The sequence below is a fragment of the Rhodococcus sp. IEGM 1351 genome, from assembly GCF_030056875.1.
GTDB classification, from domain to species: Bacteria; Actinomycetota; Actinomycetes; order Mycobacteriales; family Mycobacteriaceae; genus Rhodococcus_F; species Rhodococcus_F opacus.
Genome location: NZ_JASHKU010000030.1, coordinates 1 through 56,501 on the forward strand (window position 1 = coordinate 1; position 56,501 = coordinate 56,501).

The following is a 56,501-nucleotide window of genomic DNA, read 5'->3' on the forward strand; positions in this document are numbered from 1 at the left end:
CTCGAATGAGTCAACGAATCAGACTTCGCGCGCATCTTGACGTGAGGCAATAGGGCCCCTAGGGTAACCATTGGGTATCGCACCCGGCCCGAGTAGCTACAGGATCGCTCCGGGGTTGAGGATCCCCAGCGGGTCCAGTGCGTTCTTGATCCGCTGCGTCAATTCCATGACGTCCTCGCCCAACTGGTCGGGCAGCCAGGCCTTCTTCAGCCGGCCGACGCCGTGCTCGCCGGTGATCGTGCCGCCGAGAGAGAGTGCGAGGTCCATGATCTCGCCGAAGGCGAGGTGAGCACGCTCGGCCATCGCGGCGTCCTCGGGGTCGAACACGATGAGCGGGTGCGTGTTTCCGTCGCCGGCGTGCGCGATCACCGCGACCATCACGTCACGCTCGCGGGAGATCGCCGCGATTCCCTCCACCAGCGCAGGAAGTTTCGGGAGCGGGACCCCGACATCCTCGAGGAGCAGGCTGCCGAGACGCTCGACCGCGGGGATGGCGAATCGTCTTGCCGCGGCGAAGGCTTCGCCCTCGTCTGGGTCGTCGGTGGTGAAGACCTCGGACGCGCCGCTCGCCGTGCAGGCGTCCGCCATCACGGAAATCTCTTCGGCCGCAATCGCACCGGGCGCGTCCGAACGCGCGATGAGCATCGCCTCCGCCGTCCGGTCCAGGCCCATCTTCAGCGCGTCCTCGACGGCGCCGATGGAGGTGCGGTCCATGAATTCGAGCATCGACGGCCGCAGCGTGCGGGTGATGGCCAGGACGGTGTCGGCGGCGGCCTGGACGGAGGCGAACGACGCGACGAGGGTGCTCGACGGCGGCTGGGCCGGGATCAGCCTCAGCGTCGCCTCCGTGACGATGCCGAGAGTTCCCTCGCTCCCGACGAACAGCTTGGTCAGCGACAGGCCTGCCACGTCCTTCAGTCGCGGCCCGCCCAGGCGCACGTCCGTCCCGTCCGCGAGAACGACGCGCAGTGCGAGGACGTAGTCGGTGGTGACGCCGTACTTGACGCAGCACAGGCCACCGGCGTTGGTCGCGACGTTGCCGCCGATCGAGCACATCTCGAACGACGACGGATCCGGTGGATACCAGAGCCCGTGCTCGGCGGCCGCGGCCTTGACCTCCGCGTTGAGCAGTCCCGGTTCGACGACGGCGATCCGCGTCACCGGGTCCACCTCGATCCGGCGCATTCGCTCGGTGCTGACCACCACGCAGCCCGCCACGGCGGTGGCGCCGCCGCTGAGCCCGGATCCCGCACCGCGCGGGATCACCGGTACCCGGTGCTCGGTCGCCCAGCGCATCACCACCTGGACTTCCTCGGTGGTCGTCGGACGGGCGACGGCGAGGGGGAGGACGGCGTCGGGATCGCGCGCCCAGTCCTGGCGGTAGGAGACCAGGATGTCCGGATCGGTGACGAGGCATCCCTGGGGGAGCGCGGCGGCGAGCGTCGCGAGTACGTCGTCGGTGACCGTCATCGTGACTCCTGAAATGCGGGTGTCGGAGGCCCCGACGGTAACCCAGCGGGCCACGGGTGTCCTCGAATTGGTCAGGCGTCCAACTGAACCGATTCCGACCCGATTGTTCGGATATCGCTCCAACCTGGACGTTCGGCCTGGAAGCGAGACCCCAATAGTCCATCTGTTAGTTACTTACGCGTAGGAGTCTCACGATGTGGGATCAGGGGGGTGAATTTTTTCCGGGGTCCCGGCGGTGGGGTATGCAACCGGGTCCGGGGGAGAAAATGCAGGTAGGGGCGCCCCCTGAACCGCGTGGAACCGGACGAATCGGGTGTAACAGAGGTCACATTCGTCACTCTGTTACCGGATCGTATCGACCAGGCAATGCAAAAACTCACTTCTACGGGTTAGCGTCTTGCATCGTCAAACACCGGCGAGGCGTTACACCCAAACGGAGATTCTCACGAAATGTGAGCTAGAACACGGTTGGGGCCGGGTTTTGCCGCACCGACCCTGGAAGGACCCGCACCGATGAATGCACTCCACCGAGATCCCAGCAGCTACATCTCCGCGATGTTCTCGTACGAGTTCCTCGACGGTGGCATCGACTACGATTCCATCGAACAGATCCACCGTGGCGAGTTCGACGAATGGATCTTCGCACTGGCCGGTTCGGGGTTGTTCACCAACGAGGAAGTTCGGTCCATGGTGCAGGAATGGCGCCTGAACCCGAAGACCCTCCTGAACACGCTCCTCGCCGACGCGGACGAAGTCACCGCCAAGCGCTGCGAGGTCACCTGGGCCGCACTCGACCGCGTCGCCCCGTTCGCTCCGTCCGTGCCGGTAGCCGTCTTCGGCTGAAGGCCTTCCCGCCGCACTCGCCGTCGTCACACGAGTTCGGTTCGATCTCCGTTCACGACGATCGCCTGATCGTCCGTCAAGGTGCGGTACTCGATGCCGGCGAGCCTCAAAGCGTTGACAGTGCGCCGAACGGCGGCCGCGTCCTCCAGGGGCACGGCGTCTTCGGCCCCTGGAAGCTCCGCAGGCGCGTGATGGGGCACGATCGCGAAGCTCACCACGCCCAGGCCGTCCCAGAGCGGCTCCATGCCGCAGGTTGCGACCACCTCCGCCGGGTCATCGGAGGAGTCGAGGCCGTGCAGCGTCGGTGTCATCACACACGCCCCCGCGCTGTAGCCGGCGTACACCAGCGAATCGCTCAGCAGTAGTTCCGGGATCACCCGGTCCGCCCCACTCCGGGCCATCTGCGCGCGCAACACGAACGTGTTCCCGCCGCGCACCCACAGCATGCCGAACCCCTCCAGCCGCTCCTTCAGCGCGGCGGACCGCGCGCGCCCGTCGCTGCCGATGTAGTCGCGCAGATCCACCTCCTCCGGGGTGAAGCCCAGCCGCGTCAGCGGCATCACGTCACTCACGACCGCGGACTTCCGCGCCGTCCGTGGCCACGCGTCCGCGGCCGCGGCAATCACCCCCACGCGCCCCGGACGGCCGACCAGCGACAGCAGAGGCGCGGGATCCGCACCGAACCGATACGAGGACAGGAACAGGCGCACCGCGGTCAGATCGTGAACGCGAGGTTGTCGACGATCCTCTTGCCCACGGCGGTGTCGCCGCTCAATGCGATCTCGTCGCGGTGATCCGCCGCGGTCGTCCGGCCGCCCGCCAACCGGGTGAAGAGTCGGGAGTCGACGGTCACGGTCGTGGTGGCCTCGGACGGTAGTTCGTCGACCACCGAGGCTCTGCCGTCGACGGCGACGTGAATGTTGCGCGCGAGCGGTCCCGTCAGCTCCAGGGTGATCCTCGACCCGTCCGGGGCCTTGCCGCGCTTGCCGACGAGGAACGCGACAGCGCCCGCGATCTCCTCGAACGCGGTCTCCGCGCGCAGGCCTCCCTCGTTGCCGGGCAGCGCGAGGGAGTCGCGCAGGTCGAGCTCGTGCATCCAGCAGTCGAACACGCGGATGCGCATGAACCGGAGGTAGGGCGCCGGACCGACCGGTGTGGTGGTCTCGGCCTCGAACTCCTCGTCGGTCATCTCGCTCAGCTCCGACCGCCTGCGGGCCACGATCGCCCGGAAACGCTCGAGCATCTCGGGGCCGGAGCAGCCCCGCAGGCCCTCGACCCACTCTTCGTTGAACGCCCCGATCTCGTTGCGCACGTGCGCGAGGCCGCGGACGTCGATGCTGGTGTGCGGTGCGGAGATTCCGGCAAGCAGTGACTCGGTGCCGATGAGATGCGCGGTCACGTCGTGGACGGTCCACCCGGGCAGCGCGGTGGGCGTGAACCACGCGTCGCCGGACAACGAGGACAGCACCTCGTCGAGTACATCCCACTCCTCGAACAATGCGTCGAGGATCGGTTCCTTCTGCAGGGCATTCACGGGTGGTACGCCTCCTTTTGCCTCAACTCTAGGACCTCCCGACGGAGCGTCCGAGCGTTTTCGCCGCGGGCGGACGAATGCGCCGGTGACGGCGTCGAAGGTCTCCCCGTCCCGGGTTCGGTGTGGTAGACCGATGGTGAGAATCTCCATTAACAAAAGGAGTGCGGATGTTCCCTGGAAACTTCGTGGCGACCACCCCGGACAAGCCCGCTGTCATTCGTCCCTCGACGGGGGAGCGGCTGACCTACCGGGAGTTGGACGAGCGGTCCACCCGCCTCGCACGGCACCTGCGCTCGCTCGGCCTGAAAGTCGGCGACCACCTGGCGCTCGTGTCGAGCAACGATCTCCGGGTCCTCGAGGTGTACTGGGCGGCGCTGCGATCCGGGCTGTACATCACAGTGGTGAACTGGCACCTCACCCCGGAGGAAGCCGGTTACGTCGTGGACGACTGCGGAGCCGAGGTGCTCATCGTGTCCGCCGACGCGGGCGGCGCCGTGCCGCGCGACCCGAATCAGCTTCCCCGCGTCCGGCACCGTCTCGTGTACGGCGGCGTGCTCGACGGATTCGACAGCTACGACGACGCCGTGGAGGCGCAGTCGGCCGAACCGCTCGATTCGCAGCCCCGCGGGCAGGACATGCTGTATTCGTCGGGCACCACCGGCAGGCCCAAGGGGATCAAACCCGCTCTACCCGAAGGCGAAGTGGACACCACGATGGATCCGTACACCGCGGTGTTCGCCCCGATGTACGGATTCGATTCCGACACCGTCTATCTGTGTCCCGCACCCCTGTATCACGCAGCGCCGCTGCGCTTCTGCGGCACCATCACCTCCGTCGGCGGCACGATCGTCCTGATGGACCGCTTCGACGCCGAGGAATCGCTGCGGCTCATCGAGGAATACCGGGTGACCCACAGCCAGTGGGTGCCGACGATGTTCGTCCGGATGCTCAAGCTGCCGAAAGACGTTCGCGACAAATTCGACGTGTCGAGTCTGAAGGTGGCCATTCACGCGGCGGCACCGTGCCCGCCCGACGTGAAACTCTCGATGATCGAGTGGTGGGGCCCGGTGATCCACGAGTACTACGCGTCCACGGAGGGTGCCGGTGCCACGTTCATCGACAGCGCCCAGGCCCTTGCCAAGCCGGGATCGGTGGGCCACGACGGGGTCATGGGCATCGTGCACATCTGCGACGACAACGGTGCGGACGTACCCGTCGGTGACATCGGAACCGTCTACTGGGAGAGGGAGGAACGGCCGTTCGAGTATCACAACGACCCGGCCAAGACCGAATCCGCGACGCACCCCGACCATCCGACCTGGACCACGAGCGGCGACATCGGGTACATCGACTCCGACCGCTTCCTCTACCTCACCGACCGCGCCGCGTTCATGATCATCTCGGGCGGGGTGAACATCTACCCGCAGGAGTCGGAGAACGTCCTCACCATGCATCCCAAGGTGTTCGATGTCGCGGTCATCGGCGTGCCCGACGAGGAGATGGGCGAACAGGTCAAAGCCGTCGTGCAACTCGTCGAAGGGGTGGAACCGTCCGATGCCGTCGCCCGCGAGTTACTCGACTACGTCCGCGACCGGGTGAGTCACTTCAAGGCGCCGCGCAGCATCGACTTTTCCGACGACCTGCCGCGCACCCCCACGGGCAAACTCGTCAAGCACAAACTTCGTGCCCGGTACCTGAACGCCGGCTGAATTCCCGCACGTCACCTGTCCCGCGCCGAACCGCAGCGCGGGCAGGTGCTCGCGGTGTGATCGGTGAGGAACAACCCGCAGTCGGGGCACACGCGGTCGAGCCAGCAGACGGGATCGCCGCCGAGGTCGTCGTCCGGGTCGGTGATGGGCGGGGCCTCGTCGCGGTGGGTGGTCACAACCGTTCCAGCATGTATTCGGCGAGCACCTCGGCGTGACTGTGACTGACGTCCTTCGTCGCGGTCAGGAGAACGATCGGCCGCCCCTGCGCGAGTTCCTGCACCCGCGCGACAGCCTTCCGTCCGCTCGGCGAGTCGAGCTCGTGGACGTACCGCTCGCGGAACTCGCTGAATGCGGCGACGTCGTGCGAGTACCAGTGACGCAGCTCCGTCGACGGCGCGAGGTCCTTGGCCCAGTCGTCGAAATGGAACGCGTCCTTGCGGAGCCCCCGCGGCCAGAGCCGGTCCACGAACAGTCGGAGTCCGTCGCCCTCGGTCGGATGGTCGTAGACCCGCTCGACGACGACCGGTGGATCCGCGGTGACGTCCTCCGCGCTCCGTTCCTTCGATGTGCTCATGGCCGAACCTCCGCTTCCTTGCGGCTGCCTACCGTCAGACTACGACCAAACGCCCTGTGACCGGGTTCACAAACGAGCAGAAAGATCTGTGAGAACGACTGTTCGGACTCGATTCAGACGCCTACCCACGGACTTCTCTGTTCCCTACGTCACGCATTCTCTGGCTACTATCAGCTAACTCAGTCGAGTCGGGGGAAATATTTCCGCTCATCATCGGTTGATCGCCGCTCGTCGCGGCACACACACCATCTACCGCAGGAAGTCGATACATGGATACATCGCAGAGCGCGTCCACTGCGCGCCCGACGGTCGGCGTCGTTCGGGAGTCGAACGACGGTGAGCGTCGGGTGGCGTTGGTGCCGAAGATCGTGGCGTCGTTGATCGCCAAGGGCGTCGACGTGGTGGTCGAGTCGGGTGCCGGTTTGGGCGCGCTGATCCCGGACGAGTTGTACACCGAGGTGGGGGCGAAGATCGCCGACCCGTGGTCGGCGGACGTGGTCGTCAAGGTTGCGCCGCCGTCGGACGAGGAAGTGGGCCGGTTGCATGCCGGGCAGACCCTGATCGGGTTCCTCGCCCCCCGCAACCAGGACAATCAGGTCGCCGCGCTGAAGTCTGCCGGGGTGCAGGCGTTCGCGGTGGAGGCGATCCCGCGGATTTCCCGCGCCCAGGTGATGGATGCGTTGTCGTCGCAGGCGAACGTGTCCGGGTACAAGTCGGTGCTGCTCGCGGCGTCGGAGTCGACCCGGTTCTTCCCGATGCTCACCACCGCCGCCGGCACGGTCAAGCCGGCGACGGTGCTGGTGCTCGGTGTCGGTGTCGCCGGTCTGCAGGCGTTGGCGACGGCGAAGCGTCTCGGTGGCCGGGCCACCGGTTACGACGTGCGCCCGGAGGTCGCCGACCAGGTTCGCTCGGTCGGTGCGCAGTGGCTCGATCTGGGGATCGACGCCGCCGGTGAGGGCGGGTACGCCCGCGAGCTGACCGAGGCGGAGCGGGCGCAGCAGCAGCAGGCGCTCGAGGACGCGATCAAGGGCTTCGACGTGGTCATTACCACCGCCCTGGTTCCGGGCCGTCCGGCGCCGCGGTTGGTGACCGCGGCCGCGGTGGAGGGCATGAAGCCCGGCTCCGTGGTGGTCGACCTGGCCGGGGAGACCGGCGGTAACTGCGAGCTCACCGAGCCCGGTCAGACCGTGGTCAAGCACGGGGTGACGATCTGCTCGCCGCTGAACCTGCCCGCCAGCATGCCCGAGCACGCCTCGGAGCTGTACTCGAAGAACATCTCCGCGTTGCTCGAGTTGATGCTCGTCGACGGGGCGTTGGCCCCGGATTTCTCGGACGAGGTCCTCGCCGCGTCCTGCGTCACCCGTGAGGAGGGTGTGTCCTAGATGTATACCGAATTGTTGGCGAACATCGCGATCCTGGTGTTGTCCGGGTTCGTGGGGTTCGCGGTGATCTCGAAGGTCCCGAACACGTTGCATACCCCGTTGATGTCGGGCACGAACGCCATTCACGGCATCGTCGTGCTCGGTGCGCTGGTGGTGTTGGGCAAGGTCGACAACCCGCCGTGGGGTCTGCAGGTGATCCTGTTCGTGGCCCTGGTGTTCGGAACGATCAACGTGGTCGGTGGTTTCGTGGTCACCGACCGGATGCTGGCGATGTTCAAGTCCAAGCCCACCGCCCCTGTTGCTGCTGAGAAGGGTGGGGACCGGTAATGGAATATTTGGTCAACGTTCTGTACATCGTGGCGTTCGCGATGTTCATCTACGGTCTGATGGGCCTGACCGGCCCGAAGACCGCGGTCCGCGGTAACCAGATCGCCGCGGTCGGGATGGGTGTCGCGGTGGTCGCGACGTTGATCGCGATCCGGGACACCTCCAACTGGGTACTGATCGTCGCCGGTCTGGTGATCGGTGTGATCCTGGGGGTGCCGCCGGCGTTGCGGACGAAGATGACCGCGATGCCGCAGCTGGTGGCCCTGTTCAACGGTGTCGGTGGCGGCACGGTCGCGCTGATCGCGTACGCCGAGTTCCTGGACTCGGACGGGTTCACCGCCTTCCAGCACGGTGAGTCGCCGACGGTGCACATCGTCATCGCGTCGCTGTTCGCGGCGATCATCGGGTCGATCTCCTTCTGGGGTTCGGTGATCGCGTTCCTGAAGCTGCAGGAAACCCTGCCGGGCCGGCCGATCGGCATCGGCAAGCTGCAGCAGCCCCTGAATGCGGTGCTGCTGATCGGGGCCGTCGCATTGGCGGTGATCATCGGGATCAAGGCGATCGAGCCGACCGGACCCACGTCGCAGTGGTGGATCGTGGGTGTGCTGGTGCTGGCGGCGGTGCTCGGGTTGATGGTGGTGCTGCCGATCGGCGGCGCCGACATGCCCGTCGTCATCTCGCTGCTGAACGCGTTGACCGGTCTGTCCGCCGCGGCCGCCGGCCTGGCTTTGAACAATCAGGCGATGATCGTGGCCGGCATGATCGTCGGTGCGTCGGGTTCGATCCTGACGAATCTGATGGCGAAGGCGATGAACCGGTCCATCCCGGCGATCGTGGCCGGCGGGTTCGGTGGCGGCGGTGTCGCGGCGGCGGTCGGGGACGGGACCGTGAAGACGGCGAAGTCCACCTCGGCGGCGGATGCGGCGATCCAGATGGCGTACGCCAACCAGGTGATCGTGGTCCCCGGCTACGGGTTGGCCGTCGCGCAGGCCCAGCACGCGGTCAAGGACATGGCCAAGCTGCTCGAATCGAAGGGCGTCGAGGTCAAGTACGCCATCCACCCGGTGGCGGGCCGGATGCCCGGGCACATGAACGTGCTGTTGGCCGAGGCCGACGTCGAGTACGACGCGATGAAGGAAATGGACGACATCAACGACGAGTTCGCCCGCACCGATGTCACCCTGGTGATCGGTGCGAACGATGTCACCAACCCCGCCGCCCGCAACGATCCGTCGTCGCCGATCCACGGGATGCCGATCCTGAATGTGGATCAGTCGAAGTCGGTGATCGTGCTGAAGCGGTCGATGAACTCCGGGTTCGCCGGCATCGACAACCCGCTGTTCTTTGCCGACACCACCTCCATGCTGTTCGGGGACGCGAAGAAGTCGGTCGCCGAGGTCACCGAGGAACTCAAGGCCCTGTAGGCCCTCCGGGCCCGTGCGCCTTTGTGGTAGCGCCAACTACCAGAAAGGCGCACGGGCGCGAAGCGCCTCAGAGGCGCAGACTGCCGCGGTGCCGGGAGAAGGCGATAGCCGCCGTGTCGGGCCGTCGCTCTTCACGCTCGGCGGCCACGGGGGAGTAGAGCATCAGGGTGGACGCCAGTGTCCACCAGATCGCCAAGATGATCAGGCCGGCCGCGAGGCCGAAGATGCCGACGGGTTCGACCAGCGCGGCGGCCCCCGCGACACCGAGGACGACGGCGAAACCCAGGCCCGCGATGACGGGCCGGAACCGCGGTGCCGACACCAGCAGCGCCGAACCGTACAGCGCGGTGACGGCGACGACGTGCCCGCTCGGCAGGAGCACCGACGGCGCATCCGATTCCCACGCCCGGACTGCGGCACTGGTGAGGTTCGCGCCGATACACAGCAGCAGTACCGCACCCATGCCGTACGAAAGTTTTCGCATCGCCGCGACGATGGCGAGGACCACGGTCGCTGCGAGCACCGTGGTGACGTCGATCGCCTGGATCACAGGTTCGGCGACGGGTCGGAGTGCCTCCGGGAGGACGAGACCCGACGATTCGGGGCGGATGAGGTAGAGCGCGCACAGTGCCACCACACCCGCCGCGGCGAAGGCGAGGCGACGAACACTGCGACGCAGCCTGCTAGTCGATTCGGTCACGCCACACAGTGTGCCAACCGACGCTGAACGATCGATGAGAGGCCGCTGTGAGGTCGGTGAACGGTCCTGTTCGTGCGGCGAACGTGTCAGGTGCGCCGGACCGCCCCCGCGAACGTGGCCGCCACCAGCACGCAGGTCAGCGGCACCACCATCGCGACGGTCAGCGGAACCACCTGGGTGATCCAGCCGATGGTGGCCGGGCCGGCGAGGAATCCGACGTACCCCAGCCCGACCACACGGGACATGTTGGTGCCCGCGGAACCCGCGCCGAGGTTGCCCGCGGCGGTGAAGATCTGCGGCACGCAGCCCGACAATCCCAGGCCGAACAGCGCCCAGCCCAGGATGGTGAGCGGGAGCAGTCCCGAGACGACGACGAGCAGCATTCCGACGGCCGCGATCAGGGTGCCGTAGCGGACGACGGCGACGGGACCGAGCGCGCCGCTCACGCGATCCGCGGTGAACCGGCCCACCGTCATCATCACCGAGAACGCTCCGAACGCGAGGGCGGCGACGGAATCGGACGTTCCGAGGTGCTCCTTGACCTGCAGGGTGCTCCAGTCGTTCGCGACCCCTTCCGACAGCATGAGGACGAAGGCGATGCCACCGAGTGCGAGGACCCGCGTGGACAGCCGGCCCTGTGCCTTCTCGGCGGGAGCGGTGTCGTGCCGAGAGCGGGGACGGTCGGCCATCAGCCACCGCGAGCCCGCGGCGACGGTGACGACCCCGACACCGCCGGCGACCAGCAGCGCCGTCACGGGTGCCCATCCGGCGGCGAGCGTCGCGGCCCCGAGCAGCGATCCTGCCACCCCGCCCACGGAGAACAGGGCGTGGAACGCCGACATGATCGGCCGCCCGTACCGCTGCTCGACTTCGACGGCCTGCGAGTTCATCGACACGTCCAGTGCGCCGTTCGCGAAGCCGAACACGAGCAGGGCGAGACCGAGTTGCCAGGCCGCGGAGGCCAGCCCGGGACCCACGGTGGCGGCCGACAGTACGAGTCCGGCGATGATCACCATCCGCCTGCTGCCGAATCGGTCGGCCAGCGGACCGCTGACCTGCATGCCGCCGATCGCACCGACCGCCAGCAGGAGCAGCAGCGAACCCAGCGTGGAGTGGCTGATACCGGTCCGATCCTCGATCGCCGGAATGTGCACGACCCACATGCCGAGCAGGAACCCGTTGATCCCGAAGATTCCGAACGTTCCCGCACGAGCCCGGCGGAGCGGCTCGTCCACTGGTGCGCGGGTGTCGACCGCGGACGCTCGGGAAGTACTCACCGACCAAACGTACCGAGGATCAGAGGTGCGCGAGCAGTGAGGCGGGATCGTGCAGCATCGCCGCGACGGACGACAGGAACCTCGACCCCTGCTCGCCGTCGACCACTCGGTGATCGAACGACACGCTCAGGGTGGTGACCCACCGCACCGCGAGATCGTCCTCGTGCACCCACGGTCGCCTGGTGACGCTGCCCAGGCACAGGACGGCCGATTCGCCGGGGTTGAGGATCGGCGTGCCCGCGTCGACACCGAACACTCCGACGTTGGTGATCGACACCGTCCCGCCGGTGAGCTGCGCGGGTTCGGCTCTGCCGCTGCGCGCGGTCGCGGTCAGTTCGGTGATCGCGCGGCACAGTTCGAGCAGACTCAGCGACTGCGCCTCCTTGATGTTCGGGACGACCAGACCGCGGGGTGTGGCCGCGGCGATGCCGAGATTGACGTAGTGCTTGGTGACGATCTCCTGGTTCTCCTCGTCCCACGACGCGTTGAGGCTGGGGTTCTCCCGCAACGCGACGATCATCGCCTTCGCCACCAGACTCAGCGGTGTCACCGACAATCCTTCGAATGCGGGGAGGTCCCGCAGGCGCTCGAGCAGTTCCACCGACCGGGTCACGTCGACGGTCACGAATTCGGTGACGTGCGGGGCGGTGAACGCGCTGCGGACCATCGCCGCCGCGGTCTGCTTCCGGATGCTGCGGATCGGGGTGCGGGTCTCGCGCTCCGACGGCTCCGGCGAGTCCGGTGTCGACGGCACCGCCTGCCCGACCGAACCCGCATGGGATTCCACGTCAGTCCGGGTGACGGCACCGGACGGCCCCGTCCCCGCGACGACGGCGAGGTCGACTCCGAGTTCACGTGCGGCGACCCGGGCTGCCGGCGAGGCGTCGGGGCGCCGACGGTCCGGGCCGGGCGTGCCGGTTTCCGGAGCGGTCACCAGCTTCCGCCGGGCCCGTTTGCTCTCGGCAGCGGCCTCGGGCCCGTATCCCACCAGAACGGGCGTGCGCGTGGGAGGTTCCTCGGTGGCCGCATCCGTCGCGATCCGGATGATCGGCGTCCCGACCGGCACGGTCGCACCGGCCGAAACCAGCAATTCCTCCACGACACCCGCGTACGGCGAAGGCAACTCGACGAGCGCCTTCGCCGTCTCGACTTCTCCGATCACCTGATTGAGTTCGATGGTCTGGCCCACCTCGACGGCCCAGGAGACCAGTTCGGCCTCCGTCAGGCCCTCACCGAGATCGGGTAGGCGGAATTCCTGCGCCAACGGACGGCTCCTCTCCTCCGATGGGTGCGATCAGGCCGCGAGGCTGCGATCGACCGCGTCGAGCAGGCGGTCGGCGTCCGGCAGATGGTGCAGTTCCAGCTTCGCCGGGGGATACGGAACGTCGAATCCGCCGACCCTCAGGACGGGCGCGTCCAGCTGGTAGAAGCACCGCTCGGAAATGCGGGCGGCGATCTCCGCGCCCAGGCCGAGGAACGTCGGCGCCTCGTGCGCGACGACGAGTCTTCCGGTCTTGCGTACCGACTCCTCGATGGTGTCGAAGTCGATCGGCGACAGGGAGCGCAGGTCGATCACCTCGAGGGAGTGCCCCTCGTCGGCGGCGATGGACGCGGCCGACAGGGCCGTCGGCACGACGGAGCCGTACGCGACGATGGTGGCGTCCGTGCCCTCCCGGGCCACCCGGGCCCGATGCAGCGGCAGGTCCGGTTCGGCGTCCACGTCGAATTCGGCCTTGTCCCAGTACCGCCGCTTCGGTTCGAAGAACACCACCGGGTCGTCCGCCGCGACGGACTGCTGGATCATGTGGAACGCGTCCGCCGGGTTGCTGGGTGTGACGACGCGCAGTCCGGCGGTGTGGGCGAAGTATGCCTCCGGCGACTCCGAATGGTGCTCGACCGCACCGATGCCGCCGCCGTACGGGATCCGGATCGTGAGGGGCGCGGTGACCCGGCCCTGTGTGCGGTAGTGAATCTTGGCCACCTGGGACACGATCTGGTCGAACGCGGGGTAGACGAAGCCGTCGAACTGGATCTCGCAGACGGGCCGGTAACCGCGCAGGGCCATGCCGAACGCGGCGCCGATGATGCCGGATTCGGCGAGTGGGGTGTCGATGACCCGGTTGTCGCCGAAATCCTTCTGCAGGGTGTCGGTGACGCGGAAGACACCGCCGAGGCGTCCGACGTCCTCACCCATGATCACGACCTTGCGGTCGTGTTCGAGGGCGCGTCGGAGGCCCGCGTTGAGTGCGGCGCCGAGCGAGAGCGTGGTGGTGGTCATGACAGTGCCTCCTCGATGCCGGCGAAGCCCGCGAGGTACGCGGCGTACTGCTCGCGTTCCTCCTCGATGAGTGGGTGGTCGGTGGAATACACGTGCTCGAACAGATCGAGCGGCTGGGGATCGGGCGCATCGATGGTCCCGGACCGCAGTCGCGCCGCGACGTCGTCGGCGGTGGCCTGCACCTCGGCGAGGAACGTGTCGTCGAGCAGGCCTTCCCGGTCGAGGAGGCGCCTCATCCGGTCGATCGGGTCGCGGGCCTTCCAGACCTCGGTCTCGGCCGCCGCCCGATACCGGGTGGGATCGTCCGACGTGGTGTGGGGGCCCATCCGGTACGTGACGGCCTCGATGAACGTCGGCCCACTGCCTTCGCGCGCCCGCTGAGTGGCTTGGCGGGTGACCGCGAGGACCGCGAGGACGTCGTTGCCGTCCACCCGGAGGGCGGGCATGCCGTAACCGGCGGCGCGCTGCGCGATGGGGACGGGACTCTGCAGGTGGACCGGTTCGCTGATCGCGAACTGGTTGTTCTGGCAGAAGAATACGACCGGCGCGTTGTAGCTCATCGAGAAGCCGAGGGCCTCGGCGAGGTCGCCCTGACTGGTGGCGCCGTCGCCGAAGTAGGCGATCGTCGCGATCTCCGCGCCGTCCAGGTGGGCGCCCATGGCGTACCCGGTGGCGTGCAGCCCCTGGGAGCCGACGACGATCGCGGGATTCGTCACGTTCACGGAACTCGGATCCCACGCGGAATGGGCGCATCCCCGCCACATGCGGGTCATCACCCCGGGGTCCACACCCCGGCAGTAGGCGACGGCGTGTTCGCGGTAGCTGATGAACGCGTAGTCGTCGGGGCGGAGGGCGCGGGCGGAGCCGACCTGTGCGGCTTCCTGCCCGAGCAGGGGAGCCCAGAGTCCCAGTTCGCCCTGGCGTTGCAGCGCGACCGCTTCGACATCCATCCGACGCGCGACCACGAGGTCTTCGTAGAGGCCGCGCAGTTGTTCGGGTCCGATGTCGCGGACCAGGCTCGTGTAGTCGGGTCTGAAGACCCGTCGGCCGTCCGGCTGGATGAGCTGGACCGGATAGGCAATCTTGTCGACCATCGGGGTCACCTCGTGTTGTCGAGTCCGTGAACCTTGTGGGTCCGTAGGAGACGGGTACTGCGGTAGGGCAAGTGTGTGTCCTACTTCACAGCATCCACGAGAACGCGAAGTGCGCAAGTGGCACCGCTGACGTCGAGCAGAATGCCCAGTTTTGGGGGTGGCAAGGGTGTCATGCTGCGTCTAATGACCAATTCGGACATCACCGACGCCAGGTTGTTGCTGCAAGGGTCCGAGAACCTCGGATCACCCCGCGAACACGAACCCGATCGAGGCGAGGACGGCCAGCATCGCGAGGTAGACCGCGGGCATTGCGACGGCCCGGGTGTCGGGGTTGCCGTAGTCACCGTGTCGGACGTGAAAGGCGATTGCGCACAAGAGGAGAATCAGCAGCGCCACCGTCGAGATCACTCCCAGGGGAGTCCAGTAGAGGCCGGCGAGAACACCGACACCGCCGGCGAGTTCCGCCACGCCGATCAGCCGGACCTGTTGCCTGCTCAGGCCCCGGGATTGCAACCCCGTCCACGCGGTTCCCTTCAGTCTCAGCTTGGGAATGCTCACGGCGACGGCACTCACGGCGAGGAGCACGCCGCACACGATGAGGAAAACTTCCACGTCGGTCCCTCCAGTTCCGGCCGAATCGGCCTCACTGTTGCCACCCTAGGGCCGCGACCTGCGGCGCGGACCGGTTCCCTCCGCATCGGGCTTCCGAGCGGTTAGCATCGAGCGCGTGAATGCTGTGGGGCTGAACGAAGATGCCGTTTCTGCGTGGATTGCCGGACTCGGTGTGGGGGCGATCGCGCCGCTGAGCTTCGAGAGGATCGGGAACGGTCAGTCGAATCTCACGTACGCGGTCAGTGACGCGGGTGGTGGTCGGTGGGTGTTGCGGCGGCCACCGCTCGGACATCTGCTCGCGTCGGCGCACGACGTGGTCCGCGAACACCGGATTCTGTCCTCTCTCCAGGGATCCGACGTTCCGGTGCCGAAGATCCTCGGGCTCACCGACGATCCGGAGGTCACGGACGCGCCGCTCGTGCTGATGAGCTATGTCGCAGGGGTGGTGATCGACAATGTCGGTGTGGCGAAGAAGCTGACACCCGAGCAGAGGAATGCCGTCGGGCTGGCGATGCCGAAGGCTCTCGCAAAGATCCATGCGGTCGATCTCAAAGATGCCGGGCTGGAGGATCTGGCCAGCCACAAGCCTTACGCGGCACGGCAGTTGAAGCGCTGGAGGGATCAGTGGGAGAAGTCCCGTACCCGTGACGTCCCGGCGATCGAGGACCTGGCGGGCATACTCGAGCGCAACATGCCGGAGCAGACCGAACTGTCGTTGGTGCACGGTGATTTTCACCTGAGCAACGTCATCACCTCGCCCGAGGAGGGTGAGGTGGTCGCGGTGGTCGACTGGGAACTGTGCACGCTGGGCGACCCCCTCGCCGACGTCGGCGCGTTGCTGGCCTACTGGCCCGAGGCGGGCGACGCGGACGCCGGACCGTTCCCCGCCTCCACTCTGGAGGGATTCCCCACCCGGGCCGAACTCGTGGAGGCCTACGTCCACCACACGAAACGCGATGTCACTCAGGTGGGGTACTGGCACGTTCTGGCGTTGTGGAAGCTGGCGATCATCGCCGAAGGCGTCCTGCGCCGGGTGATCGACGACCCCCGGAACAAGGCCGAGACCGGTGCGCCCACGGTCGCGCTGATCGACGGCATCATCGCCCGGGCGGTGGCCACGGCGGAGGCCGAGGGACTGCGCTGATCCCCCTGGTGGTGCCGGACGTTCAGACGTCGTCCGGTGTCACCAGAAGGGTTGCAGCGCTCCGGATTTCGGCAGGAATCGGCACCGGCCTGCGGGTCTTCGCGTCCACGTACACGTGCACGAAGCGGCCGAGAGCTGCGAGTTCGAGCGCGTCGTCGTTCTCGCGGAAGATCGCGAGCGCATACACGATGCTCCGGGTGCCCAGCTTCTCGATGGACAACCCCACCTGCAGACGGTCCGGGAAGGTGAGTTCGCTGACGTACTTGCAGGACGTCTCGGCGACCACACCGATGGCGGGCAGATCGCGGATGTCGGTGCCCGTCGTCGCGATCAGCCAGCCGTTGACGGCCGTGTCGAAGTACGAGTAGTACGTGACGTTGTTGACGTGCCCGTAGTGGTCGTTGTCCTCCCAGCGGGTCGGCACCGGCCACAGGGCGGGGAAGTCGGCGGCGGTCGGCAAGGCGGGGGCGTCGTCGTGTTTCACCGTGCCGACCCTAATGCCACGGATCGCCGGGACCACGCGTCGGGCAGAATCGCGTCCTATGTCTGTGCCCGACAGCGATGTGCGTTCACCCGATTCCGCGGCCCAGCCGATCAGCGCCGGAATCGTCACCGCCCTGGTGGGCTTCACCAGTTCGTTCGCGGTCGTACTCACCGGATTGACGGCGGTGGGCGCGAATTCCGCCGAGGCCGCGTCGGGACTGCTGGCGCTGTGTGTGACGCAGGCGCTCGGCATGTTGTGGATGTCGCGGCACTACCGCATGCCGATCACGCTGGCGTGGTCGACGCCGGGCGCCGCTCTCCTCGCCGGCGCGGGGACGGTGAGCGGCGGCTGGCCCGCCGCGGTCGGGGCGTTCGTCGTCGTGGGGGCGGCGGTGATTCTCACTGGGCTGTGGCCGCGGCTGGGGCGGCTCATCGCGGCCATCCCTCCGGCGTTGGCGCAGGCGATGCTCGCGGGGGTGCTGCTGCCGCTGTGCCTGGCGCCGGTACTGGCGCTGCGTGACGCACCGCTGGCCGTCGCGCCCGTGGTTCTCGTGTGGCTGGTTCTGCAGCGGTACTCGCCGCGGTGGGCGGTGCCGGCGGCGTTCGCGGCTGCCGCAGTGGTGATCGCGATCGGTCTCGCCTCCGGCAGCGACGGACTGGACACCAGCGCGCTCCTGCCGAGACTCGACGTCACGGCACCGGCGTGGACGTGGCAGGCGATGATCGGGATCGCGATCCCGCTGTACATCGTGACGATGGCGTCCCAGAACATCCCCGGGACCGCCGTCATGAATTCCTTCGGCTACCGGGTGCCGTGGCGGCCGGCCATGCTGGTGACCGGTGTCGGGACCCTGGTGGGCGCGCCCGCGGGTGGTCACGCCATCAACCTCGCCGCCATCAGCGCCGCCCTCGCCGCCGCGCCGTCCGCACATCCCGATCCCAGGAAGCGCTGGGTCGCGGCCTTCACGGCAGGCTGGGCCTACCTGGTGCTCGCCGCGTGTTCCGCAGCGGTGGCCACGCTCATCGCCGCGGCCCCCGAGGGCGTCGTGGAGGCGGTCGCCGGCCTCGCCCTCCTCGGCACCCTGGGCGGGGCACTGGCCTCCGCCCTCGACGACGTCCGCGAACGGGAAGGCGCCGTCGTCTCCTTCCTGATCGCCGCGTCGGGGGTGAGCATCCTCGGCATCGGGTCCGCGTTCTGGGCGCTGGTCGCCGGATTGATCGTGCGGGTCGCGGTGAGTTCGCGGCGATAATGGGGTGATGACCACCATCGAGGTAGTGCACGGTGACATCACGACGGTCGAGGTCGACGCGATCGTCAACGCCGCCAACTCCGGACTGCTCGGGGGTGGTGGAGTGGACGGCGCCATCCACCGGGCCGGCGGACCCGAGATCCTCGCCGAATGCAGGCACCTGCGGGCCACCACGTTCCAGGACGGTCTCCCGGCGGGACAGGCGGTCGCGACGACGGCGGGCCGGTTGCCGGCCCGATGGGTGATTCACACCGTCGGCCCCGTGTATTCCGCTACGGACGATCGGTCGGCCACCCTGCGCAGCGCCTACATCACCAGCCTGGCGGTGGCATCCGACCTCGGTGCCCTGTCCGTTGCGTTCCCGCTGATCTCGTCCGGGGTGTACGGCTGGCCCGCGGACGACGCCGTCCGGCAGGCGGTCGGTGCCGTCCGTGAGTCGGACGCCGGAATTCCCCGGGTGCTGTTCGTGGCGTTCGACGCACGGATGGCGTCGCTGCTGCGCGGCGAGGTGAGGTGACGGCGCTGAACACCGATCTCGCGTATCTGACGGCAGGACTGGCTCTTCTGCTGGCCGCCACCGTTCCGCGCCTGTTCCAGGACCGTGCCGTCTCGGCGCCGCTGATCGTCCTGGCGGTCGGAGCGGGGGGCGGCCTGCTTCTCGGCGAGTCGGGAACGGACACCCTGTCGCCGGCACTGCATCCCGCCGTGACGGAACACTTGAGCGAAACCTGCGTCATCGTCGCCTTGATGGGCGTGGGACTGGCGATCGACAGACCACTGGGCTGGCGCACGTGGAATTCGACGTGGCGTCTGCTGCTGATCGCGATGCCTCTCGGTATCGCCGCTGTCGCGCTGCTCGGCTGGTGGGTGGCGGCATTGACCCCCGCCGTCGCGATCCTGCTCGGGGCAGTCCTCGCGCCCACCGACCCGGTTCTGGCGTCCGACGTGCAGGTCGAAGGTCCCACGTCGGGCGGCGAGTCCCATCAGGAGGACGACGAGGTCCGGTTCGCGCTCACCTCGGAGGCCGGGCTCAACGACGCTCTCGCCTTCCCATTCGTGTATCTGGCGCTGTTCATGATCGGCAAAGGGCCGATCGAGCAGTGGATCGTGCAGTGGGCGGCCTGGGAACTGATCGGAAAGGTCGTCATCGGCGCAGCCCTGGGGTGGATTGCCGGTGATCTGTTCGGCCGCGCGGTCTTCCGCTTCCCGATCACACACATGCGCCTGGCCGAACGCAGCGAACCCATCTTCGCGCTCGCCGCCACGTTCGCCGTCTACGGACTCACCGAACTGGCCGGGGGATACGGCTTTCTCGCCGTCTTCGCCTGCGCCGTCGCCATCCGTCGGACGGAGCGGGCCCACGACTACCACGCCGAGATGCACAGCCTGATCGAACAACTGGAACACGTGCTCACCCTCGCCGTCCTGCTCCTGCTGGGGGTGGCACTCACTTCCGGTCTGCTGACCGGACTGACGTGGGGCGGGGTTCTCGTCGCGGCAGCCCTCGTGTTCGTCATCCGGCCGGTGGTGGGATGGCTTTCGCTGCTGGGCTGCGAGGAGATGTCCGGCCCCGAGCGCCGGGTCACCGCATTCTTCGGGGTTCGCGGAATCGGGTCGATCTACTATCTCGCCTACGCCGCTGCGGAAGCCGGCGTGGACGACGAGAAGTGGTTGTGGTCGACGGTGGCCTTCACCGTCGTCCTCTCCGTCCTCGTCCACGGGGTGAGTGCGACGCGGGTGATGCGCCTGCTCGATCTTCGCAGGGAAGGCGGTGCAGTCGCGGACCGATAGCGTCGCGACTGCACCGCTCGACCAGGGGTGGCCTGTTCCGGCTGTTTACTCATTGCGCACGGCGGAGGTGCGCGCCGTGTCTGCCGGGTGCTCCGAGTCCTCGGCTGGGTGGACGAGGACGGGCGGCGCCGCCGAGACCACCGAGGGAGTGGGCCGGTTGCCGGCCTTGATCTCGTTGAACAGGATGTTGAGCAGCACCGCGACGATGCTGGCCGCGCTGATTCCCGAGTCGAAGACGATGTGCACCCATTCCGGGAAGGCCGAGTAGAACTCGGGCACCGCGATCGGTATCACACCGAATCCGAGGGCCACCGCGACGATCACCAAGTTGAGGTTGCCGTCGTACGACACCTTGGACAGGGTCCGGATTCCGCTCGCGGCTACCGAACCGAAGAGGACGATCCCCGCACCGCCGAGGACGGGCAGCGGCACGGAGGCCACCAGCCGGCCCAGGACGGGGAACAGTCCGAGAGCGAACAGAACCGAACCGCCGGCCGCGACAACGTATCGGCTCTTGATCCCGGTGATCGCGACGAGCCCGACGTTCTGAGCGAACGCGCTGGCCGGGAACGTGCCGAACACCGGTGCCACGGTGGTGGCGAGCATGTCGGCGCGGAGACCGTCGCCGACCCGGCGAGCATCGACCTTCGTTTCCACGATCTCGCCGACCGCGAGGATGTCGGCCGTCGTCTCGGTCATGATCACGAGGATCACCACGGTCATCGAGATGATCGCGCCGATCTGGAACAGGGGAGTGCCGAACGAGAACACCTGCGGCAGTTCGAAGATCGCGCCCTTCCCGACGGCGCCGAAGTCGGCCTTGCCGATCAGTGCGGCGAACAGGGTTCCCACGACGATGCCGATCAGGATGGACAGCCGCGACAGGGTTCCCTGGACCAGCCGGCTCACCAGCAACACGACGAACAGGCTGAATCCGGCGAGCCCGATGTTGGACATCGACCCCCAGTCCGGGGCCTTGGCGTTGCCGCCCATCGCCCAGCGCACCGCGACCGGCAGGAGGGAGATGCCGATGACCGTGATGATCGACCCGGTGACGACGGGCGGGAAGTAGCGCACGATCCTGCAGAAGAACGGGCTGATCAACAGGCCGATCACGCCGGCGACCATGATGGCTCCGAACACTGATCGCAGTCCGCCCGGACCGCTGGCCACCGCCACCATGGTGGACACCGAGGCGAAGGAAATGCCCTGCACCAGGGGAAGTTTTGCCCCGAAATAGGGGACGCCGAGGGTCTGCAGCAGTGTGGCCGCGCCACTGACGAACAATGCCGCCGACACGAGCAGCCCGATCTCGACGCCGGTCAGACCGGCGGCGCCGCCGACGATCAGGGGAGGCGCGATCACGCCGCCGTACATCGTCAGGATGTGCTGCAACCCGTAGACGTACGACTTTCCGAGCGGCAACCGCTCGTCCTCGGGTCCGGGAGTTCCGGCAACCCGGTGTCCGATCCGTTTCATCGCCGCGCTCCTAGCAGAATCCGGGAACGGAATCCCAGGCGCGGCCGGCGTCGGGAGCGTCCTCGCGCTCGACGGTCGCCTCGATCAACCCGTAGGGGCGGTCGGCCGCGAAGAACACCTCGCCGGGGTTGTCGAGTCCGAACGGTTCCAGGTCGACGAGGAAGTGGTGTTTGTTCGGCATCGAGAACTTCACCTCGGCGATCTCGGGGTGCGCCTCGAGCACCGCCGAACCCATCTGGAACAGGGACTGCTGCAGCGCGAGCGAGTGCGTCGTGGCGAACGCCTCCAGCATGACTGCCCGCACGTTCTCGAAGGTCTTGTCGAAGTCGACGTCGGTGGTGAGGTACCGCCACCGGGCACTCACCGACGTCGCGAGGATCCGGTCGGACGTTTCCTGCAGGGTGGTGTACTTGTCCTTCGGGTAGCCCCGGAACTCCGAGCCCGTCGACTTCAGCACCACCATGTTGCTGAGCCCGGACACGATCCATGTCCGGTCGCCGTCGATGGTGACCACAGTGTTTCGCCGTTCGTCGCTCGATCGGACGAAGGAATGGTCGTGGCCCTCGCCGTCGACAGTGATCCGCGCCCACGAGTACTGCTCGATCTCCCATCGGCCGCCGGTGATCCACTCGAATTCCCCGGTGAAGTGCTGACCGAGTCGCATGGCGAACGTCTCGATCGAGCCGACGCCGTCGCGGGCGAACGCGTACACCGTGTTCTTCTGGGTGTCCGTGGCCACGACGTGCGCGTTGTCGCCTTCGGTGTGCACCGCGTCGAGGTCGCCGCGCAGTTGCGACGTCACGGTGACGTCTTCGATCTCGTGTCGCTTCGTGTCCCGCGTGATCTTGACCAACCGGACTTCTGCCTTGCCGTACTGGTTCTGGCCGAGCACGATCTTGCTCATGATTAGCTCCCTCGGTAGGTCGAGTATGCGAACGGGCTGAGAAGGACTGGTACGTGGTAGTGCTGTTCGCTGTCGGTCAGGGCGAACGTGATGGTGATGTCGGGGTAGAACGCCGGACGGCCCTTCGCGGCGAAGTAGCGTCCGGTGTCGAAGACGATCCGGTAGGTGCCCGGCTCGAGTCGGGCGGGGCCCAGGGTTGTGACGCGTCCGTCGTCGTCGGTGACGGCGTCGGCCACGGTGATCCATGCGGAGTCGCGCTGGACCGTCAGCGATACCGGCACTTCCCGCGCGGGCACGCCTTCGGCCGCATCCAGCACGTGGGTGGTGACCTGGCTGACGTCGCTCATGCGTCCAGCATCCCGGCGAGACGACGTGCGGCGATGTCGCGCAGTTCCTCTGCAACAACGGCTAATTCGCCGGCCTCGTCGTTGAGAAGCCGACGGTCGAGTGCGGTGAGGATGTCGGACGTGCTCCGGCCGGCGGCGCGGACCAGGAAGACCCGTCCGAATTTGTCCTCGTAGGCACGGTTGCCGTCGGTGAGCCGTTTCCGCGCCGCCGCGTCGGACGAATCGACGTTCGACTGCTCCGAACGTGCCAGGTGCGCCTCGGCGTCGTCGCCTCCCGGGGGTTCACCGATTCGGGGATGGCGGGCGAGGGCTTGCTCGATCTCGTCCGCGGAGAGCGGGCCGGCCCCCGTCCTGGCTGCAGTGAGAAGTGAGGCGCGATCGGTGTACGGCCGGGCGGACACGAGTTCGTCTGCCCACCGGGGAATGTCCAGGCAGATCCGCGCCAGTTCCGTTGCCTCGGACTGTGAAGCCTCGTTGAATCGTTGGAGTCCTGCATCGAGATCCATGCGACCCTTCTTCCACAATGCGAAATAATGATTCCGTATAGAGAAGCGTGACAGGGGTCACAATTCATGTCAAGACCCAAAATTGAATTGATCCAGATTCGGATGCGAGTGCGATCCGTGGCGTGCTGGAGTCTCGACATGTGAAAGCTGTTGTAGAACAACAGTGTACGAACGCGGTCGCGCCGAATTGCGGGTCTCTAGTCCGCGCCGCCCGTATCGTGATCGAACAGGCGGGGAAACACGAACCACAGCGTCGCGAACATCAGCGCGGCCACCACGCCGATCACGATCGCGACCGGACCGCCCACTGCCACTTCGGCAATCAGGAGCACGGTTCCGGTCATGGCTGCGGCGAGAAATCCGACACCCCACAGTGCGAACAGGTTGGCCCTGCGCAGGATGTCGACCCGGCGGCCCTGGCGGAACAGCACCCGGTGCCAGACCGCCGGGGCGATGAGCAGGGCCGAGGACACCGTTGCCAGGAGCACCGTGACGAGATGGAGCATGCGCAGGCCGAACGGCTGCTCCGCGTACGCCTCGGTGAAGGCGACCGCGAGGAGGAAGGCGAACAGGATCTGCACGCCTGCCTGCGCGACACGGAGTTCCTGCAGCAGCTCGCTGAAGTTGCGTGCGAGCCGTTGCGCGGGTGTCTCGGCGGTGCTCACCTCACGACCGTGAGTACTCGGAGGCCCTGCGGATCTCTTCGGGGGACGGGCGCACGCCGGTGTAGAGGACGAACTGCTCCGCGGCTTGCAGTGCGATCACCTCGGCACCGGTGATGACGGTCTTGTGGCGTTCGGCCGCGGCACGGATCAGCGGCGTCGCGGCGGGCATGGCAACCACGTCGAACACGGCCTCCGCCGCGTCGATCGCGTCGAGTTCGAACGCCAGATCTTCGGCCTCGGGACCGCCCGCCATGCCGACGGGGGTGGCGTTGATCAGGAGCCCCGGCCGTGCCGCGCCGAGTTCGGGTTGCCAGTCGAATCCGTACTGCTTCGCGAGGGCGCCGCCCGTCGTCTCGTTGCGGGCGACCACGGTGACGTCGGTGAAGCCGTAGTCGCGCACGGCGGCGACCACAGCTTTGGCCATTCCGCCGCTCCCGGCCACCGCCACGGACAGCGAGTGGTGCAATGCGTTGTCGCGCAACAGGTTCGCGATGGCCTGGTAGTCGGTGTTGTAGGCGTGCAACACCCCGTCCTCGTTGACCACCGTGTTGACGGATTCGATGACCGACGCCGATTCGTGCATCACGTCGACGTACTCAATGATCCGCTCCTTGAACGGCATGGAGACACCGGCACCGCGGATCCCCAGCGCGCGGATGCCGCCGACCGCAGCCTGGAGGTCGTTGGTGGTGAACGCTTTGTAGACGAAATTGAGGCCCAGCTCGCCGTACAGATAATTGTGAAACCGGGTGCCGATGTTGCTCGGTCGGCCGGAGAGCGAGATGCAGAGAAGAGTGTCTTTGTCGAGCTGGTTCATCCGGTAAATACTAGTAGTGGGCTCCCATCCGTGCGCGTTCTCAGCTCCGAATACACGGTGACGACGACAAAGGAGCAGGGCTGCGATGACGACGACGATCGGTGACCGGCACGAGGCGGCGCGGACGCCCCGGAGACGGCGGCACCTGCTCTCCCGCGCGCTCGCCGGAGTGATCGCCGCCGGCATCGTGCTCGGGGTGGGCGAACTGCTGTCGGTGCTGATCGACCCGAACTCGTCGCCGTTCTATGCGGTCGGATCGACGACGGTGGACCGCAGTCCCGCCTGGGCTCGCGAGTTCGCGATCGACACGTTCGGAACCAACGACAAACCCGCCCTGTTCGTCGGCATGACGATCCTCATCGTGCTCCTTGCCGCGATCGCGGGCATCGTCGAGCGTCCCCGCGCCCCGTTCGGCAGCGCGATCCTGGCGGCTCTCGGGCTGGTGGGAATCTACGCCTCGACCCAGCGCCCCAGCGCCACGTGGATGTGTGCGCTGCCGACCGTGGTGGGGGTCGTCGCCGGCATCGCGGTTCTGCGGGTGCTGACGGCCGCCGCGCGGGCACCCGAGCACTCGGACGCCGAGGATTCGTGGTTGCCGCGCCGAACTTTTCTTCTGCTGGCCGCGACCGCCGCCGCGACCGCCGCGGCCGCGGGAGCCGCCGGCCGGTACCTCGGGCAGCAAGCCGCGGGAGCTCTGGACAACCGCAGCGCCTTCACCGTTCCCGAGGTGACGGACCGGGCGGCCCCGATCGCTCCGGGCACCGACATCGACGTGCCGGGCGCCACCCCGTTCGTCACGTCGAACGAGGAGTTCTACCGGATCGACACCGCACTACGGGTCCCACGGTTGACGACGGACGACTGGAAACTGCGCATCCACGGCATGGTGGACCGCGAGGTCACGCTGACGTGGGACGACCTGGTCGCGAGGACGCCCGTGGAACGGGTGGTCACGCTGACGTGCGTGTCCAACGAGGTCGGCGGAAACCTCGCCGGCAACGCCACGTGGATCGGCTACCCGATCAAAGACATCCTCGACGAGGCCGGGGTGCACCCCGACGCCGACATGCTGCTGTCCACGAGTAGCGACGACTTCACGGCGGGCACCCCGGTCGAGGCCTTGCGGGACGGACGCGACGCGATCCTCGCGGTGGCGATGAACGGTGAGCCGTTGCCGTTCGAACACGGTTATCCGGTGCGGCAGGTGGTCCCCGGTCTCTACGGCTACGTGTCGGCCACCAAATGGGTGGTGGATTGGGAACTCACACGCTTCGACAAGGCGGAGGCCTACTGGACGAAGCGCGGATGGTCCGCGAAAGGTCCGATCAAGACCGCGTCCCGGATCGACGTGCCCGCATCGTTCACGCCCACCGCGCCGGGGCCGGTTCTCGTCGCCGGAACCGCCTGGGCACAGCACCGCGGCATCGAGAAGGTGGAGGTGCGGGTCGACAACGGCGAATGGCAGACCGCGACCCTCGCCCCGCAGTACACCATCGACACCTGGCGGCAATGGACCTGGGAGTGGCAGGCCACATCCGGACTGCACACCCTCCAGGTGCGGGCCACGGATCTGGACGGCAACGTTCAGGTGGAGGAGCGGACGCCGCCGATCCCGGGTGGCGCCACCGGCTGGCACACGCGTTCCTTCACCGTGTCCTGAGGCACCGTCTTCTGAGGTGCTCACGGACACCGCTCCGCCACCTCGGCGAGCGCGTCGCGGTCCGCCAGCGTCACCGGAAGCCCGTACTCCACCGCCACCGACAGGTACTTGCCCGCGTAGAAGCAGTGGTACGCCGGATTCGGCGGAAGCCAGTCCTGCGGGGTCCGGTCGCCCTTGTCCTGATTGTCCGCACCGTTGACGGCCAGCAGGTTGAACGTGACGTCGTTGGCGAACCGCAGCCGACGCTCGGGCGACCACGTCGACGCGCCCATGTCCCACGCCGCCGCCAAGGGGTAGACGTGGTCGATCTGTACGGCTTTCGCGTCGGCTCGGTCGAATTGGAGCACCTCGCCGGAATACGGATCGGCGAGGACCCCGCTCAGCACCACGCAGCCGCGGGTGCCGTCGCGGAACGCCACCGAGCGGAGATCGAGCGCGAGAACGTTGTTGCGGGTGTCGCACCCGTCGTGGCCGGCGGCGGCGTCCTGGTCGTCGGTCCAGGCCGGGCCGAAGACGCACAACTCCTTGCCGGAACACCCGCGCTGATATCCGCCGGGGTGCGGACGGGACTCGACCGTCGCGACCCGGCCGAGCAACTCCTCGATGTGTGCGCGGGGCGGACTGCCCGGTGCCGGGCCGGGGCCGCTGAGGTCGAGAAGCGACACCCCGCAACCGCAGACCGTCAGGATCGCCACCAGCCACGCGGCCACGTACAGAAGTCTCATGCGTCCCCCGGCGCTCGACCCATCTCCCCCTACCACCGGGAGTATGCACCGGGCCCCCGACACGTCAAGTGAAGGGGAGGCGCACCGCGGCGATCGACGACAGGTGCGTGCCATCGTGGCCGATCACCCAGGAACCGCCGCTCTGCCGGCATTCCGCGAGCAGATCGAGGGTGCGGAGGAGGAAGAAGATCGCCTCGCTGGGGGTGGGGGTAACCGCAAGCCTGTGTGCCTCACCGTGTTTCATCCCGTCGAGCCACACACCCGACTGTCCGTCCAGTCGAATCGTGACGATGTGCGTGGCATCGACGAAGGCGTACTTCCGTTGCTCCCACGGAGTGGTGAGCGCGTACCCCTGTTCGAGAACCTGGATCAGGATGCTCATGACCGACTCCCGAGTGTCCGGCAGCTACGTCTCTCCAGCATCTACCTCGGAACCGGTGAAAGCCAGACCTGCTAACCGAACTCGATCACGACCTTGCCGCTCGTGTGACCGGACTCGACCATCGCGAGAGCGTCACCGGCGTGCGCGAACGGGAATCGGTGAGCGACCCGCGGATCGAGGGTCCCGTCGGCCACCAGCGCGGCCAGCTCCGCGAACACCGCGGACGTTCGGCGCCGTTCCACCCCCGAGCCGCCGAGATCCCGCGCGGCGAGCGGATCGCCGGTGCTGAGGATCGCCGCCGGATCCGCGACCACCCGCGCCGCCTCGGCGAGCGCGTCACCCCCGACGAGGTCGAAGACGGCGTCGACCGGGCCGGGTATGCGTGCGGCCAGGCCGTCTCCGGACGCCACCCAGGTGGCACCGAGCGATTCGACGATCTCCCGCTTGCTCTCGCTCGCGACTCCGATCACGGTGACGTCCCACGCCGCGGCCAACTGCAGCGCCGCCACCCCCACACCGCCGCCCGCGCCGACGACGAGCAACCGGCTGCCGGGCGCCAGATCCAGGGTGGTCAGCGCGTCGTACGCGGTTCCCGCCGCGACGGGGAGCGTGGCCGCGTCGGCGAACGAGACCGGCTCGGGCTTGTGCGCCGCAGAGGCCGTGTTGACCAGGGTGTACTCGGTGTAGCCGCCGAAGCCGGTGGCGGTCGCGCCGAACACGGCATCGCCGACCGCGAAGCCGGTCACCCGGGGCCCGACATCCGCGACCACACCGGCGACCTCCCGGCCGAGAACGGCGGGAAGGGTGACGGGGACGGTGTCCTTGCGCGTTCCCGCCCGCACCTTCCAATCGGCGGGATTCACGCCGGCCGCGTGGACGGCAACCAGCAACTGTCCGGGGCCGGGGGAGGGAACGGGGACGTCGAAGAACTGCTGCGTCTCGGGGCCGCCGTACTCGCTGAAGCCGTATGCCATGCTCACGCCCACAGTCCTATCACGAACCGGGGTCGGGATTCGGGCACGACGAAGGCCCGCCGACGTGGAGTCGGCGGGCCCTCTCGTGAGAACTCAGGAGCCGAACAGGCCGCCCAGGGAACCTGTGCCTCCGCCGCCTCCGCCGCCACCCATCAACGGTCCGAGAACCTGGATGAGCTGAACGAGGACTTCCAAGATCTGTTCCATGTCCATTTTGTCTTCCTCCGATCACTGCGATCACGTACGGCAGCGATCCCGGTGAGTTACCGGCGTGGACAGCCGCCAACTCGTTCATCGGTGGAATATGGTCGAGGGTTACATGTCACGAGCAGGGATTTCACGCGCTGTCGGTCGCACCTGCTTGGATGGGTGCATGCTGCACGGCCTCTGGACACCGGGTTCGGGTCTCATGCTGTGGGCGGAGGACCGGAATCCGGCCGCCTCGGAGCCGACGGATGCGGTCGGGCGGGTGCTGGCACGGAAGTTCCGGCATCACGTGAAGGTGCCGATGCCGACGCCGTCGGGGCCGGAGATGCTCGAGTGGGCCGCGGTGGCGCTCGCACCGCCGGACGCGACGGAGTTTCTGCTGTCGGTGTCGGCCCGCGACCCCCGGGTCGCCGGGGATCTGCGCTACCTCGCCCACGTCGCCCGCGGTGTCGAGCGGTGGGCACGCGCCGGCCGGGTGGTGCCCGAGGTGCACCGCGCGGAGGGCGGCTGGTGGCCGCGCTGGCGGCTGCTCGGCGGTGAGCGGCAGCGTGCGTGGCTCACGGAGATGGCCGTCGCGATGCCGCCGGTCCAGCGTCACGGCACGACCCCCCGCGCCGTGCTCGACGACATGGTCACCGAGCTGACCGACCCCGTCGCCCGCCGTGTCCTCGAACGCCGGCATCCGGACGATTCCGCCACCGACGGGGATCATCCGCTGATCGAAGCGCTGCTGCGCGGCGACCAGTTCGACGAGGGCACCGCCCAGCTGTCGGGTTCGCTGGACGGGTGGCGCGACAGCCTCAAAGTGGACGAACCCGAACTGGTGCTGCGGCTCCTCGAGCCGGAAGACGTTGACGTGGAGGGGGACTGGGATCCGGACACGGTGCTGTGGCGACTGGAGGTCTGTCTTCGTCCGGAAGGCGAAGCGCCGGTGCCGATTCCGTTGCATCACACGGAGGCGAGTCGCCTGCAGATCGGGGTGCGCAAGCTGACGGAGGCCGTGGCCGCCTACCCGCGACTGCAGGACGTCCCCAGTGATCCCGACAGCCTGGACCTGATGTTGCCCACCGCCGTGGTCATCGACCTCGTCGGACACGGTGCGGTGGCGTTGAAGGAGAAGGGCATCAGCCTGCTGCTGCCGCGGGCGTGGAGTGTGGCGTCGCCGTCGATGCGCCTGAGGGTGAGCTCGCCGAGCACTCCGGCGAGCGCGGAGAACCGGGCCGTCGGCAAAGACCAGTTGGTGCAGTACAACTGGGAACTGGCACTCGGCGACACGGTGCTCACCGCCGCGGAGATGAATCGACTGGTCAACTCGAAGAGTGATCTCGTGCGGTTGCGCGGCGAGTGGGTGCGGGCGGATCAGGAGGTGCTCTCCCGCGCCGCGCGGTACGTGGCGGAGCGGCACGCGAGCGGCGACCGGGCCATCGTGGACCTGCTGAAGGACCTGATCGCGGACGATCTCTCCGACCTTCCCGTCGAGGAGGTCACGGCCACCGGCTGGGCGGCCGCGTTGCTGGACGGCGACACGAAGCCGCAGGATGTGCCGACCCCGGACGGGTTGGACGCGACGCTGCGCCCGTATCAGAAGCGGGGACTCGACTGGCTGGTCTTCATGAGCCGCCTCGGCCTCGGCGCCGTCCTCGCCGACGACATGGGTCTCGGCAAGACGCTGCAGTTGCTCGCACTGCTGGCACACGAGAACGCCGCGACACCCACCTTGCTGGTGTGCCCGATGTCGGTGGTCGGCAACTGGGAGCGCGAGGCGGCACGCTTCGTTCCCTCGCTGCGGGTGCTCGTCCACCACGGTCCGCAGCGGCTGAGCGGTGAGGACTTCACCGCCGCCGTGACGCAGAGCGATCTGGTGATCACCACGTACGCGCTGCTGGCCCGCGACGTCGCGCACCTGAAGGAGCAGGACTGGCGGCGTGTCGTGCTGGACGAGGCGCAGCACATCAAGAACGCGAAGACGTCCCAGGCGCGGGCGGCGCGGAGCATTCCGGCGGCGCACCGCGTCGCGCTGACGGGCACTCCGGTCGAGAACCGGCTCGACGAACTGCGCTCGATCCTCGACTTCGCGAACTCGGGCATCCTTGGCTCGGAGGCGATGTTCCGCAAGCGCTTCGTGGTGCCCATCGAGCGGGAGCAGGACGAGGCGGCCGTCGCCCGGCTCCGCGCCGTCACGTCGCCGTTCGTGCTGCGCCGCGTCAAGACCGATCCCGCGGTCATCGCCGACCTCCCGGACAAGTTCGAGATGACGGTCCGTGCCAACCTCACTGCCGAGCAGGCCGCGCTGTACCGGGCGGTGGTCGACGACATGATGGCGCAGATCAAGGACAAGAAGGGGATGAAGCGCAAGGGGGCCGTCCTCGCCGCCCTGACGAAACTCAAGCAGGTGTGCAACCACCCGGCACACTTCCTGCGCGACGGGTCGGCGGTGATGCGGCGCGGACAGCACCGCTCCGGCAAGCTGGGGCTCGTCGAAGACATCCTGGACTCGGTGGTCGCGGACGACGAGAAGGCGTTGCTGTTCACCCAGTTCCGGGAATTCGGCGACCTCGTGACCCCGTACCTCGCGGAGCGTTTCGGTACCCCCGTGCCGTTTCTGCACGGGGGCGTCTCCAAGCAGAAACGCGACGACATGGTGGCCTCGTTCCAGCGGGACGACGGGCCGCCGATCATGATGCTCTCGCTGAAGGCGGGCGGGACGGGCCTGAACCTCACCGCGGCCAATCACGTCGTTCACCTCGACCGGTGGTGGAACCCGGCGGTCGAGAACCAGGCCACGGACCGGGCGTTCCGGATCGGTCAGCGGCGGGACGTGCAGGTGCGCAAGCTCGTGTGCGTCGGCACCCTGGAGGAGCGGATCGACGCGATGATCGCCACCAAGCAGGAGCTGGCGGATCTCGCCGTCGGGACGGGCGAGAACTGGGTGACGGAAATGAGCACCGAGCAACTCGGTGAACTGCTGCGGCTCGGCGACGAGGCGGTGGGCGAATGACGAATCGGCGACCCGGGCCGTACTTCGGCCAATACGGCAAGCGTCGACCGGTGACGGGCGGGCTGGAGGCACGATCCCAGCGCGGATCGTTCGGGCGCACGTGGTGGGGCCGCGAATTCGTCGACATCATCGAGTTCGTCGCCGACAAGGGCCGGATGAGCCGCGGGCGGAGCTACGCGCGCAGCGGACAGGTGATCTCGCTCGAGATCGCCGGGGGGATGGTCACGGGAGAGGTCCAGGGCAGTCAGCTCCAGCCGTTCGTCGCCACCGTCTCGATCGATCGCCTCGACGACGCGGAGGTCGCGGAACTCGTCGCGCTGGTGCGTCGGCAACCCGGCAGTCTCGCGATGCTGGCGGGCGGCGGAGTTCCGGAGGTTCTCGGACCCCTGCTGCTGCCCGCCGGGGCGTCCGCGCTGAACTACGACTGCACCTGCCCGGACGACGGCTGGCCGTGCAAGCATGCGGCGGCGGTCGCGTACCTCACCACCGAACGCATCGACGAGAACCCGCTCGAGATCCTGACGCTGCGCGGCGTCGACCTGGACATGCTGATCGACGGCGTCGGCGGCGACTCCTCCGACGCGGACGTCGACGACTGGTTCGGTGACGAGTCCCAGCTGCCCGACCTGCCCGACGCCGACTTCCGGGCGGCGATCGACGACCTCGACCCGCTGCTGCTGCGGAAGGCGATCCGATCGGTCAGCGAGGACGAGCGCGCGGTGGACGCCGCGATCCGGGAGCTGAAAGCGCTGTACCAGCACTTCCGCTGACCGTGCGATGATGAGAACGCGGAAGTTCGCCTCGTTCCGCGACCGGGAGCTGGTCAGTCATGTTGACGGTCTACCTGCTCGGCGAACAGCGCGTATCGAACCCGGAGGATGTCAGGGTCGGCCCCATCTCGTCACGGGCGATCGCGTTGCTGGCCTACCTCGTGCTGCACGCCGGTCTCGCTCAGTCCAGGACCCGCCTCGCGGGGCTGTTCTGGCCCGAGTCGAGCGAGCAGCAGGCCCGCACCAACCTCCGGCGGGAACTGCACAATCTCCGCGGCCTCCTCGGATCGGACGGTGCGCTCGCGGCGGACGGGCCGACGCTCACGTGGACGGACTCGTCGTCGTGTCGGGTGGACGTCGACACCTTCCGCAACGAGCGGTCGGCCGCCGTCGCGGCCCTCGTCGATTCCGACCCGCGGGCATTTCTCGATCACGCCGACCGCGCGATCGACACCTATCGCGGCGAACTCATGCCCGGAACCTACGAAGACTGGGTCCTCGAGCACCGCGAGGTGCTGCGCAGGCAGTGCGTCGAACTCTGCGAGGCGACGGTGCGGGTGTTGCGGGAGTCAGGTGACGTGGAGACCGCCACGGCGTGCGCGCGCCGACGTATCCAGCTCGACCCCCTGGAGGAGGTCGGGTACCGGACTCTCATGGAACTGCAGGCCGCGTCGGGCGACCGGGCGGCGGCGATGACCACCTACCACCGATGCGCGGCCGTTCTCGAGACCGAACTCGGCGTCACGCCGAGCGCGGCGACCAGCAGGCTGTTCGACAACCTGCTGGGGGAGCACCCGAGGGTCGGTGCCGGCGCGGCTCGCCGGCCCGAACGCGTCCGGACCGCGGTGCCCGCTCTGATCGGGCGGGAGCGTGAACGCGGGGAGTTGCAACGGCGGTGGCAGCAGTCCCTCGACGGCAGGCAGGGACTGCTGCTCGTCTCGGGGGACGCGGGTGTCGGCAAGACCCGGTTGACCACCGAACTCGCGGAGATCGCTCGCGCAGACGGAGCGGTGGTGGCGACCACGAGGTGTTTCGGACTGCCGGGCCGCGTCGCGCTGGCGCCCGTCGCCGAGTGGCTGCGCAGCCCGGATTTTCGGTCCGCGATCGGGTCTCTGAATCCGTTGTGGCGGGCCGAGGTCGAACGGCTCGTCCCGAGCGCCGAGCCCGGGCCGCGACCGTCGACGTCCCGGGCGATGGTCGACGCATGGCAGCGTCACCGCTTCTTCGAGGGAACGACGCGTGCGGTGCTGTCGTCGGGCCGGCCGGTCCTGCTCGTCCTCGACGATCTGCAGTGGTGCGACGCGGAGACGACGGCCTGGCTGGCCTTCCTGCTCTCACTCGACACCCACATGCGGGTACTGGTGGCTGCGACCGCCCGCACGGACGAGGCGCGGTCGCGACACGATGTGCGGGAAGCGCTGCGGGCCCTCCGGTCGGCACGGCTGGTCACGGACGTCGAGGTGGACCCGTTGACCGCGGACGGGACCGCGGAACTGGCGCGGTCCCTCGGCGGCCGGGCGCTGGACCCGTCGGAGGAGGCGGTCCTGTACGCCGCGACCGGGGGCTACCCGCTGTACGTCGTGGAGGCCGCCAGGATGGTGCCGGGCATGAATGCGACCGGGCGGGGCGGGGCCGCCGACGACCTCGGCGAGGTGCTGCAGCGGCGGCTCGAACAGTGCTCGGAACCCGCGCGGGACGTCGCCGGCCTCGCCGCGGCGCTCGGCACGGATTTCGATCTGGACCTGCTCAGCGAGGCGAGCGACCTGAACGCAGATTCCCTCGTCCAGGCGGTGGACGAACTGTGGCGGCGGAGGATCGTCCGGCCGGCGGGCACCGGCTACGATTTCGTGCACGACCTGGTCCGGGAGGCCGCGTACCGTTCGGTCAGCCCGCCGCGACGCTGGCTCCTGCATCGGCGGCTGGCGCAGGGACTCGAACTTCTCCACACCGGCCGCACCGACGACGTGGCAGCACACCTCGCAGAGCAGTATCGGCGCGGCGGCCGCCCCGACCGCGCACTCCACTATCTGCAGCGCGCCGCCGAGGTGGCAGCCAGCGTGTTCGCGAACGCGGAGGCCCTGCGGCATTTCCGGGACTGCCTCGACCTCCTCGAGGCGATGCCGGTGGGCCGCAACCGGGACGCTCACGAGGTGGATGTGCGGCAGGGCATGTCGGCGCCGCTGACCACCCTGTACGGGTACTCCTCCACCGAGCTCGAGCAGACGCTGGACCGCACAGTGGAGCTGGGGCAGCGTCTGCGCCGGCCGAAAGTCGTGCTCGGTGCCCTGATCGGATTGTTCGCGGCACACTTCGTGCAGGGGCACACCGCGCAGGCCCACGGCATCGGCGTGCGTGCCCTCGAACTGTCCGCAGCCGATCCCGAGTTCGAGGGTCAGGCGCAGTTCGCCGTGGCGGGGGCCGCCCTCGGTCTCGGCCGGCCGAGGGATGCGATCGAACATTTCGACGTCGCGCTGCGATCGTTCTCCGACGACTATTCCTTCATCCTCGGGACCAGGCTCGAGGTGCATGCCCACGCCTGGGAGTCGCACGCGTACTGGATGATCGGTGACGAGCAGAAGGCGGCGCGGTCGTGTGCGGAGGCCCTCGCATTGGGCAGGACCTGCGGCCACCCCTACAGTCTCGCGGTGGCGTTGGGATACGCGGCGGTGCTGTATCAGATCCGCGGCGACGACGCAGCGCTCCTCGCCTCGCTCACCGAGTTGCGGGAGCTGTGCGAGCGCTACCACTTCGCCTACTACAGTCAGTGGTCGCAGATCCTCGAAGGCCGGCTCCTCGGCGGCGAACCGGGAATCGCGAAGATCCGCGAGGGGCTCGCCGAGTTGCGCCGGCAGCGGGCGTTCGCGCGTATGCCGTACTGGCTCTCACTGCTGGCGGAGGTCCAGATCGACGTCGGGTGGAGGGACGCGGCCCGCGCCACGCTCGATGCCGCCCGGATCGCCGCCGAGCAACACGACGACCGCTGGTGGTTGCCGCAGGTGCTGCGACTGCGTGCGGACGCCGGACCGTTCGCGGGCGGGGCGCCGGCGCGAACGGTGCGCGAACGCCGGATTCCTACGGTGTGAATTACCAGGTACGGCCCGTTCCGGGGCCTACCGATCCGAGGAGAAGGCTATGAGTACCACCACCACGAATTCGACGCCGTCGACGACGACACCGCCGCCCTACGCGGAACTGGCCGCATCGCTACGCGGAGAGTTGATCACCCCCGACGACGCCGGCTACGACGACGCGCGTGCGGTGTACAACGCGATGATCGACCGTCGACCCGCGGCCATCGCGCGGTGCGCCAACGCCGCGGATGTCGTCGCGTGCGTGAAGTTCGCGCGGGAGCATCACGTCGAACTCGCGGTTCGCGGCGGTGGACACAACGCGGGAGGTCTCGGCGTGTGGGACGGTGCCCTCGTGATCGATCTGTCGGGGATGCGCGGAACCACGGTGTCGCCCGCCGACCGGACCGTCCGGGTGGACGGCGGGTGCACCTGGAGCGACGTCGACCATGCGACCGTGCCGTTCGGTATGGCCACCCCGTCCGGGTTCATCGCGTCCACCGGTGTCGGCGGACTGACGCTCGGCGGCGGAATCGGCTACCTGACCCGCCGTTTCGGTCTCACCGTGGATAACCTGCTCAGCGCCGATGTCGTCCTCGCCGACGGCACGCTGGTGACGGCGAGCGAACGATCCCATCCGGACCTGTTCTGGGCGCTGCGGGGAGGCGGCGGAAACTTCGGTGTGGTCACATCGTTCCAGTTCGCGTGTCACGACATCGGCGACCACGGCACCGTCGTCGGCGGGCCGGTGCTGTACGACCTGGAAGACACGCCCGACGTGATGCGGTGGTACCGCGAACTCCTGCCGTCGCTGCCCGAGGAACTCAACGGCTGGATCGGGCTGCTGACCATTCCGCCCGCGCCGCCGTTCCCGGAGGAACTGTGGGGACGCAAGGCGTGCGGCGTCGTCTGGTGCTACACCGGCGACCCGAACAAGGCCGACGCGGTACTCGAACCGATCCGCGACTTCGGAAACCCGCTGCTGGTCGGACTCCACGAAATGCCCTTCACCGCATTGCAATCCGCCTTCGACGGACTTTACCCGGCCGGATTGCAGTGGTACTGGCGCGCCGACTTCGTTCGGGAGATCTCCGACGACGCCATCGACATCCATCTGGAGTTCGGCCGTCAGCTGCCCACCGGTCATTCGACGATGCACATGTATCCCATCGACGGCGCGGCGACGCGGGTCGCCGAGGATGCCACGGCGTTCGCGTACCGGGACGGCGGCTGGGCCGGGGTGATCGTCGGTGTCGACCCGGATCCGGCCAACGCCGACGTCATCACGGACTGGGCCAAGCGGTACTGGGAGGCCCTCCACCCGACGACCGCGGGCGGGGCGTACGTCAATTTCATGATGTCCGAGGGTGAGGACCGCGTGCGTGCCTCCTACCTCGGCAACTACGACCGGCTCGCGCAGGTGAAGGCGAAGTACGATCCGGACAACCTCTTCCATGTGAACCAGAACATCCGTCCCGCGGTCCGGTCGGAGCACTAGGCGCAGCCGTATGGATCCGGGGCAGGTGTGGGCGGCTGCATGGCCCGTCCTGATCGGCGCGGCAACGGGCCTGCTGGCCGTCTGGGTGGTGCTGGCGCTCGTGCTGTGGCGATCGAGACCCGACAGCACCCGGATCGGGGAGACGATCCGGGTGCTCCCGGACGTGCTCCGTCTCCTGCGCCGCCTCGCAGCCGATCCCGACCTGCCCCGGGGGGTGCGCGTCCGGCTCGTCCTGCTGCTGGTCTATCTCGCGGTTCCGATCGACCTGATACCCGACTTCGTCCCCGTCATCGGATACGCCGACGACGTGATCATCATCGGCATCACGCTTCGCTCGGTGATTCGCCGCGCAGGTCCGCAGGTCGTGGCTCGGCACTGGCCGGGCACCCCTGAAGGCCTCGAGGCCGTGCGCCGGGTAACGTGCCTTCCCACCTGCTCGTGACGTCCGGACCGAGAGGATCCCGCCATCAGTACCTCCCGAGACGACCTGCCCGCGTTCACGTACCCCGAGGTGGGGGCGAGCCGCGACGTTCCCTTCCCTGCGGGATATCACCATCTGACCGAGCAGAAGGTGATCGGCTCCGGGGCAGACGCATTCGCCGCAGCCGCCGCCCACCTGTGTGCCTGGGGGATGCACCGCGACGCCGGGCTGGACGTGCGGGCCGACGCTCCGACGGCCTCGCCCGGCACGGCGGTCGAACTGCGATGGGGCATCGGTCCGCTCCGGCTGACGTTCTCCTGCCGCGTCGTGTACGTCCTCGACGAACCGCATCGCAAGGGATTCGCGTACGGGACGCTGCCGGGTCACCCCGAGCGCGGCGAGGAGAGCTTCGTCGTCGAACAGCGGCCGGACGGCACCGTCCTCGCGACCATCTCGGCGTTCTCGAAACCGGATCGGTGGTTCACCCGGCTCGGCGGGCCCGCCGGCCGGGTCGTGCAGAGGGTGATGACGCGCAAATATCTCGAGGCGTTGGCCGAGGCCGCACGGTAGGCCGGAGCGCCCGGATCACGTATTCTCGTGGTTGGACCGGACCGGACGGGACCTTTGCAGCCCGACTGCCTGATCCGATGTGTCTCACCCCTGACAGAGCTGGAGCCGCCGGAATGATGCCCGTACATCTACGCGACAGCGTGATTCCGAAGCACGAGCAACTCCGTGCCATCCTGCTGCACAAGTGCACCAAGGAACTTCAGCCCGGCGACCTGATGACGAGTGAACGAAAACTGATGCAGGACTACGGCGTCAGTCGCATCACGGTTCGTGAGGCGATCGGGCAGCTCGTCAACGAGGGCCACCTCGTGCGGGTGCGTGGCAAGGGCACGTTCGTCGCGCATCGTCCGGTGCAGTCGAAACTCCACCTGGCCTCGTTCACGGAGGAGATGCGGGCGCAGGGGCACAAGCCGACGACGGTGGTGCTCCAGAGCGAGGAGGACGCGGCGCCGGAGGCCACCGCGAAGGCGCTGCGCATCGCGCCGGACACCAGCGCCTATCACGTCAAACGGCTGCGGCTGGCGGACGGCGAACCGGTCAGCGTCGACGACGGCTGGTTCAACGCCGCGCTGCTTCCCGGCCTGCTGGACCTCGACCTCACCGGCTCGATCTACCGGGCGACCGCCGACAAGTACGGCATGCCGATCGACCGGGCGGAGCAGACCGTGAGCGCCGACGGGGCGAGCCAGGAGATCGCGACCCTGCTCGGCATCAAGAAGGGCGCCCCGGTGATGTACTTCGACCGGGTGTCCTTCAGCGGTCCCACACCGGTCGAGCACACCCGCAGCTGGTACCGGTCCGATCGCTACCAACTGCAAATGGAAGTTCAGGGGGAGCGGACTCAGCGCAGCGTCTGAGCCCGGCCGCCCCTCCGTTCTACGGCGCCGTCCAGTCGAACAGGGCGTCGCCGGTGGTCACGTCGGATCCGATGGTGTCGGTGGACACCGAATCCGGCTTGGAGTCCATGACGACGATCGGGCAGATGGCGGAGTATCCGGTGCCGTCGATCTCGGTCGGATCGAATCGCACCACGGGATCACCCGCGTCGACGTCATCGCCCTCCGCTGCCAGCAGGGTGAACCCGTTGCCCTTCAGCTTCACGGTGTCGATTCCCAGGTGCACCAGCACACCGCCGCCCGCCGAGTCCAGGATGACGAACGCGTGCGGGTGCAGTTTGAGGATCTTGCCCGGGATCGGCGCGAGCACGTCGAGGGCGCCGCGGTCGCGCGCCGGTTCGATCGCGACTCCGGAACCCACCATCTGGCCGGCGAATACGGGGTCGGGCACGTCGGCCAGGGCGAGCACGCGGCCGGGCAGTGGAGCCTGCACGGACAGGCTCACAGGATGTCCTCGATGTCCTCGGCCAGCGTGTCCGCCTCGGGGCCGACGATGACCTGGACGACGCTGCCCGCCTTGAGGACGCCGTGGGCGCCTGCGGCCTTGAGCGCGGCCTCGTCGACCTTGGCGCCGTCCTTGACCTCGGTGCGCAGGCGGGTGATGCAGGCCTCGATCTCGACGATGTTGTCGGCACCGCCGAGGCCGCTGATGATTGCGTCCGCTTTGGACATCGGTTCTCCCTCGTAGTTCGTGTTCGAGCTGCAGGTGATGGTGCCGGATGGGTTAGCTGGATCACATTTGCCTGTTGACATCCTGTGCTCACCTGGTCAAACTAGCAACTGGTTATGACCGGACAGTACCCGTTGGGGGTGCTGGTCCACAATAGTTTTCCCGAAGCCGTACGACGCGCTCGCCGCCACCGGTTTCGGGACTCGCCAGACGCCGATTCGGCGACCGAAGCGCACACAGAGAAGGCCGATATGACTGTCGTAGACAGCCCGAAAAAGGAATCAGCGGTGTTTGCCGGGTTACAGCGCCTCGGACGCAGCCTGATGCTGCCGATCGCGGTACTTCCCGCGGCCGGCATCTTGCTGCGGCTCGGCCAGGACGACCTCCTCGGCCGATTCGACTCGATGCACACCGCCGCGTCCGTCATCTCCGCAGCCGGCCAGGCCGTGTTCACCTGGCTGCCCCTCATCTTCGCGGTGGGCATCGCCATCGGATGGGCCAAGAAGGCCGACGGTTCCACCGCCCTGGCCGCCGTGGTCGGATACATGGTCATCAACGGCGTGTTCGAGGCCATGTCGCCGGTCGTCCTCGAAGGCAAGACCGATCCGAACGGCGACCAGGCGCTGATCAACTACGGTGTGCTCGCAGGCATCGTGATGGGTCTGCTGTCCGCGATTCTGTGGCAGCGGTTCTACCGCACCAAACTGCCCGACTACCTCGGATTCTTCAACGGGCGCAGGCTCGTTCCCATCCTCACCGCCGTCACCGGTCTCGTCGTCGGCGTCCTGATGGCGTTTCTGTACCCGGCCTTCAACTCCGCACTGACGTGGGTGGGCGAGACCGTCGCCGAGAACTCCGTCGTCGGTGGCGGCGTCTACGGCATGGCCAACCGCCTGCTCATCCCGACCGGACTGCACCACATCCTGAACTCCACCGTGTGGTTCCTCGTCGGCGACTACCAGGACGCGAGCGGCGAACTGGTCCGCGGCGACCTCAACCGGTTCTTCGCCGGCGACCCGAGCGCAGGCATCTTCATGACCGGCTTCTTCCCGATCATGATGTTCGCCCTTCCCGCTGCCGCACTGGCGATCTGGCGCAACGCCCGGCCGTCGCAGAAGAAGGTCGTGGGTGGGATCATGCTTTCCACCGCGCTGACGGCGTTCCTCACCGGCATCACCGAGCCCCTCGAATTCGCGTTCATGTTCGTGGCTTGGCCGCTGTACCTGATCCACGCGTTCCTCACCGGCACCTCGATGGCGCTCGTCAACGCGCTCGGCATCCACGACGGATTCACGTTCTCCGCAGGCTTCTTCGACTACGTGCTCAACTTCGGCAAGGCCACCAACGCGTGGATGCTGATCCCCATCGGGCTCGGGTACGCGGTCATCTATTACGTCCTGTTCAGCTTCGTCATCAAGAAGTGGAACCTGCGCACTCCCGGTCGGGAGGACGACGCGGAAACGAACACCGACACGAACGCCGACACGAACGCCGACACTGAGAAGGCAGGTCAGTGAGCATGGCTACACGAACGGTCCTCATCGGTTCCAAGGTCGGACTGCACGCCCGTCCCGCTGCGAAGTTCACTCAGGCCGCCGCGGCGGTACCGGTCGCAGTGCAGATCGCGGTCGGCGAGTCCGCGCCGGTGGACGCAGGCAGCATGCTCGCGGTGATGACCCTCGGCGCCGAATTCGGTACCGAGGTGACGATCACCGCGGAAGGGGAGGGCAGCGAGGAGGCCCTCGACCGCCTCGCAGACTTGCTCGCCTCCGACCTCGACGCCGCCTGATGTCGACGGCTACGGAAGTTCTCGTACACGGCCTCGGGGTGAGTCCGGGGCTGGTCTGCGCACCCTGGCTCTCGTTCGGGACACCGGTCGCGACGTCGGCCGAAGACCCTGTCGGCGAATCGATCACGGCCGAGACCGCCCGTGTGCGGGACGCCCTCGCGACCGTGTCCGGCGACCTCGAAGCCCGCGCCGCCCAGGTGGACGGCGTCGCGTCCGAGATCCTGCTCGTGTCGGCGGCCATGGCCCGCGACCCGGGAATCGTGTCCGCCGCCGAGGAGAACCTTCGCGCCGGCATGCCGACGGCACACGCCGTGAGCGTCGCGTTCGACGGTTACTGCGCCACACTCGAGGCCCTCGGTGGGTACCTGGCCGAACGCGTCGCGGACCTGCGTGACCTCGGGCATCGCGCGGTCGCGGTGCTTCTGGGAGTGCCGATGCCCGGCATCCCCGATCCCGGGTACCCGTTCGTTCTCGTCGCCAGGGACCTGTCGCCCGCGGACACCGCGATGCTCGGCGGCAGCGACGTGGTCGGTCTGCTCACCGCCGAGGGCGGGCCGACGAGCCACACTGCGATCCTGGCGAAATCCCTCGGTCTGCCGGCGATCGTGAACTGCGCCGACCTCGACCGGTTGGTCGAGGGAAGACCGGTGGTGGCCGACGGGACGACCGGCGAGATCGTCGTCGACCCCGGCGACCTTCGGCAGGCAGAGGTGGCCGAGCAGGTCGCGGAGGCGCGAGCGCGGGTCGCGGCCATGAGTGGACCCGGCCGCACCCGGGACGGGGCACCCGTCGGACTGCTCGTCAACATCGGCACCGTCGACGACGCCACCCGCGCCGCCACCGCGGATTCCGAGGGCGTCGGGCTGTTCCGCACCGAATTCCTATACCTCGGCAGGCAGATCGCGCCCACCCTCGACGAACAGATCGCCACCTACACGTCGGTGCTGGAGCAGTTCGCGGGACGCAAGGTGGTGGTCCGGACCCTCGACGGCGGCTCCGACAAACCACTGCCGTTCCTCGACCTCGGCGCGGAGGAGAACCCGGCACTCGGCGTGCGGGGGCTGCGGGTCGGCACCGTCTACCCGGACGTCCTGGCCACCCAGTTGGAGGCTCTCGGCGCCGCGGCGGCCACCACCGGCGCGGACCTGTGGGTGATGGCGCCGATGGTGGCGACGGCGGAGGAGGCGGAGGGCTTCGCCGCGCTCGCCCGCTCAGCCGGTATCGCCACGGTCGGGGCGATGATCGAAATCCCCTCGGCAGCGCTGCGTGCACGCGACCTGCTCGAGCACCTCGATTTCGTCAGTATCGGGACCAACGACCTGAGCCAGTACACGTGCGCCGCGGACCGGATGGCGGGCAGTCTCGCGCCACTGCTCGACCCGTGGCAGCCCGCCGTCCTGGACCTGATCGGCCTGGTCGGCGCGGCAGGAGCGGAGGCAGGCACACCCGTCGGCGTCTGCGGGGAGGCCGCGTCCGATCCCGCGCTGGCCCCGGTGCTGGTCGGGCTGGGCGTCACCAGCCTGTCGATGGTGGCTCCGTCGCTGGGTGCCGTGCGTGCCAGTCTGGCCGCCACCGGCCTCGGCCTGTGCCGGGAGATGGCGGTCGCCGCACGCGGCGCACGGTCCCCGCAGGCCGCACGATCGGCGGTCGCCGCTCTCACATCCGGAGCGCCTCGATGATCCTGCGGGGCAAGGTCGTCGTGGAGGACGGCGTCATCGCCGACGGTGTGGTGGTCACCGACGGCGACCGAATCTCCTGGGTCGGGTCCGCCGTGCGGTACCGCGGAGAAGTGCCGCTACCGGAACCGAGTTCGTCGATACTGCTGCCGGGCCTGATCGACCTGCACTGCCACGGCGGCGCCGGCGCGGGGTTTCCCAACGCCGACGCCGACGGGGCCCGGCGGGCCGCGGACCATCACCGCGAGCACGGCACCACCGCACTGCTCGGCAGCCTCGTCTCGGCAGGGGAGCAGGACCTGCTCCGGCAGGCCGGAATCCTCGCCGAGCTGGTGGAACGCGGTGAGCTCCTCGGGATCCACCTGGAGGGTCCGTTCATTTCCGGTGCCCGGTGCGGTGCGCAGGATCCCGCGTCCGTGATCCCCGGCGATCCCGGCCTGTTCGAGAGGATCTGCGATGCCGCGCGCGGCACCGTCCGGTCGATGACGCTCGCGCCGGAGACCGCGCACTTCGGAGAACTTCTCGCCGCGATGCGCCGGCGCGACGTGCTACCGAGCCTCGGTCACACCGACACCGACGCGGCGACCACGTCCGCGAGGATCGCCGACGCCGCCGGTGGCCCACTGACCGCCACACACCTGTTCAACGCGATGCCACCACTGCACCATCGCGCGCCGGGACCGGTGGCGGCATTCCTGGCCGCGGCCGGTCGCGGCGACATCGTCGTCGAATTGATCGCGGACGGGGTGCATCTCGCGCCCGAGACCGTGTCGATGGTGTTCGACACCGTCGGGCCCGACCAGATCGTCCTCGTCAGTGACGCCATGGCCGCCGCCGGTGTGACGGACGGCGACTACCAGCTCGGGCCCCTGGACGTGCGCGTCTCGCGCGGTGTCGCCCGGCTCGCGACCACCGACGGGTCCGAGGGGGCCATCGCAGGCGGCACCGCACGGCTGCTGGACGTGGTCCGCACCGCCGTCGTCGACAGCGGTATCCGACTCGTCGACGCCGTCGCTTCCGCCACCAGGACTCCGGCCCGGCTGCTCGGCCTGGAGTCCGAACGCGGCAGCCTCGCCCCGGGCCGCCGCGCCGATATCGTCGTGACCGATCACCAACTGCGCCCCTGCGGCGTGTTCGTCGGCGGAATACCCGCCGAACGGGAAGGACTCGCATGGAAATCGTAATCCGGCAGACGCCGTCGGACGTCAGCTCGACCGTCGCGGACATCGTCGAGGGGTACGTGCGACGCGGTCCGACGACGCTGGGCCTCGCGACCGGCTCGTCCCCGCTCGGAAGCTACCGGGAACTCGCCCGCAGGCACCGTGAGTCCGGACTGGACTTCTCGGACGCGCGCGCCTTCCTGCTGGACGAGTACGTCGGACTTCCGAAAACCCATGACCAGTCGTACTTCTCGGTGATCCGCTCGGAGTTCGTCGACCACGTCAACCTCGACACCGACCGCGTGCTCAGCCCGAACGGCGAATCGCCCGACATCGCCGAGGAAGGTGCGCGGTACGACGCGGCCATCGCCGACGCGGGCGGCGTCGACGTGCAGCTTCTCGGCATCGGGACCGACGGCCACATCGGATTCAACGAGCCGGGCTCCGCGCTGACCTCACGCACCCGCGTCAAGACCCTCACCGAGCAGACCCGCCTCGACAACGCGCGGTTCTTCGACAGCGTCGACGACGTCCCACACCACGTCCTCACTCAGGGGTTGGGCACCATCAGCGAGGCCCGGCACCTGGTGATGATCGCGTTCGGCAAGGGCAAGGCCGAGGCGATCGCCGCCGCCGCGGAGGGACCGCTCTCCGCGTTCTGCCCGGCATCGGTGATGCAGCTGCACCGGCACGTCACCGTCGTGATCGACGAAGCCGCAGCGAGCAAGCTGCAACTCGCCGACTACTACCGGTATGCGCTGGAACACAAGCCTTCCTGGCAGTCGTTCTAGATGACACCCGTACTCGAACTGGCGGTCCAGGACGTCGCGGGCGCCCGGATCGCCCGACACACCGGCGCGGTGCGCGTCGAGTTGTGCACCGCACTCGGCGCGACCGGCGGGTTGACGCCGAGTATCGGCATGATCGAAGCGGTTGCGGCCCAGGGGATCGCGGTGCACCCGCTGATCCGTTGCCGGCCCGGTGGATTCGTCTACGACGCCGACGAGATCGCCGTGATGGCTCGCGACGTTCGGGCCGCGGTGGGCGCCGGCGCGTCCGGGGTGGTGCTCGGTGCGCTCACGCCCGACATGTCCGTCGACCGCGACGCTCTGCGCCGCCTGCTCGACGGCATCGACCCGTACGCGGTGGAGGTGACGTTCCATCGTGCGATGGACGTCGTCGACGACCGGGCGACCGCCGTCGATACGCTCGCGCGGTCGGGCATCATCAGGGTCCTGACCTCGGGCGGAGCGCCGCGGTGCATCGACGGCCTCGACGCCCTGTCCGGCATGGTCGCCCACGCGCACGGCCGGATCCAAGTGATGGCAGGTGGCGGGATCCGCGTCGAGGACATCGCCGCGGTCGCGGGCACCGGCGTCGACGCCGTGCATCTCTCCGCCCGCCGCACCGTCAACGACAGCGGCGGTCCGGGCGGCGGGTCCGGCGGCTACGACGCCGTCGACGAAACCCTCGCGCGGGCAGCGGCGGCGGCGCTGGGGATCTGACTTCGACGGTTCCCTGTGGCCCCCTGTCGAGATCCCTGCGAAGTCTGAATCACTCGCTAGTCCACAATGCCTGCATGGCAGCGACGGGTGACGCCCTTGGCGGCCTTGACAGCGGCGTGTCGCGGGTCGCGACCGTTCTCGATACAGCGTTGTGCCCGTCGGTCGACGGTCCCTTCATTCGGCCCCACCCCAGTACACATACGCGGGCCTTTCTGATGCGTCGACGCGGGCTATTGCCACTGGCAAGGGTTGTTGCTAGTATCGAACAGATATTCGAACAACCTTGGGGGAGGTTTGTTGTGGGGGCAGTACTTCTCGAGGAATTGCGCGCATTCACGGCGCGCCTGCAATGTGCCGAGACAACGAGTGGCGATGCGGGATTGGGCATCGAACTGCTCGATGCGATCGAGACGTTGAAGTCGGTCGGGTGTGCGGTGCAGGCGGTGATCACTGACGATGTCGCGACGAGTATCCGAGAGGACCGTAAAGCTCGGAGGCTCCCGCGATCCGAGTGGGCCCGGGGCGTCGGGTCGCAGATTGCGTTTGCGCGCAGAGAATCCCCGAACCGCGGCGGCCGGCATCTCGGATTCGCGCTGGCGCTGGTGCACGAGATGCCGCACACCCTGGCCCTGCTGCGGTCGGGTCGGTTGAACGAATGGCGCGCCACCCTGTTGGTGCGGGAGACTGCGTGCCTGTCGGCCGCGGATCGGGGCATCGTGGACCGCCGGTTGTGTTCGGACCCAAACAGTCTGATCGCACGGGCGAAGGCGTTGGCGGTGGAACTCGACGCCGCCGCGGTCGTGGCCCGGCACCGCAAGGCCGTGTCCGAACGACGGGTCACAACACGCCCCGCGCCGGATTCGATGGCGTATCTGAGTGTGCTGATGCCGGTTGAGCAGGCGGTCTGCCTGCAGGCGACCCTGGGGCGGGACGCGGACAGCCTGATCGCCACCGGGAACGGCGGTGGCCGCACCCGCAATCAGCTGATGGTGGACTTGTTGTTCGACCGGGGCACCGGAGCCGAAGTGACGTCGGGTATTCCGGTGACGGTGAACCTCGTGCTCTCCGACGAAACGTTGCTGACCGGCGGGCACGAGGCGGCGCAGCTGCAGGGTTTCGGGCCGGTGCCGGCGGGGATCGCGCGGCAACTGGTCGCCGACGCCATCGATGGAGATGCCGAGACGTCGTTGCAGCGCATCTACGCATGCCCACAGTCGGGGTCGTTGACCGCGCTGGAATCCCAATCCCGAACATTTCCGAAAAGCCTGCGAACGCTGATCGACCTGCGGGATCAGACGTGCCGCACCCCGTGGTGTGACGCCCCGATTCGACACCACGACCACATCCGCTCACACCGCGAATCCGGTGCCACCAGCGCGGAGAACGGGTCCGGGCTCTGCGAGGCCTGCAACTACGCGAAGGAAGCACCAGGCTGGACGGCCCGACCGGTGCACAACCCCGGCCGCACCCATCTCCTCGACGTCGGCACCCCGACCGGGCACCACTACCGATCAACCGCGCCACCGCTCCCGGCCGCGGCACGGCAGTCGGGAGTCGAGGCGGTACTCATCGCACAATTGCGTGCGTCTTGATCCGGCGGCCACGGGATTGGTCGTAGGGTCGTGTGCATGGCCAGCTGGAACGAGTTCGCCGAAGCTGCTCCGCGGATTGCCGCTATCTTCTCCCGTCGACATGCGGCGACCGGAAACCTCTGCATGCTCGGCACGCTTCGCTCCGACGGATTCCCGCGGATCAGCCCGGTCGAGCCGAGATTCTTCGAAAATCAGTTGTGGATCGCCGGAATGCCGAACACCACGAAGTTCCGGGATCTGGCTCGCGATCCGCGCTTCTGCCTCCACACCGCGACCGTCGACACCGAGGTGAAGGAGGGCGACGCAAAACTGTGGGGTGTCGTCGACGACGTCCAGGACAAGGCCCTGCACCAGCGTTTCGCGCAGGCGCTGTTCGACGAGACCGGGTTCGACATCCGGGGGGAGGAATTCGATCACTGCTACCGAGCCGATCTCACCGGTGGCTCGGCAGTGGAGGTCGGCGACGGCCACATGGACATCACCATCTGGAAACCGGGCGAGCCCGAGCACGTCGTGCGAAAGCACTGACTGCTCACTCCTGCCGCGACATGACACGGTCTGGACATACATGGACATCCAACTATAGGATGGGCTACATATTCGGAACTCCCTCATCATCGAGTAAGAAACGGGTTCGCACAATGGTTCAAGAGCTATCCCACTTCGTCGGCGGCAAGCGCGTCCCCGGTGCCTCCAACAAGTTCGGCGACGTCTACGACCCCAACACCGGTGAGGTGCAGGCGCGTGTGCCTCTCGCCGACAAGGCCGAGACCGAGGCGATCATCGCGAACGCGGTGGATGCTCAGCGGGAATGGGCGCTGTTCAACCCGCAGAAGCGGGCCCGCGTCCTGATGAAGTTCCTCCAGCTCGTGCAGGAGGAGATGGATTCGCTGGCGCGCCTCCTGTCGTCCGAGCACGGCAAGACGATCCCCGACGCGAAGGGCGACATCCAGCGCGGCCTCGAGGTTATCGAGTTCGCCCTCGGCGCCCCGCACCTGCTCAAGGGCGAGTACACGGAATCCGCCGGAACCGGCATCGACGTGTACTCGATGCGTCAGCCGCTCGGCGTCGTCGCCGGCATCACGCCCTTCAACTTCCCGGCCATGATCCCGCTGTGGAAGGCCGGTCCCGCGCTGGCCGCCGGCAACGCGTTCATCCTCAAGCCGTCCGAGCGCGACCCGTCGGTGCCGCTGCGTCTGGCCGAGCTGTTCCTCGAGGCCGGTCTGCCCGCAGGCGTGTTCAACGTGGTCAACGGTGACAAGGAAGTGGTGGACGTTCTGCTCACCGACGACCGCGTCAAGGCTGTCGGGTTCGTCGGCTCCACGCCCATCGCGCAGTACATCTACGAGACCGCCGCGGCCCATGGCAAGCGTGCGCAGTGCTTCGGTGGCGCGAAGAACCACGCGATCATCATGCCCGACGCCGACCTCGACGAGGTGGCCGATGCCCTTATCGGCGCAGGTTACGGCTCCGCGGGTGAGCGGTGCATGGCCATTTCCGTCGCGGTCCCGGTGGGCGAGGAGACGGCCGATGCGCTCGTTGCCAAGCTGACCGAACGGGTCGGCAAGCTCACGATCGGCCGCAGCGACGACGAGTCCGCCGACTTCGGCCCGCTGGTCAGCAAGGACGCCCTCGAGCGGGTGAACAACTACATCCAGATCGGCATCGACGAGGGTGCGGAGGCCGTGATCGACGGCCGCGGCTTCACCCTCGAGGGCCACGAGAACGGCTTCTTCGCCGGCGCGACCCTGTTCGACAAGGTCACCACCGACATGCGCGTCTACAAGGAAGAGATCTTCGGACCCGTCCTGCTCGTCGCCCGTGCCGCGGACTACGAGGAGGCACTCCGCCTGCCGACCGAGCACGAGTACGGCAACGGCGTCGCCATCTTCACCCGCGACGGCGACACCGCCCGCGACTTCACGAACCGCGTGAACGTCGGCATGGTCGGCGTCAACGTGCCGATCCCCGTGCCGATCGCGTACCACACGTTCGGCGGCTGGAAGCGCTCCGGCTTCGGCGACCTGAACCAGCACGGTCCCGACTCGTTCCGCTTCTACACCAAGACCAAGACCGTGACGCAGCGTTGGCCCTCGGGCAAGAAGGAAGAGACCAACCACTTCGTCATCCCCACCATGAACTGAACGGACCTCCATGTTCACCTTGACCGATGACGAGCGGGCGATCAGCGACACTGCCCGTGACTTCGCGGCCGAGCATCTCGCGCCGCACGCTGTGGAGTGGGATCAGGCCAAGCATTTCCCGGTGGATGTCCTGCGGAAGGCGGCGTCGCTGGGGATGGGTGGGATCTACATCCGCGAGGACGTGGGTGGGTCCGAGCTGACTCGTGTCGACGCGGCCCGCATCTTCGAGCAGCTCGCGAAGGGGTGCCCGTCGATCGCCGCCTATATCTCGATCCACAACATGGTCACCTGGATGATCGACCGGTTCGGCACCGAGGAGCAGCGGCGCGCGTGGGTGCCGGGGCTGTGTTCGATGGATCAGCTGGGCAGTTATTGCCTGACCGAGCCGGGTGCCGGTTCGGATGCGGCGGCGCTGAGCACGAGGGCGGTCCGGGACGGCGACGACTACGTCCTGACCGGGGTCAAGCAGTTCATCTCCGGTGCCGGCACCTCCGATGTGTACGTGGTGATGGCCCGCACCGGGGAGAGCGGGCCCCGCGGGATCTCGGCGTTCATCGTCCCGAAGGGGTCGCCGGGTCTGACCTTCGGGCCGAACGAGGTGAAGATGGGCTGGAACGCCCAGCCCACCCGTCAGGTGATCTTCGAGGACGTGCGGGTGCCGGCGGCGAACCTGCTCGGGTCCGAGGGTGGTGGTTTCCGGATCGCGATGGCCGGCCTGAACGGTGGCCGGCTCAACATCGCGGCGTGCTCGGTGGGCGGCGCGCAGACCGCGCTGGAGCGGGCCGTCGCCTACCTGACGGACCGGAAGGCGTTCGGGTCGCCGCTGATCGACTCGCAGGCACTGCAGTTCCAGCTCGCCGACATGCGCACCGAACTGGAGGCGGCCCGCACCCTGCTGTGGCGGGCGGCGGCGGCGCTCGAGGACGGCGCCCCCGATGTCGTCGAACTGTGTGCGATGGCGAAGCGGTTCGCCACCGACACCGGTTTCGAGGTCGCCAACAAGGCGCTGCAACTGCACGGTGGGTACGGCTATCTTGCCGAGTACGGAATCGAGAAGATCGTCCGCGACCTGCGGGTCCATCAGATCCTCGAGGGCAGCAACGAGATCATGCGGGTGGTCATCGCCCGCAGCGTCATCGGAAACAGAGGAGCGGCATGAGCGACGCGGTACCCACGGAACCGGACGTTCTGATCGAGAAGCGGGGCGGGCTGGGCCGGATCGTGCTCAATCGGCCCCGGGCGATCAACGCCCTCAATCACGGCATGGTCCGGCAGATCGCGGCGGCCCTGGCCGAATGGTCCGGCGACGACACGGTCCGGGCGGTGGTGATCACCGGTGCCGGGGAGCGGGGCCTGTGCGCGGGCGGCGACATCGTGTCGATCTACCACGACGCGAAGGACGGGGGCACCGGTTCGCGGGAGTTCTGGCGCGAGGAGTACCTCCTCAACGCGGCCATCGCGCGCTACGGCAAGCCGTACGTGGCGATCATGGACGGCATCGTGATGGGCGGTGGGGTCGGGGTGTCGGCGCACGGCAGCGTGCGGATCGTCACCGAACGGTCGATGATCGGGATGCCCGAGACCGGGATCGGGTTCGTCCCCGACGTCGGCGGCACCTACCTGCTCGCCCGCACCCCGGGCGAGTTGGGCACCCATATCGCCCTGACCACCGCCCGGCTCAGCGCCGGCGACGCGATCGCGTGCGGGTTCGCCGACCACTTCATCCCGTCGGAGAAGATCGAGCAGTTCATCGACGCGTTGTCGACGACGTCCGTTCAGGAGGCGCTCGGCGCGTTCACCGAACCGGCACCGGTCTCGGAGTTGCTGGGCCAGCAGGGCTGGATCGACGCCGCGTACTCCGCCGACAGTGTCGCCGACATCGTCGCCCGCCTGCGCGGCAGTGGGGTGCCCGAGGCTCAGAAGGCGGCCGAGCAGGTGCGCTCGAAGTCGCCGACCGCGTGCGCGGTCACCCTGACATCGCTGCGCCGCGCCCGGCAGGCCGGCAGTCTCGAGGAAGTCCTCAACGACGAATTCCGGGTGTCCGTCGCCTGCCTGAACTCGCCCGACCTCGTCGAGGGCATCCGGGCGCAGGTCGTGGACAAGGACCGCAACCCGCAGTGGTCGCCCGCCACCATCGAGGAGGTCGACCCGGCGCAGGTCGACGCGTTCTTCGCCCCACTCGGCGACCTCGAACTCGGCCTGACGGCCCCGCAGCCGCAGCATTGACCACCAGCTACACGCGTCCAGGAGGGACTGCTATGAGCACTACCGTCGGATTTCTGGGACTCGGCCACATGGGTGGTCCCATGGCGGCCAACCTCGTCAAGGCGGGGCACACGGTGGTCGGTTTCGACCTCGCGCCCGCCGCTCTCGAACAGGCAGTGAAAGACGGTGTCACCGTCGCCGATTCGGCCGTGGAGGCGGTGCGTGAGGTGGACGTCGTGATCACGATGCTGCCGAGCGGAAAGCACGTTCTCGGGCTCTACGCGGAGATCCTGCCCGCCGCGAAGCCGGGCACCTTGTTCATCGATTCGTCCACCATCGACGTCGCGGACGCCCGGGCGGCGCATGACGAGGCCGTCGAGGCGGGCCACCGTTCGGTGGACGCACCCGTTTCCGGTGGCGTCGTCGGCGCCACCGCGGGAACGCTCGCGTTCATGGTCGGCGGCACGGCGGACGACTTCGAGTCTGCGAAGCCGCTGCTCGACGTGATGGGCAAGAAGGTCGTTCACTGCGGAGACCCGGGCAACGGTCAGGCCGCGAAGATCTGCAACAACATGATTCTGGGCGTGTCGATGATCGCCATCAGCGAGGCGTTCGTCCTCGGCGAGAAGCTGGGTCTGAGCCACCAGGCCCTGTTCGACGTCGCGTCCAACGCGTCCGGCCAGTGCTGGGCGCTCACCACCAACTGTCCTGTGCCCGGACCGGTTCCGACGAGCCCGGCCAACAACGACTACCAGCCGGGCTTCGCGGCCGCGCTGATGGACAAGGATCTCGGTCTCGCCGCGAACGCGCTGAAGACCAACGGCGTCGAGGCCGACCTCGGGCTGCGTGCCGCCGAGCTGTACAGCCGGTTCCACGCCGCCGGTGGTGGTGGTCAGGACTTCTCGGCCATCATCAACGACATCCGCGACCGTTCTACCAAGGGAGACCAGTGACCGACTTCGAGACCATCCTGCTCGACCGCAAGGGCCGGGTGGGGATCATCACCCTCAACCGTCCGAAGGCGCTCAACGCACTGAACTCCGAGCTGATGCGCGAGGTCGTGTCGGCGGTGGAGGAGTTGGAGAAGGATCCGGAGATCGGTGCCATTCTGATCACCGGTTCCGATCGGGCGTTCGCGGCGGGTGCCGACATCAAGGAGATGCAGCCCAAGTCGTACATGGACGTCTACCTGGACGACTTCTTCGCCGCATGGGACCGTCTCGCCGCGGCCCGCAAGCCGACGATCGCTGCCGTCGCCGGGTACGCACTCGGCGGCGGATGCGAACTGGCGATGCTCTGCGACATCCTGATCGCCGCCGACACCGCGAAGTTCGGTCAGCCGGAAATCAAGCTCGGTGTCATCCCCGGCATCGGCGGTTCGCAGCGGCTGACCCGCGCGGTGGGTAAGGCCAAGGCCATGGAACTGTGCCTGACCGGCCGGAACATGGACGCCGAGGAGGCCGAACGCGCCGGGCTGGTGTCGCGGATCGTGCCCGCCGCGGATCTGCTCGACGAGGCGCTGCAGACGGCGACCACCATCGCCGAGATGTCGCTTCCGGTCGCGATGATGGCGAAGGAAGCCGTCAACCGCTCGTTCGAGACCACCCTCACCGAGGGCGTCCGATTCGAGCGTCGGGTGTTCCATTCGACGTTCGCCACCGAGGATCAGAAGGAAGGCATGGCAGCGTTCGTCGAGAAGCGTTCGCCCGTGTTCAAACACCGCTAGAAACCCTGAAAACGACTGTCGCCCCGCACCGGGATCCGGTGCGGGGCGACAGTCGTCTCACCACTTGGTGGGGGCGTCTCCGGTGTCGAAATCGCCTGCCTCGCGGCGCAGTTCGGCGAGGATCGTGACCAGTTGTTCCAGCTTGTCGCCGGACACCCCGGGACTCGAGAACACCTGGGCGTTGAGTCGCTCGGTGGACTCGACGGCCAGTTTCCTTCCCGCGTCGGTGATTTCGATCAGGGTCGCGCGGCGATCGCTCGGATGCGGGACACGTCGCACAAGATTCGCCGTCTCGAGCCGGTCGACGGCGTTCGTCACGCTGGTCGGGTGAACCTGAAGGCGCGCGCTGGCCTTCGCCATCGGGAGCGCGCCGGTGCGCGTGAACGTCAGCAGTGTCAGCAATTCGTACCGGGCGAACGTGAGCCCCGACGGCTTGAGCACCTCTTCCACCCGGGCCATCATGATCTGCTGTGCCCGCATCACCGAGGTCACCGCGGCCATGCCGTCGGCGACATCACCCCAGCCGTGCTTCGTCCACTGCCGGTGGGCCTCTTCGATGGGGTCGAGATGAAGTGGTGACGGTGGTGGCATGCGTCGATCATCCCATGGCGGGTGATGGGCCGCGAAAGTCTGCCGAACGTGTCGTCAGTGCGCTTCCGCCTTCGCGGCAGCCGCCAATGCCACCAACCCGAGTCCCGCGCACGCCGTCATCGTGACCGCGAGAGCGACGCCGGTGTTGCCGAGCACGCCGACCAGGGGAGCGATCAGCGCGCCGACACCGAACTGCAGGGCGCCGAGCAGCGCGGCAGCGGTACCGGCCGCCTCGCCGTGGCGGCCGAGAGCCAGCGCGGGGGCGTTGGGCAGGACGAAGCCGACGCCGGCGAGGAGGAACCACAGTGGAACGACGAACCCGACGAGCCCGCCGAACTCGAAGTGGGCGGTGGTGACCAGCGCCAGCCCGGCCACCGTCGCGAAGGCGAGGGCCGACACCGTGATCTGCAGCGGTGACCACCGTGCGAGGGCGCGGACGTTGAGTTGCGAGGCGCCGATCAGAGCGATCGCGCCGGAGCTGAACAGCAGCGCGAACTGCTGCTCGTCCAGGCCGTACTGGTCCTGGAACACGAACGACGCACCGGAGACGTACGAGAACAACGATCCCATCGCCACACTCGACACGAGTGCGAGCACCATGAACGCGCGGTCGCCCAGCAGGCTCTTGTAGGTGCCCAGCACGGCGCGCAGACTGCTCTTGCGCCGCCGCTCCGGCGGCAGCGTCTCCGTCAGACCCCACACCCCGATCAACGCCGTCAGGGTGCCGATCACGGCGAGGACGACGAAGATCCCGCGCCAGTCGACGGCGATGAGGAGCGCCCCGCCGATACTCGGGGCGAGAACGGGTGCGACGCCGAGCACGAGCATCAGCCGCGACATCACGACGGCCACGGTGTTCCCCGAGAACAGGTCGCGGACGACGGCGAGCGCGACCACCGCTGCGGCGGCGGCCCCGATGCCCTGGAAGACGCGGAGCACACCCAGCACGGCGACGGTCGGCGCGAAGACAGCGAGGACGGACGCGACCACGTGGACACCGATACCGGCGATGAGGGGACGCCTGCGCCCGAGGCTGTCCGCGAGCGGTCCGACGATCAACTGCCCCAGCGCGAGGCCGAGCAGAGTGCCGGTGATGGTCAGCTGGACCGCGGACGACGATGCGCCGAGGTCGGTTCCGATGTCCGGAAGCGCAGGCAGGTACATGTCGATGGTGAAGGGGCCGAGGGCCACCATCGCGCCGAGTACCAGGATCACCCGAAGGCTGGGACGGGTGGTTGTCCGGTCGGCGGTCGGGGCGGCGCGTTCTTCGGTATCGGTCACGAAGCAACACAGCAACGAGGGCACGTGGTTTGTTCCCGCCCCGGCATGTCGGTTTCAGAATCACCGTGAGCGCAACCCTCGCGCCCGGGGCACCGGCCGGGCACAGTAATCATCGATGCGGGTGTGACTGAGTGGTTGAGGTACCGGCCTGCAAAGCCGTTCACACGGGTTCGAATCCCGTCACTCGCTCGGGTGAGAACCGGCAGGTGATGCACCTGCCGGTTCTCTTTCGCGTGGTCACACGTCTTCGAGGCGAATGCCCTTGGTCTCCTTCATGAACAGGCACGCGACGCCGGTGAGGACAGCCAGCACCATGATGTAGACGCCGAACACCCAGCCGAGGTCGAGTCCGAGGAGAAGCTGGTTCAGGTACGGGGCGGTGCCACCGAACACCGCGACGGAGAACGAGTACGCGAATCCGATCGCCTGGGTGCGTAGTCGCGTCGGGAAGCTCTCCGACAGCGTGGAGGACAGAATCGACGCGGGGACCGCGACGATCAGCAGGGCGGCGGTGGTGGCGACGAGCAGGGTCCACCCGTCGGACGTGATCATCATCGTCAGCGGTAACTGCAGGGCGAACATCAGAACCGCGAAGGCGCCCAGCATGGGCCGCCGGCCGATCTTGTCGGAGAGCAACCCGAGGAACGGCAGCGAGACCAGTGCGATCAGCTGAGCGATCACCAGCATCCAGTACGCGGTGTCGGGATTCATGCCCTGCTGCGTGATCGCGTACGTGGAGATGTACGACGTCCAGGTGTAGTGCGCGGCCGTGATGCCCGAGGTCATCCCGATCATCAGGAGGATCGCCCGGACGACGGCGCGGCGGGGGATGCTCGGCAGATCGTCGTTGTTCTGCGCTGCGTCGAAGACGTCGCTCTCTTCCATGCTGCGGCGCAGATACAGGGCGAACAGTGCCAGAAGCGCGCCGATGAGGAACGGGATACGCCAACCCCATTGACCGACCGCGGTGTCGGACAGGGAGGAGGTGACGACGCCGCCGACCGTGTAGGCCAGCACCGAACCGCCGAAGATCGCGATGAACGCGACGCTGCCCCACATGCCGCGCCGGTGCGGAGGCGCGATCTCGCCGACGTAGGAGTACGCGGTCGCGGACTCGCCGCCGTGCGCGAAGCCCTGCATGACGCGCGCCGCGAGCAGGATCAGGGAGGCCCACGCGCCGATGGTCGAGTAGGTGGGCATCACTCCGATGATCAGGCTGCCCGTGGCCATCATCAGCATGGTCGTGACGAGGACGAATTTGCGTCCGCGTTTGTCGGCGATCCGGCCGAAGATGATCCCGCCGAGCGGGCGCATCAGGAAGCCGACCGCGAAGACGGCGAGCGTGGACAGCAGGGCGGAGACCGGGTCCGAGTTGCTGAACAT

Annotated in this window: 56 protein-coding genes and 1 tRNA gene (1 of these 57 running past the window's edge); 31 read left to right on the plus strand and 26 right to left on the minus strand. The window is 68.0% G+C overall.

Annotated elements, in window-relative coordinates; all coding sequences use genetic code 11:
* Positions 1–96: 96 nt before the first annotated feature.
* Positions 97–1,470: an FAD-binding oxidoreductase gene (locus QM806_RS34735; protein WP_005566688.1), complete on the minus strand. Its 1,374-nt coding sequence runs from the start codon at positions 1,468–1,470 to the stop codon at positions 97–99.
* A gap of 513 nt (positions 1,471–1,983) precedes the next feature.
* Between QM806_RS34735 and QM806_RS34740 the strand changes: the two genes are divergently transcribed.
* Positions 1,984–2,313, plus strand: coding sequence for a hypothetical protein (locus QM806_RS34740; protein WP_005254150.1), 330 nt, complete (start codon positions 1,984–1,986; stop codon positions 2,311–2,313).
* Between the two features lie 26 nt (positions 2,314–2,339).
* Here QM806_RS34740 and QM806_RS34745 read toward each other — a convergent pair whose 3' ends face one another.
* Both QM806_RS34745 and QM806_RS34750 read right to left on the minus strand, forming a co-directional pair.
* Positions 2,340–3,023 carry a Type 1 glutamine amidotransferase-like domain-containing protein gene (locus tag QM806_RS34745; RefSeq protein WP_133984704.1) on the minus strand — a complete coding sequence of 228 codons (684 nt, stop codon included), beginning with the start codon at positions 3,021–3,023 and terminating at the stop codon, positions 2,340–2,342.
* A 5-nt stretch (positions 3,024–3,028) separates the two neighbouring features.
* On the minus strand, positions 3,029–3,847 hold the full coding sequence (locus tag QM806_RS34750) for a maleylpyruvate isomerase family mycothiol-dependent enzyme (protein WP_054248203.1): 819 nt from the start codon (positions 3,845–3,847) through the stop codon (positions 3,029–3,031).
* 167 nt (positions 3,848–4,014) lie between these two features.
* On the opposite strand from QM806_RS34750, the gene QM806_RS34755 reads away from it, so the two are divergent.
* Positions 4,015–5,556 (plus strand): AMP-binding protein, encoded by a 1,542-nt coding sequence (locus QM806_RS34755; RefSeq protein WP_054248204.1) that lies wholly within the window; start codon positions 4,015–4,017, stop codon positions 5,554–5,556.
* A gap of 11 nt (positions 5,557–5,567) precedes the next feature.
* Here the strand turns inward: QM806_RS34755 and QM806_RS34760 are convergent, their stop codons facing one another.
* Positions 5,568–5,732, minus strand: coding sequence for a hypothetical protein (locus QM806_RS34760; protein ID WP_164709606.1), 165 nt, complete (start codon positions 5,730–5,732; stop codon positions 5,568–5,570).
* On the minus strand, positions 5,729–6,130 hold the full coding sequence (locus QM806_RS34765; protein WP_005254155.1) for a DUF488 domain-containing protein: 402 nt from the start codon (positions 6,128–6,130) through the stop codon (positions 5,729–5,731). Before QM806_RS34765 ends, QM806_RS34760 begins: the two co-directional genes overlap by 4 nt.
* Before the next feature lie 269 nt (positions 6,131–6,399).
* On the opposite strand from QM806_RS34765, the gene QM806_RS34770 reads away from it, so the two are divergent.
* The 3 genes from QM806_RS34770 to QM806_RS34780 are packed head-to-tail and all read left to right on the plus strand — an operon-like array spanning position 6,400 to position 9,263.
* The gene (locus QM806_RS34770) at positions 6,400–7,512 is read left to right on the plus strand and encodes a Re/Si-specific NAD(P)(+) transhydrogenase subunit alpha (protein ID WP_271213170.1); all 1,113 of its coding nucleotides are present in this window, start codon (positions 6,400–6,402) and stop codon (positions 7,510–7,512) included.
* The gene (locus QM806_RS34775) at positions 7,513–7,839 is read left to right on the plus strand and encodes an NAD(P) transhydrogenase subunit alpha part 2 (RefSeq protein ID WP_009474267.1); all 327 of its coding nucleotides are present in this window, start codon (positions 7,513–7,515) and stop codon (positions 7,837–7,839) included. It abuts the gene before it with no gap.
* On the plus strand, positions 7,839–9,263 hold the full coding sequence (locus QM806_RS34780; RefSeq protein ID WP_005262614.1) for an NAD(P)(+) transhydrogenase (Re/Si-specific) subunit beta: 1,425 nt from the start codon (positions 7,839–7,841) through the stop codon (positions 9,261–9,263). The genes QM806_RS34775 and QM806_RS34780 overlap by 1 nt, the downstream gene beginning before the upstream one ends.
* A gap of 67 nt (positions 9,264–9,330) precedes the next feature.
* On the opposite strand, the gene QM806_RS34785 is transcribed toward QM806_RS34780, so the two are convergent.
* The 6 genes from QM806_RS34785 to QM806_RS34810 form a co-directional block, all read right to left on the minus strand.
* Positions 9,331–9,963: a hypothetical protein gene (locus QM806_RS34785; protein ID WP_007300562.1), complete on the minus strand. Its 633-nt coding sequence runs from the start codon at positions 9,961–9,963 to the stop codon at positions 9,331–9,333.
* Positions 9,964–10,049: 86 nt separating this feature from the next.
* Entirely contained in the window at positions 10,050–11,198 is a 1,149-nt protein-coding gene (locus QM806_RS34790) for an MFS transporter (protein WP_005566706.1), read from the minus strand.
* 61 nt (positions 11,199–11,259) lie between these two features.
* Positions 11,260–12,504, minus strand: a complete 1,245-nt coding sequence (locus tag QM806_RS34795; RefSeq protein WP_054248205.1) for a dihydrolipoamide acetyltransferase family protein — start codon at positions 12,502–12,504, stop codon at positions 11,260–11,262.
* A 30-nt stretch (positions 12,505–12,534) separates the two neighbouring features.
* A complete protein-coding gene (locus QM806_RS34800) occupies positions 12,535–13,518 on the minus strand; it encodes an alpha-ketoacid dehydrogenase subunit beta (RefSeq protein WP_005262606.1) in 984 nt (327 codons plus the stop codon).
* The gene (pdhA, locus tag QM806_RS34805) at positions 13,515–14,612 is read right to left on the minus strand and encodes a pyruvate dehydrogenase (acetyl-transferring) E1 component subunit alpha (protein WP_054248206.1); all 1,098 of its coding nucleotides are present in this window, start codon (positions 14,610–14,612) and stop codon (positions 13,515–13,517) included. The genes QM806_RS34800 and pdhA overlap by 4 nt, the downstream gene beginning before the upstream one ends.
* Positions 14,613–14,855: 243 nt before the next feature.
* On the minus strand, positions 14,856–15,224 hold the full coding sequence (locus QM806_RS34810; RefSeq protein ID WP_005262604.1) for a DoxX family protein: 369 nt from the start codon (positions 15,222–15,224) through the stop codon (positions 14,856–14,858).
* Positions 15,225–15,339: 115 nt separating this feature from the next.
* Here QM806_RS34810 and QM806_RS34815 point away from each other — a divergent pair, with 115 nt between their 5' ends.
* Positions 15,340–16,368 (plus strand): phosphotransferase family protein, encoded by a 1,029-nt coding sequence (locus QM806_RS34815; RefSeq protein ID WP_037206299.1) that lies wholly within the window; start codon positions 15,340–15,342, stop codon positions 16,366–16,368.
* A 22-nt stretch (positions 16,369–16,390) separates the two neighbouring features.
* Here the strand turns inward: QM806_RS34815 and QM806_RS34820 are convergent, their stop codons facing one another.
* A complete protein-coding gene (locus tag QM806_RS34820) occupies positions 16,391–16,852 on the minus strand; it encodes an acyl-CoA thioesterase (RefSeq protein WP_120661434.1) in 462 nt (153 codons plus the stop codon).
* A 58-nt stretch (positions 16,853–16,910) separates the two neighbouring features.
* On the opposite strand from QM806_RS34820, the gene QM806_RS34825 reads away from it, so the two are divergent.
* Genes QM806_RS34825 through QM806_RS34835 form a run of 3 tightly spaced genes read left to right on the plus strand, consistent with a single transcriptional unit; the run spans position 16,911 to position 19,892 of the window.
* A complete protein-coding gene (locus QM806_RS34825; protein ID WP_120660595.1) occupies positions 16,911–18,101 on the plus strand; it encodes a benzoate/H(+) symporter BenE family transporter in 1,191 nt (396 codons plus the stop codon).
* Between the two features lie 7 nt (positions 18,102–18,108).
* Positions 18,109–18,618, plus strand: a complete 510-nt coding sequence (locus QM806_RS34830; RefSeq protein ID WP_054248790.1) for an O-acetyl-ADP-ribose deacetylase — start codon at positions 18,109–18,111, stop codon at positions 18,616–18,618.
* Positions 18,615–19,892 carry a cation:proton antiporter gene (locus QM806_RS34835; RefSeq protein WP_005262594.1) on the plus strand — a complete coding sequence of 426 codons (1,278 nt, stop codon included), beginning with the start codon at positions 18,615–18,617 and terminating at the stop codon, positions 19,890–19,892. Before QM806_RS34830 ends, QM806_RS34835 begins: the two co-directional genes overlap by 4 nt.
* A 45-nt stretch (positions 19,893–19,937) precedes the next feature.
* Here QM806_RS34835 and QM806_RS34840 read toward each other — a convergent pair whose 3' ends face one another.
* The 6 genes from QM806_RS34840 to QM806_RS34865 all read right to left on the minus strand — a co-directional run bounded on the left by QM806_RS34840 (position 19,938) and on the right by QM806_RS34865 (position 24,610).
* Positions 19,938–21,371, minus strand: a complete 1,434-nt coding sequence (locus tag QM806_RS34840) for a nucleobase:cation symporter-2 family protein (protein WP_005566673.1) — start codon at positions 21,369–21,371, stop codon at positions 19,938–19,940.
* Positions 21,372–21,381: 10 nt separating this feature from the next.
* On the minus strand, positions 21,382–22,275 hold the full coding sequence (gene pucL, locus QM806_RS34845) for a factor-independent urate hydroxylase (protein ID WP_005566671.1): 894 nt from the start codon (positions 22,273–22,275) through the stop codon (positions 21,382–21,384).
* Between the two features lie 2 nt (positions 22,276–22,277).
* Entirely contained in the window at positions 22,278–22,622 is a 345-nt protein-coding gene (gene uraH, locus QM806_RS34850; protein ID WP_005566669.1) for a hydroxyisourate hydrolase, read from the minus strand.
* Positions 22,619–23,128, minus strand: a complete 510-nt coding sequence (uraD, locus tag QM806_RS34855; RefSeq protein WP_005566668.1) for a 2-oxo-4-hydroxy-4-carboxy-5-ureidoimidazoline decarboxylase — start codon at positions 23,126–23,128, stop codon at positions 22,619–22,621. Before uraD ends, uraH begins: the two co-directional genes overlap by 4 nt.
* Positions 23,129–23,325: 197 nt before the next feature.
* Positions 23,326–23,793, minus strand: a complete 468-nt coding sequence (locus QM806_RS34860; RefSeq protein WP_005566666.1) for a DUF6328 family protein — start codon at positions 23,791–23,793, stop codon at positions 23,326–23,328.
* 1 nt (position 23,794) lies between these two features.
* Positions 23,795–24,610: a shikimate 5-dehydrogenase gene (locus QM806_RS34865; RefSeq protein ID WP_005264949.1), complete on the minus strand. Its 816-nt coding sequence runs from the start codon at positions 24,608–24,610 to the stop codon at positions 23,795–23,797.
* A gap of 85 nt (positions 24,611–24,695) precedes the next feature.
* Here QM806_RS34865 and QM806_RS34870 point away from each other — a divergent pair, with 85 nt between their 5' ends.
* Complete coding sequence (locus QM806_RS34870) at positions 24,696–26,270, plus strand: molybdopterin-dependent oxidoreductase (protein WP_167118345.1); 1,575 nt, start codon at positions 24,696–24,698, stop codon at positions 26,268–26,270.
* Positions 26,271–26,290: 20 nt separating this feature from the next.
* On the opposite strand, the gene QM806_RS34875 is transcribed toward QM806_RS34870, so the two are convergent.
* From QM806_RS34875 to QM806_RS34885, 3 genes are all read right to left on the minus strand, one after another.
* Entirely contained in the window at positions 26,291–26,995 is a 705-nt protein-coding gene (locus QM806_RS34875) for an HNH endonuclease family protein (protein ID WP_005566660.1), read from the minus strand.
* A 64-nt stretch (positions 26,996–27,059) separates the two neighbouring features.
* Positions 27,060–27,377 carry a hypothetical protein gene (locus QM806_RS34880; RefSeq protein ID WP_005252838.1) on the minus strand — a complete coding sequence of 106 codons (318 nt, stop codon included), beginning with the start codon at positions 27,375–27,377 and terminating at the stop codon, positions 27,060–27,062.
* Positions 27,378–27,448: 71 nt separating this feature from the next.
* Positions 27,449–28,351 carry an NADP-dependent oxidoreductase gene (locus QM806_RS34885; RefSeq protein WP_064080126.1) on the minus strand — a complete coding sequence of 301 codons (903 nt, stop codon included), beginning with the start codon at positions 28,349–28,351 and terminating at the stop codon, positions 27,449–27,451.
* A 373-nt stretch (positions 28,352–28,724) separates the two neighbouring features.
* Between QM806_RS34885 and QM806_RS34890 the strand changes: the two genes are divergently transcribed.
* The 7 genes from QM806_RS34890 to QM806_RS34920 all read left to right on the plus strand — a co-directional run bounded on the left by QM806_RS34890 (position 28,725) and on the right by QM806_RS34920 (position 38,740).
* Positions 28,725–31,556, plus strand: a complete 2,832-nt coding sequence (locus QM806_RS34890) for a DEAD/DEAH box helicase (protein WP_120660597.1) — start codon at positions 28,725–28,727, stop codon at positions 31,554–31,556.
* Positions 31,553–32,326, plus strand: coding sequence for an SWIM zinc finger family protein (locus QM806_RS34895; RefSeq protein ID WP_005563047.1), 774 nt, complete (start codon positions 31,553–31,555; stop codon positions 32,324–32,326). Before QM806_RS34890 ends, QM806_RS34895 begins: the two co-directional genes overlap by 4 nt.
* Positions 32,327–32,385: 59 nt before the next feature.
* Positions 32,386–35,409: an ATP-binding protein gene (locus tag QM806_RS34900; protein WP_054248055.1), complete on the plus strand. Its 3,024-nt coding sequence runs from the start codon at positions 32,386–32,388 to the stop codon at positions 35,407–35,409.
* A gap of 49 nt (positions 35,410–35,458) precedes the next feature.
* Positions 35,459–36,892, plus strand: a complete 1,434-nt coding sequence (locus QM806_RS34905; RefSeq protein ID WP_005563045.1) for an FAD-binding oxidoreductase — start codon at positions 35,459–35,461, stop codon at positions 36,890–36,892.
* A gap of 10 nt (positions 36,893–36,902) precedes the next feature.
* On the plus strand, positions 36,903–37,334 hold the full coding sequence (locus QM806_RS34910; protein WP_005563044.1) for a YkvA family protein: 432 nt from the start codon (positions 36,903–36,905) through the stop codon (positions 37,332–37,334).
* A gap of 69 nt (positions 37,335–37,403) precedes the next feature.
* Positions 37,404–37,883: a DUF1990 domain-containing protein gene (locus QM806_RS34915; RefSeq protein WP_005563043.1), complete on the plus strand. Its 480-nt coding sequence runs from the start codon at positions 37,404–37,406 to the stop codon at positions 37,881–37,883.
* Between the two features lie 113 nt (positions 37,884–37,996).
* The gene (locus QM806_RS34920; RefSeq protein ID WP_005563042.1) at positions 37,997–38,740 is read left to right on the plus strand and encodes a GntR family transcriptional regulator; all 744 of its coding nucleotides are present in this window, start codon (positions 37,997–37,999) and stop codon (positions 38,738–38,740) included.
* 19 nt (positions 38,741–38,759) lie between these two features.
* On the opposite strand, the gene QM806_RS34925 is transcribed toward QM806_RS34920, so the two are convergent.
* Complete coding sequence (locus QM806_RS34925; protein ID WP_283294384.1) at positions 38,760–39,224, minus strand: PTS sugar transporter subunit IIA; 465 nt, start codon at positions 39,222–39,224, stop codon at positions 38,760–38,762.
* Complete coding sequence (locus tag QM806_RS34930) at positions 39,221–39,451, minus strand: PTS sugar transporter subunit IIB (protein WP_005563039.1); 231 nt, start codon at positions 39,449–39,451, stop codon at positions 39,221–39,223. Before QM806_RS34930 ends, QM806_RS34925 begins: the two co-directional genes overlap by 4 nt.
* Positions 39,452–39,700: 249 nt before the next feature.
* On the opposite strand from QM806_RS34930, the gene QM806_RS34935 reads away from it, so the two are divergent.
* The 13 genes from QM806_RS34935 to QM806_RS34995 all read left to right on the plus strand — a co-directional run bounded on the left by QM806_RS34935 (position 39,701) and on the right by QM806_RS34995 (position 53,246).
* Positions 39,701–40,966, plus strand: a complete 1,266-nt coding sequence (locus QM806_RS34935; protein WP_052023922.1) for a PTS transporter subunit EIIC — start codon at positions 39,701–39,703, stop codon at positions 40,964–40,966.
* Positions 40,963–41,238, plus strand: coding sequence for an HPr family phosphocarrier protein (locus QM806_RS34940; protein WP_005563035.1), 276 nt, complete (start codon positions 40,963–40,965; stop codon positions 41,236–41,238). Before QM806_RS34935 ends, QM806_RS34940 begins: the two co-directional genes overlap by 4 nt.
* On the plus strand, positions 41,238–42,917 hold the full coding sequence (ptsP, locus tag QM806_RS34945; RefSeq protein ID WP_283294385.1) for a phosphoenolpyruvate--protein phosphotransferase: 1,680 nt from the start codon (positions 41,238–41,240) through the stop codon (positions 42,915–42,917). Before QM806_RS34940 ends, ptsP begins: the two co-directional genes overlap by 1 nt.
* A complete protein-coding gene (locus QM806_RS34950) occupies positions 42,914–44,098 on the plus strand; it encodes an N-acetylglucosamine-6-phosphate deacetylase (RefSeq protein WP_064080701.1) in 1,185 nt (394 codons plus the stop codon). The genes ptsP and QM806_RS34950 overlap by 4 nt, the downstream gene beginning before the upstream one ends.
* The gene (gene nagB / locus QM806_RS34955) at positions 44,086–44,865 is read left to right on the plus strand and encodes a glucosamine-6-phosphate deaminase (RefSeq protein WP_005265206.1); all 780 of its coding nucleotides are present in this window, start codon (positions 44,086–44,088) and stop codon (positions 44,863–44,865) included. Before QM806_RS34950 ends, nagB begins: the two co-directional genes overlap by 13 nt.
* Complete coding sequence (locus tag QM806_RS34960) at positions 44,866–45,579, plus strand: copper homeostasis protein CutC (protein WP_005563032.1); 714 nt, start codon at positions 44,866–44,868, stop codon at positions 45,577–45,579.
* A gap of 299 nt (positions 45,580–45,878) precedes the next feature.
* Positions 45,879–47,171, plus strand: coding sequence for an HNH endonuclease (locus QM806_RS34965; protein WP_064080702.1), 1,293 nt, complete (start codon positions 45,879–45,881; stop codon positions 47,169–47,171).
* 36 nt (positions 47,172–47,207) lie between these two features.
* Positions 47,208–47,699: a pyridoxamine 5'-phosphate oxidase family protein gene (locus tag QM806_RS34970; RefSeq protein ID WP_005564062.1), complete on the plus strand. Its 492-nt coding sequence runs from the start codon at positions 47,208–47,210 to the stop codon at positions 47,697–47,699.
* 113 nt (positions 47,700–47,812) lie between these two features.
* Positions 47,813–49,315 (plus strand): CoA-acylating methylmalonate-semialdehyde dehydrogenase, encoded by a 1,503-nt coding sequence (locus QM806_RS34975; RefSeq protein ID WP_005564060.1) that lies wholly within the window; start codon positions 47,813–47,815, stop codon positions 49,313–49,315.
* 10 nt (positions 49,316–49,325) lie between these two features.
* Entirely contained in the window at positions 49,326–50,474 is a 1,149-nt protein-coding gene (locus QM806_RS34980) for an isobutyryl-CoA dehydrogenase (RefSeq protein WP_005564058.1), read from the plus strand.
* Entirely contained in the window at positions 50,471–51,541 is a 1,071-nt protein-coding gene (locus tag QM806_RS34985) for an enoyl-CoA hydratase/isomerase family protein (protein ID WP_283294389.1), read from the plus strand. The genes QM806_RS34980 and QM806_RS34985 overlap by 4 nt, the downstream gene beginning before the upstream one ends.
* A 32-nt stretch (positions 51,542–51,573) precedes the next feature.
* Positions 51,574–52,473, plus strand: a complete 900-nt coding sequence (gene mmsB / locus QM806_RS34990) for a 3-hydroxyisobutyrate dehydrogenase (RefSeq protein ID WP_005568035.1) — start codon at positions 51,574–51,576, stop codon at positions 52,471–52,473.
* Positions 52,470–53,246, plus strand: a complete 777-nt coding sequence (locus QM806_RS34995) for an enoyl-CoA hydratase (RefSeq protein WP_005568032.1) — start codon at positions 52,470–52,472, stop codon at positions 53,244–53,246. Before mmsB ends, QM806_RS34995 begins: the two co-directional genes overlap by 4 nt.
* Positions 53,247–53,303: 57 nt before the next feature.
* Here QM806_RS34995 and QM806_RS35000 read toward each other — a convergent pair whose 3' ends face one another.
* Together QM806_RS35000 and QM806_RS35005 are read right to left on the minus strand one after the other, a co-directional pair.
* Complete coding sequence (locus tag QM806_RS35000) at positions 53,304–53,837, minus strand: MarR family winged helix-turn-helix transcriptional regulator (protein WP_005252880.1); 534 nt, start codon at positions 53,835–53,837, stop codon at positions 53,304–53,306.
* Positions 53,838–53,891: 54 nt separating this feature from the next.
* Positions 53,892–55,142, minus strand: coding sequence for a multidrug effflux MFS transporter (locus QM806_RS35005; RefSeq protein WP_043790418.1), 1,251 nt, complete (start codon positions 55,140–55,142; stop codon positions 53,892–53,894).
* A gap of 93 nt (positions 55,143–55,235) precedes the next feature.
* On the opposite strand from QM806_RS35005, the gene QM806_RS35010 reads away from it, so the two are divergent.
* Positions 55,236–55,307: transfer RNA gene (locus QM806_RS35010), tRNA-Cys, on the plus strand.
* Between the two features lie 48 nt (positions 55,308–55,355).
* Here the strand turns inward: QM806_RS35010 and QM806_RS35015 are convergent.
* On the minus strand, positions 55,356–56,501 hold the 3' portion of the coding sequence (locus QM806_RS35015) for an MFS transporter (protein ID WP_005568028.1). The gene runs 159 nt beyond the window's last position; the window shows 1,146 of its 1,305 coding nt (coding positions 160–1,305); the start codon falls outside the window, past its right edge; its stop codon occupies positions 55,356–55,358.

Excerpts from the sequence above, each read along its gene's own strand:
- QM806_RS34735 (WP_005566688.1), bottom strand. The coding sequence starts at position 1,470 with ATGACGGTCACCGACGACGTACTCGCGACGCTCGCCGCCGCGCTCCCC.
- QM806_RS34740 (WP_005254150.1), top strand. The coding sequence starts at position 1,984 with ATGAATGCACTCCACCGAGATCCCAGCAGCTACATCTCCGCGATGTTC.
- QM806_RS34755 (WP_054248204.1), top strand. The coding sequence starts at position 4,015 with ATGTTCCCTGGAAACTTCGTGGCGACCACCCCGGACAAGCCCGCTGTC.
- QM806_RS34765 (WP_005254155.1), bottom strand. The coding sequence starts at position 6,130 with ATGAGCACATCGAAGGAACGGAGCGCGGAGGACGTCACCGCGGATCCA.
- QM806_RS34770 (WP_271213170.1), top strand. The coding sequence starts at position 6,400 with ATGGATACATCGCAGAGCGCGTCCACTGCGCGCCCGACGGTCGGCGTC.
- QM806_RS34775 (WP_009474267.1), top strand. The coding sequence starts at position 7,513 with ATGTATACCGAATTGTTGGCGAACATCGCGATCCTGGTGTTGTCCGGG.
- QM806_RS34780 (WP_005262614.1), top strand. The coding sequence starts at position 7,839 with ATGGAATATTTGGTCAACGTTCTGTACATCGTGGCGTTCGCGATGTTC.
- QM806_RS34800 (WP_005262606.1), bottom strand. The coding sequence starts at position 13,518 with ATGACCACCACCACGCTCTCGCTCGGCGCCGCACTCAACGCGGGCCTC.
- pdhA (WP_054248206.1), bottom strand. The coding sequence starts at position 14,612 with ATGGTCGACAAGATTGCCTATCCGGTCCAGCTCATCCAGCCGGACGGC.
- QM806_RS34825 (WP_120660595.1), top strand. The coding sequence starts at position 16,911 with ATGTCTGTGCCCGACAGCGATGTGCGTTCACCCGATTCCGCGGCCCAG.
- QM806_RS34830 (WP_054248790.1), top strand. The coding sequence starts at position 18,109 with ATGACCACCATCGAGGTAGTGCACGGTGACATCACGACGGTCGAGGTC.
- QM806_RS34840 (WP_005566673.1), bottom strand. The coding sequence starts at position 21,371 with ATGAAACGGATCGGACACCGGGTTGCCGGAACTCCCGGACCCGAGGAC.
- pucL (WP_005566671.1), bottom strand. The coding sequence starts at position 22,275 with ATGAGCAAGATCGTGCTCGGCCAGAACCAGTACGGCAAGGCAGAAGTC.
- uraH (WP_005566669.1), bottom strand. The coding sequence starts at position 22,622 with ATGAGCGACGTCAGCCAGGTCACCACCCACGTGCTGGATGCGGCCGAA.
- uraD (WP_005566668.1), bottom strand. The coding sequence starts at position 23,128 with ATGGATCTCGATGCAGGACTCCAACGATTCAACGAGGCTTCACAGTCC.
- QM806_RS34865 (WP_005264949.1), bottom strand. The coding sequence starts at position 24,610 with ATGAACCAGCTCGACAAAGACACTCTTCTCTGCATCTCGCTCTCCGGC.
- QM806_RS34870 (WP_167118345.1), top strand. The coding sequence starts at position 24,696 with ATGACGACGACGATCGGTGACCGGCACGAGGCGGCGCGGACGCCCCGG.
- QM806_RS34875 (WP_005566660.1), bottom strand. The coding sequence starts at position 26,995 with ATGAGACTTCTGTACGTGGCCGCGTGGCTGGTGGCGATCCTGACGGTC.
- QM806_RS34880 (WP_005252838.1), bottom strand. The coding sequence starts at position 27,377 with ATGAGCATCCTGATCCAGGTTCTCGAACAGGGGTACGCGCTCACCACT.
- QM806_RS34885 (WP_064080126.1), bottom strand. The coding sequence starts at position 28,351 with ATGGCATACGGCTTCAGCGAGTACGGCGGCCCCGAGACGCAGCAGTTC.
- QM806_RS34890 (WP_120660597.1), top strand. The coding sequence starts at position 28,725 with ATGCTGCACGGCCTCTGGACACCGGGTTCGGGTCTCATGCTGTGGGCG.
- QM806_RS34895 (WP_005563047.1), top strand. The coding sequence starts at position 31,553 with ATGACGAATCGGCGACCCGGGCCGTACTTCGGCCAATACGGCAAGCGT.
- QM806_RS34900 (WP_054248055.1), top strand. The coding sequence starts at position 32,386 with ATGTTGACGGTCTACCTGCTCGGCGAACAGCGCGTATCGAACCCGGAG.
- QM806_RS34905 (WP_005563045.1), top strand. The coding sequence starts at position 35,459 with ATGAGTACCACCACCACGAATTCGACGCCGTCGACGACGACACCGCCG.
- QM806_RS34910 (WP_005563044.1), top strand. The coding sequence starts at position 36,903 with ATGGATCCGGGGCAGGTGTGGGCGGCTGCATGGCCCGTCCTGATCGGC.
- QM806_RS34920 (WP_005563042.1), top strand. The coding sequence starts at position 37,997 with ATGATGCCCGTACATCTACGCGACAGCGTGATTCCGAAGCACGAGCAA.
- QM806_RS34930 (WP_005563039.1), bottom strand. The coding sequence starts at position 39,451 with ATGTCCAAAGCGGACGCAATCATCAGCGGCCTCGGCGGTGCCGACAAC.
- QM806_RS34935 (WP_052023922.1), top strand. The coding sequence starts at position 39,701 with ATGACTGTCGTAGACAGCCCGAAAAAGGAATCAGCGGTGTTTGCCGGG.
- ptsP (WP_283294385.1), top strand. The coding sequence starts at position 41,238 with ATGTCGACGGCTACGGAAGTTCTCGTACACGGCCTCGGGGTGAGTCCG.
- QM806_RS34950 (WP_064080701.1), top strand. The coding sequence starts at position 42,914 with ATGATCCTGCGGGGCAAGGTCGTCGTGGAGGACGGCGTCATCGCCGAC.
- nagB (WP_005265206.1), top strand. The coding sequence starts at position 44,086 with ATGGAAATCGTAATCCGGCAGACGCCGTCGGACGTCAGCTCGACCGTC.
- QM806_RS34960 (WP_005563032.1), top strand. The coding sequence starts at position 44,866 with ATGACACCCGTACTCGAACTGGCGGTCCAGGACGTCGCGGGCGCCCGG.
- QM806_RS34970 (WP_005564062.1), top strand. The coding sequence starts at position 47,208 with ATGGCCAGCTGGAACGAGTTCGCCGAAGCTGCTCCGCGGATTGCCGCT.
- QM806_RS34975 (WP_005564060.1), top strand. The coding sequence starts at position 47,813 with ATGGTTCAAGAGCTATCCCACTTCGTCGGCGGCAAGCGCGTCCCCGGT.
- QM806_RS34980 (WP_005564058.1), top strand. The coding sequence starts at position 49,326 with ATGTTCACCTTGACCGATGACGAGCGGGCGATCAGCGACACTGCCCGT.
- QM806_RS34985 (WP_283294389.1), top strand. The coding sequence starts at position 50,471 with ATGAGCGACGCGGTACCCACGGAACCGGACGTTCTGATCGAGAAGCGG.
- mmsB (WP_005568035.1), top strand. The coding sequence starts at position 51,574 with ATGAGCACTACCGTCGGATTTCTGGGACTCGGCCACATGGGTGGTCCC.
- QM806_RS35000 (WP_005252880.1), bottom strand. The coding sequence starts at position 53,837 with ATGCCACCACCGTCACCACTTCATCTCGACCCCATCGAAGAGGCCCAC.